This window comes from Thermodesulfovibrionales bacterium (genome assembly GCA_026417875.1).
Taxonomy (GTDB): domain Bacteria; phylum Nitrospirota; class Thermodesulfovibrionia; order Thermodesulfovibrionales; family CALJEL01; genus CALJEL01.
Genome location: JAOACK010000011.1, coordinates 1 through 42199 on the forward strand (window position 1 = coordinate 1; position 42199 = coordinate 42199).

Genomic DNA, 42199 nt, shown 5'->3' on the forward strand with positions numbered 1-42199 from the left:
GCTGAACCTGAATTTAAATCTCAGTGTTATGTACAGAAGAAGACCCACAGTAGCCATGGCTATTGCCCAGAGGGCATCATCCCTAAGACGTTTTCCAACCTTGGGTCCTATCTCTGTTGTAGATTCAATGGTGAAATCCCTCTCAGGCATGTATGTCCTTAATGCCTGAATAATTGCTCCTGTGAGTTTCTGTATCTCTTCTTCTTTTCTCTTTATCTTTACAATTAATTTTTTCTGCTCAGGAATATCCTGGAGTTCCACATCCCTCAGTCCTGCCTTATGAAGGGCTTCCCTTATCTCTGAAAGGAAGAATTTCTCTTTAAATTTTATCTCCACAGCTACTCCACCAGCAAAGTCTATTCCAAGATTTGCCTTGCCTCTTGATATCTCAACCAGTCCTATGATACCGAGTATAATAAGTGCTCCTGAAAGGATAAAGGCAAGATACCTCTTGCCCATGAAATCTATATTCACATTCTTTATGAGTTCAATCATATACTGAGCCTCCTCAGTTCTGTCTTTCTTGAGATTATCATATCAAAAACAGTCTTGGTACCTATAAGGGCTGTAAAGAGATTTATTGCCACTCCCAGGCTTAAAGTAACAGCAAAGCCTTTTATTGGACCTGTACCGAATTGAAAGAGCACAGCTGCAGTTATAAGGGTCGTGACATGGGAGTCAAATATGGTCCAGAAGGCCTTTTTATACCCTGAATCAATTGCCGCACGGGGGGTCTTACCATGCCTGAGCTCCTCGCGGATTCTTTCAAACATGAGGACATTTGAGTCAACCGCCATTCCTATAGCAAGTATAATTCCAGCGATACCGGGCATCGTAAGTGTTGCATTCAGCATTGCCATAGCACCTATGAGAAGAACAAGATTTAGTATAAGGGCAATGTCCGCAATGAGACCTGATAGCCTGTAATAAAAGACCATGAAGATAACAACCATTATAAAAGCTCCGATTGCAGCTGTCTTTCCAGCCTCTATGGAGTCCCTACCAAGTGAAGGTCCAACAGTAACATTCTCAAGAAGTTTTAGAGGTGCGGGAAGGGCACCTGCCCTGAGAACTATTGCCAGATCCTTTGCTTCTTCCATTGTAAAGTTTCCTGTTATCTGTGCATTTCCTCCTGAAATCCTTTCCTGTATTACAGGTGCTGAATAAACATTTCCGTCAAGGACTATGGCGAGCCTCTTCTTTACATTCTTTGCAGTCACATCCTCAAATATCCTTGCACCCAGGGAATTGAATGTAAGTGATACATAAGGCTCATTGAACCTGGAATCAATCTGAACCCTTGCATCTGTAAGGAGTGAACCTGTAAGAAGAACCTCCTTTTTCAATATATAGGGTTTTTTATATACCTCGCCAGTCTGCCTATCAACTATCCTCTGGAATAATATCTCATCACCCTCAGGAATTCTGGGAAGAAATTGTTTTAAAAAATCCTCTTCTTCGGATGGTTTTATTACCGCTGGCAATTCATTCCAGAGCTGAGTTTCCTCATCAAGTAGTTTGAATTCAAGCTGGGCTGTCTTTCCTATGAGCTCTATTGCCCTCTGGGGATCCTTTATTCCAGGAAGCTGAACAACCACCTCATCCTTACCCTGCTTCTGTATTGTTGGTTCTGCTACACCAAACTGGTCTATCCTGTTACGGATTGTCTCAAGGGCCTGCTCCCTGGCATTCTCGAGAATCCTTACCATCTCTCCTTCTGAATACCTTGCAGTAAAACCAGTAGGTGTCCTTGTTATCTCCATTTCAGGATAATTCTCCTTTATGAGTGCCCCGACATCGGTCTGAGAAATTATCTCCACATAATTACCTCTGGGAAAAACCTCAGCCTTTATATTCTTTTTCTCAAAAATTCCCTTCAGTGACTGGCTGAGCCTGTCAGTCATAACCTCTGTAAACCTTTTACTGTCAACCTCAAAGACGAGATGGGTTCCACCCTGTAGGTCAAGACCGAGGACAATGCCTCTCTGAGGCATGTTATCCTTCCACCACTGAGGCATGTACTTCCATAAAGGTGTATTTGGTAAAAAGAAGATAACAGAAAGTACAACTGTGAAGCCTATTAAGCCCAATCTCCACCTAACTGCCTTCTTCATCTCGCCTCCTCAGGCCATCCTTGTATTGTTGATATAAAGATAAAAATTACAGTTGAGTATCTTTGCAGCCTTTCTGGATGCATTCATCCTTGAGAGAAAGATCTCAAAATAATCTATAACCTGAGAAATCCTTGTATCAATCGTTACCATGAGCTGAATTATTCCGGCTACTTCTGTGCCATTACCCTTTTTTATAATAAGTTCTGAATTTGTTGCAGCAAAATTAACCCTGTCATGGATGTCCTCTGATACACTGGAGGGATTCCTTACCCTGCTTCTGTGAACATCCGATTTGTCTGCTATAAGAAGTGCAGCTCCAACAGGATCCGGCACAATGACACCTTCATCCTCCTCATGACCTATAATAGCCATCATTACCCTCGTTATCTCAGCAAGACCAAGATTTAGTTCCTCAAGGACATCCTTTGCAAGAAGAGCACTGATTCTGTTATGGTGATGCCTTCCGAGCATGTTACCAATATCATGCAGATATCCAGCTATCTGGGCAAGAAGTGCCTCCTCTTCAGGATAACCAAGCTCCCTGAGAATCCTGTAGGCTGTGCTGGATACTATCTCAGCATGCCTGAAGCCATGTTCGGTGTAGCCAATTGCCTCAAGATATTTGTCTGCATTGGTTATATACTGCCTTGCCCTCTCACTCTGTTTAAGTTTCTCAATAAATTCAGAAGTAAGGATCCTCAATTCCAGACCTAATCCTTTTAATCCTCTTCTGTATCGGGTCTCTTGGCAGCAATATATGCCTTGCCAAATTTAACCTTCACATTCTCAGCAATCTTCAATGTCACTGTATTTGTTCCAACTGCCTCGACAACTCCATAAATACCACCAGCAGTTATAACCTTGTCGCCCCTTTTCAGGGACTCAAGCATCTTCTGGTGCTCCTTTGCCCTCTTCTGCTGTGGTCTGATCAGGAGAAAATAAAAGATCACAAAGATCAGTATAAAGGGAATCAGTGTGCTCAGAAGAGCTCCAAGGCCTCCTGGTTGCTGTCCCTGTGGCTGGGGCCCCATTGCCCATGCTAAATCAAACATATAACCTCCTTTTTATTTAGGTAATTTATCAATTCTAAAACTCGATCCCTGCCTCTAGAAAAGGTCCCTTGAGTTTAAACTCCGCTTCAATATCTGAGTAATCAATCTTTACATCCTCATATCTGTAACCACCGGCTATAAAAAGCGGACCAAAGGGGTTCAATTTCAGTCTTCCGATAATATCATAATAATGATTGGAGCTGTAGGCAATTCCTCTGAATTCACCTTCTATCTTTAAAAGATCAACGGGTTCTACCTGTATTCCTGCATAGACCATTGGAACAGGTATAGTAGCACTTTTGGATGCAGAAATACTGGTTGTAGGCTGTTTAACCTCTGCATAGAAATCAATTATCCTTGCATTGAGTCCAAGCTCTATATTTAAAATACCCAGTGTGGCAGTCTTGAGCCCTGGTATTCCGTAATAAAGGGCAATGTCATAATGGTCAAGCTGAACCTCTGAATCAAAGGGTACATTGGCATTAAAGGTCTTATCACCGAATTTAAAGCTCACATCTTTCTGACCCCTTCCGTCAAATCTGCTCGGAGTCGCCATTAGATAGATATTCGGTATCACGAGGGGCATATCAATCTTGAGTCTCCCGAAAACCTTTGTCTCCTTATCATAATTAAGGTCCTGTTCAATATCAAGCCTGTCTGCACTCGTTACTGGTTTATAGCTCACATAACCTTCCGGGTCCTGATTCCATGCACCGATGGATGCCTCAAAGCCTATTGCTCCTGCAATTGCAGGGATTAATAAACTCACAATAATAACTGAATAGATTATCCTGCTCATAAATTCCCCCTTTTCGGGACATCTAAAGGCCAATGGCCATTTTGTCTGAATATTATGCAATTAAATAAAAGAATTTTTCAACCTTTAGTTTTATTTTAATTCATGATTTTTTATATTCAAAAATCAGAAGAGGAGAAAAAATTTTTTCCATTTTCAGATTCAAAATTAAACACTTTAAAGCTAAATTCTTATTTATCAGCTTAAAAAATCAAAGCAATATTTTCATATTCCTTTCTTGACAGAGATACTTTTCTTTGATATCATGATTAACAAAAATTCTTTGGAGGGCCTTATGGAAAAGTTCATATGCCCAAAATGTGGCAGGATCTCCTATACTGCTAATAGAGAGTTATTAAATATCTGTCCTTATTGCAGCCTTGATAAATATCTTATACTGAACCCCAGGATTCTCGGAGGATATGACCTTTCTGATATTAAAATAGTTGTGGATAGAAGAAAAAGCTCCGAGCCCGTACCTTTTGATAGAAGAAAGAATGAACAGGCCATACCTGTTGCCTGGCTTATAGTAAAGAAGAAGGACCCTCAGGATACAGTTCAGGACTCAGACTTTATCTCAATATAATATTTTTCCCTGAGTCCCTTTAACCATCTTCTGTATAATTTATCAAATTTCTCAGACTCAAGTATCTGGCGGACATATCTCTGCGCCTCTTCCTGGGTCATTCCACCTATACGTTCCTCTACCTTCAGTATGTAAAGACCTTTTTCTGTCCAGAAGGGCCTGCTTATATCTCCTGTTTTCAGACCTTTAATCGCCTCTCTGAACTGGGGTGAAAGATCTGAGATTTTAATATAACCGAGATCTCCTCCGGGGATTCTTAAATCCTCGGAATAAAGAAGCACCAGCCTTTCAAAGGGTTCAGATCTAAGCTTTTCAACAAGAGTGTCGAGCTTTTTCTGAAAGGATTCTATCTCTGAATCCTTTGGCCTTTTAAGAAATATCTGCCTGAGTCTGATGTGTTCTGGACCTGTTAATTCAGGATGTTTTTCAAGATAGGTCTTTATCTCACCTTCTGTCACTACTATCCTGCTTCTTATTTCCTGGGATACAATCTTACTTATTATGAGCTGTTCTGAAAGGGCTTTTCTGTAAGTCTGGGTGGTATACCCCTCCTTTTTCAGCGTCTCAAGAAAGGTGGCATCATCCATTGAGTACTTTTTCTTTATCCTCTCAATTGCCTCATCAACCTCCTCCTTTGAGGCATCTATTCCCAGGTACTTCGCCTCCTTAAGGATAATCCGTGAATTAATATATCCCTCAAGAAGAAATTCTCTGTTTGATTCAAAAAATTTTCTCTTCTCGGAAGGAGGCAGATTTCTGACCTCTTCAGACACAAGGAAATCCATCTCTCTGTAAAGTTCACTCCAGGTTATGGGTTCATTGTTGATAACAGCCACAACCTCATCAATAATAACACCACCTGAGGTTAACAGTGGGAAAAGAAGAATAAAGGGAGCAATAAGAAATAGAAAACCCCTCATCATGATAATCATCACCTTATTAATTCATTAAATGCTAATGTTAAAAACTTATATTGTATTTTATCTTTGCCTTCTTCCTGTTTACATCAACAAGATGGGCCATCAATTCCTGTCTTCTCTGCTGGAGTATCATTGCCTTTATCTGGGGCTTTGCCTCATTAAAGGAAAGAACCCTTGATGCCTCCCTTTCCTTTATCCTGAAGATATAATAGGAATTGTCCTTGCCCTTGTAAGGACCGTATGCCTGATTGAGTTTCGCTGTCTTCATTGCTTCGCCTATCTCTTTGGATATTGTGTCAGGGTTCAGCCAGCCATAATCAGTAACGGATGCCTTATTCTCCTTTAAAAGTCTATCAGCAAGTTTATCAAAATCTTCTCCCTTCTTTATTGCCTCCATCGCTTTCTTTGCGTCATCCTCTGTATTTAACTGGACAATCTTAACAAAAACCGTCTCGGGTTTGAGAAAGGGAACCTGGCTCTTTTTGTAAAAATCCATCATATCCTTTTCTGTCACGGAATCATCCTTTACAAGTTCTTCCATGAGTTTAGCTATTAGCAGTCTGTTTCTTACTCTGGTCTTAAAGGTATCGTAGGAAAGACCTGCCTTTTTAACCTCTTTTCTGAATTCCTCTTCTGTTTTATTGCCTCTCATTGAATCAATTATCTTTTTTACCTCATCCTCTTTTACCTCTATCTTTCTTGACCTTACCTCTTTTAAAAGCAGAACCTCTGCAATAAGCTCATCAGCAACAGTTCTTCTCAGTGCCTTTTCATCAAACTTGATACCCATTGCCTTATGGGCCTCAAGTCTCTCCTTAACAACAGCATTATAAACCTCCTTTGGTATACCCTCTCCATCGACAGTAATGGCATTCCTGCTACAACCGTAAAGGAAGAGCAGGAGCAGGGTGAGCAAAAAACCCAGTTTTTTCATAAAAGCACCTCCGGTTATATTTGGTTAAAGCAATTTATTATAGCAGAACAGGAGGTAAAGACTTGACAGTGAACGACTGTTCACCATAAAATAAAAGCATGGAAAGGGTTTTTAAAGAAAGACTTGATAAACTTCTTAATTTCTACTGGAAAAATCAACGGATGCCCTCTTATTCTGAGATTGCTTTACTTGCTGGCTTCAGGTCAAAGAATGGTGCTTATAAATTTATCCAGAAACTGGAGAATCTTGGTTTTATCAAAAAGGATTCAAAGGGCAGGCTCATACCCGGCGCACTGGCAAAACCTCTCAGGTTTTTAGGTACAGTGGAAGCTGGTTTTCCAAGTCCTGCTGAAGAAGAGTTGATAGACACCCTCTCTCTTGACAGATGGCTCATAGAAAATCCCTCATCTACCTTTATGCTCAGGGTTACGGGAGACTCCATGTCTGAGGCAGGCATACTTCCAGGGGATATGGTTATTGTTGACAGGTCTTTAACACCTAAAAACGGAGACATAGTCATAGCAGAGGTCGATGGTCAGTGGACGATGAAATACTTTAAGAAAGAAAAAAATGAGATCATCCTCCTTCCAGCAAATCCAAAATATAAACCCCTCAAGCCTAAAAAGGAGCTCAAAATAGGTGGAGTTGTTATAGCGGTAGTGAGGAAATACAAATGAATGAGCCCTTGACAATATGCTCCTGGCCGAAGGCAATCCTTCATGTGGATGCTGATGCCTTTTTTGCCTCCTGTGAACAGGCATTGAATCCAGCATTAAGAGGTAAACCTGTAGTAACAGGTCTTGAGCGTGGCATAGTTGCTGCTGCAAGCTATGAAGCAAAGGCAAGGGGGATAAAAAGGGGTATGAGAATAGGAGAGGTAAAGAGGATCTGTCCCGATGCTATAATACTACCTTCTGATTATGAGACCTATAGCCTTATGTCTGTAAGACTTTTTGAAATATTAAGAAGATTCTCTCCAGTGGTTGAGGAATATTCTATTGATGAGGCCTTTGCTGACCTCACTGGCCTGAGAAGGATTTATCATTCTTCCTATGAAGAAATCGGCAGGAAGATTCAGGAGACCGTACACAGAGATTTAGGTATCACTGTATCAATAGGTATAAGCCTCACAAAGGTACTTGCAAAGATAGCATCAAAGCACAAGAAACCTGCAGGACTTACAGCCATACCAGGAAGGGAAATCCATCTTTATCTTAAGAACCTTCCGGTATCGGAGGTGTGGGGGATAGGACCTAACACATCAGCCTATCTTGAAAAACTGGGCATAAAGACAGCCCTTGAGTTTGCAAGAAAGGATGAGGCATTCATTAAGAAACATCTCTCAAAACCCTTTCATGAGATATGGCATGAACTGAATGGAAGAAGTATTTATCCTGTTGTTTCCGAAAAGAAAGAGAGCTATAAATCAATAAGCAAGGCAAGAACCTTCACCCCACCATCAGATGATAAGGAATTTGTCTATGCCCAGTTGTCAAGAAATCTTGAGAATGCCTGCATAAAGGCAAGAAGGTATAATCTTGCCGCAAAAAGGATAATACTATTTTTAAGAACTCAGGAATTCAGAGATGAAGCAATAGAGCTAAGACTCCAGAGAGCGAGTGCCTATCCAGCGGAAATACTGCCCCTTTTAAGGGAAGGATTCGAGAGGCTTTATAAACCTCATGTTCTTTACAGACAGACAGGTGTTATTCTTTCTGAACTTCAGGAGCAGATGCCGCTTCAGCCCGCATTATTTGAAGAACCCCTCATGATAGAAAAGATGGAAAGACTTTACAGTATAGTTGATCAGCTTTCTAAAAGATTCGGAAAGCATGTTATAATCCACGGTTCAAGCCTTGAAGCAATTGATACCCCCCAGCACCAGACAGAAAGGGGGACCATTCCCGAAAGAAAAAAAGAACTCCTTAAGGGAGAAAATTCGAGACAGAGGCTCGGAATACCACTGTTGAGAATAAAGAGTATCTAAAGGCTTCGCTCGCATCTGTAAGCCTATCAAAGATCCTTTACCGAAACTTCATGAAGCATTCCTTAAAGATGTACATCCCGAGCTGAACATCTTTTCTCTGCCTATCTTTTTCTTTTTAAAGAATTCTTTAACAGAGCATTATATCAAGGAAAAGTTATCTGTTAAAATATCCTCATGTTTCGAATCGATCTTCATGTCCATTCTAAACTGAGCGGTGATTCAGATTCTGAGCCTGAGGAGATAATAGAGAGGGCTATTGAGATAGGTCTTGATGGAATAGCCTTCACAGAGCATTATTCTTATGAAGCATCTGAACCAGTAGAAGTCCTGAAGGGGAAATACAGGGGAGATATATTGATCTTAAGAGGAGTAGAATTTTCCACAAAAGAAGGACACTGCCTTATCTTTGGATTCGATACTGATAAACATCTCAAGAAATATACACCGGTTGAAGAGGTGCTCACTATTGTTCAGTCATCAGGCGGGATTATTATCCCATCTCATCCCTTCAGGGGGGTAAACAGTATCGGGGAAAGGATCAGGAGCCTGAGAGGTCTTTTTGCAATTGAGGGATATAATGGCTATAACATGCATCCCTATAATGTAAAGGCAGTAGAGATTGCACAGGAGCTGGGTATTCCCTTCACCGGTGGTTCTGATGCCCATGAGCCCCATGAGGTTGGTCAGTGCTATACAGAATTCTTAGAGAGGGTTACTGAAGAAAACTTTATCACTCTCCTAAAAGCAGGGAGATACACTGGCAGGGATGTAAGAAAGATTAGCAGGATGGAATTTAATTTTTTGTAATCTCTATCACTGTTACCTCTGGTGGTGCAAAGACCCTTACAGGTGGACCCCATGTACCCGAGCCCCTGCTTACATATAGATAGCAACCGTTTATATCACTTAGACATCCTGAATCCCTCGGATAATACAATCTGGTTAATATGCTGAAGGGAAATATCTGTCCTTTATGGGTATGCCCTGAGAGCTGGAGATCAAAGAGCCCTCTTGATGAGTTATTAATAAGAGGCCTGTGTTTGAGAAAAAGTATAAAGCTCTCCGGTTCAAGACTGCCAAGGAGTCTTTCCTCATCCACATCTCTGTAAAGGCCATATACTTTTCCTGCAGTATCATCCACACCTGCAATACTAAGATTTAATTCAGGAAGATAGACAGCCTCTCCTCTTAAGACTGTAAAACCTGCTTTCTCAGTGAATGAGAGTGCCTGCTTCAGGCCTGCATAAAATTCATGATTACCGGTAATAGCATACTTACCGTAGGGAGGGTTTATCTCCCTAAAATGCTCACTAATACCATCAAGCCTGTCTATCTGGCCGTCCACAAGATCACCGGTTGAGACCAGGATATCAGGCTCTGCCTCTTTTATCTTGTTGATTATCCTCTTCAGCCTTTCATCCTTCACGATCAGGCCAATATGGACATCAGATATCTGGACAATCCTTAAAGGCCTTTTTATCTTACTGCTCTTAATCTCTATTCTTTCGGTCCTGATATTTAAGGCATCAATATAACCGTATATGGTGAGTGAAAGGGAAAGAAAGAGAGAAAGGTAGAAGGCTAAGGGTCTGAAGCTTGAAATTGAAGGGATAATCCTTTTTAAGATGAAAATAAAAGTATCAGAGGCAATGGAGAAAAAAGTAAAAAGGAATAAAAGGGCCATCCAGAGATAACCGATCCATGCCATAGAAATGGCAAATCCCTCAAGACCCTGTCTTTCAGAAAGCCTTATTATCAGAGGAGCAAAGGTCATGATGAGCATGAATAGAGCCAGTAGTACCGAGGGACCTGTGCTTAGAGAAAGATTATTTCTAACTTTAAGAAAGGCATAAAGATGCATGCTTCCGTATAGAGAGAAAAAGAAGATGAAGAAGAGGATCATGAGAAAATCCCGCCCATGATTTTTGTAACAGAGTCTATTTCATGTTCCTGAATGGTCCTTGCATCAAGAAAGAGCCTGTTATCCTTTATCCGTGCTATTAGAGGTGGATCAGAGTTTCTCAATCTCTCCTCAAGGAGATTGCAGGATACTTTGAGGGGTTTTACACTGACTCCCCATGTCTTCAGTTCAACCTCAGGAAGGCTACCACCACCTGCTCTCGAGTAATCCTCTTCAAGAAATAAAAGGGCATTAATATTCTTTAGAATATCTTCAGAAATGGACTCTGATTCTTCCGGTCTCTTTAATCTTTTGAATCCATCAATCCTCTGAAGTTTCTTTATCAATGCCTCTGCCCTTTTCCTGATACTTTCAGGCTTCTCAAGGAGCATCCTGAGTGTGGGAATATTCTCAATTGCCCTTTCCTCATCAAGGTATTCATAAAGAGTTGCCTCAAGGGCTGCAATGGTAAACTTATCAACCCTTACCACCCTTGCAAGGGGTGATTTCCTTATCCTTTCAATTAATTCCCTTTTCCCCAGTATTACACCTGCCTGAGGTCCTCCAAGAAGCTTATCACCACTGAATGTAACTATATCCACACCTGTTTTTAATATCTCCTGAACAGAGGGTTCTTCAGGTATGCCGTATTTTCTGAGGTCTATAAGACAGCCGCTTCCAAGATCAAATACAACAGGTATCCCCCTTGACCTGCCAAGCTCTAAAAGCTCTGAAGCAGAGACCTCCTGAACAAATCCTGATATCTTAAAATTTGACCTGTGAACCTTCATTATGAGGGCTGTGTTTTCATTTATTGCCCTTTCATAATCGTATAGATGGGTCTTATTTGTTGTACCAACCTCTCTTAATACTGCACCACTCATTCTCATAACATCTGGCATCCTGAAGGAACCACCTATTTCTACAAGCTCTCCCCTTGAGACTATAACCTCCCTGCCTGATGCAAGGCTATTGAGGGTTATAAATACTGCTGCAGCATTATTATTAACAACAAAGACATCCTCTGCTCCTGTTACCTCTTTGAGAAGTCTTACCAGATGAACATATCTCTTGCCCCTTTTTCCTTCTATAAGGTCATATTCAAGATTTGAATAGGACCTGGCAATCTGGATAAGATTCATCGTGGCCTTTGCTGAAAGAACAGACCTGCCCAGATTTGTATGTATCACAACACCTGTTGCATTTATAAGTGGCCTGAGACTTAACTCCGAGGCCCTTTCAAGCCCCCTTTCTATAAGGAATATGAGGTAACTCCTCAGGGATTCTCTTTCCTTGAAAAGACCCTTTCTGATCTCTTCTCTCAGAAAGGACAGGCTTTCTCTTATAACATTTACAACTATCGTCCGAGGATATTCTGAAAGCCATCTTACAGCCTCCTCTGATTTAAGAAGGCTATCAACCGAAGGAATATCTCTAAGAAGGACTTCAGCGTTCATAAGTTTTTAATTTTAACATTTTTTTATTGATGATTTTTTATGCCATATTCTTACTTGGCATTTATTATAAAAATACAGGCCTTGCCTGTTTACAACTCAGTAGGGGATTATAAAAGGCAAAGACCTATGAACTCGCTTTTTTTAAAATTTACAGATAAATCCTAAAAACCATTTTCGGTGGACCGGTACTATCGGATTAGATAAACCTACATGATTCACACAATACAAACAATCTATCCTGCACTGGATAATTATACACTTAATATAAGATGAATATTCCTCCTATGCTGAAGATTTAATGCAATAATAAAATTCTTACTTAAGCTGGTTAAATCCTTATAGTGATATAGAATATGAATAACTGTCTAATTTATTTAAGAATCAATACACACTATAAAAATTGATTTGGCCATATCCATGCCAGCACAATATTCAATGGAAGATTTACAGGTGTGAGACAAATATAAGTCTCCATTTTAATAGAAAACTTTCAAGGCTCTTCCAGACATTTTAAAGCTCTGCCAGTATACCTTGTTTTTCACAAGCTACCTGCATACTTATCTACCATGGCTATGTAATTAAGCAATCTTAGTCTAATTTTTAATTTTTTCTTGACTTTTAATATAAACATATGTAAATATATTTATATGAAGCAGATCATAAAACTCATGAAACTCTTTTCAGACCCTCTTAGATTGAGGATATTTATGCTCTTAACTGAAAGAGAACTGTGTGTCTGTCAGTTGATGGCAATAGTTGGGGCATCACAGCCCCTTGTCTCAAGAAACCTGGGATTATTGAGAGAAGCTGGACTTTTATCCACCAGGAGGGATGGAAAATTACTCTTTTACAGGATTTCAGAAGATCTTTCACAGGAGCAGAAAAAATTTATTAATAACTTAAAAGAGCTCCTTAAAAATGATCCACAGATAAGGACTGACAGACTGAGGATTGTAGAATGTGAAGAATTCCAGAAAAGGACAGGCAGATGTGATATGAATATATTAAAAAGATTCATGCAGGAGGTGCACGGATGATGAGAGTTGGGACTTATAAGAATAAATTTATTATTTATGTATTTTTTACAATAACTGTTATATTTTCTCCAGAATACCTCAATGCTGAGAAAGCCTACACCCTGAAAGAGGCTATTGAAATTGCTATTAAGGAAAATCACCATTTAAGGGCAGCAGGTATGAATCTGAGGGCTACTGAAGAGGATATATCAATTGCAAGAAGTTATCTCCTTCCACAGCTAAGGATAGAAGAGCGCTTCATGAGAACAGATAATCCAGCCTATGTCTTCTCAACAAAGATAAATCAGGAAAGATTCACCCCTAAGGATCTCATGGGTGCACCGGGGACATTCAATAATCCAGAGCCAATAAGCAATTTTCAGACTGTTCTGAGTGTGGAGATGCCCATTTATGTTAGAAGGGCATGGATAGGTCTTGAGATATCAAAAAGAGAGTACCAGACAGCGAGCAAAGAATTTGAGAGAAAAAAGGAGGAGATAGTCTTTGAGGTCATCAGAGCCTATCTCGGAGTTCGGACAGCAAAGGAATATGTGAATGTGGCTAAACTGGGTCTTGAAAATGCAGAAGAACATCTCAGGATTGCGAAGAAAAGGGCAGAGGCAGGGCTGGGGCTTCAGTCAGATGTTTTAAGGGCAGAGGTTGGAGTTGCCGATGCAAAAGCAAGACTCATTTCAGCAGAAAAGAATCTCATGATTGCAAAACGGGCACTGGGCTTACTCATGGGTCTTGATGAATCTGTCGATATTACAGATGGGATAGATTTTGAGCATGAACTCCTTGAAGAGTCCTACTATGTTGAGAGGGCGCTTCAGGGCAAAGAGATAAAGGCAATGGAATTAAGGTATGAAAATGCAAAGAGAATGGTGAGTCTGGAAAGGTCTGATTACATTCCCCAGATTGGTATAGGTGCGCAGTATGAGCTCGATGACCCAAATACACCCTTTGGTTCAGAAGGAAAGAGCTGGCAGGTAATGGCATTTCTGAGGTGGGACATATTCAGTGGTTGGAGGACAAGGGCAGCTACAAAAAAGGCTGAGTATAAATTAAAGGAGGCCGGTGAATACCTTGATGGATTAAAGAAATCAGTGAAGTTCAGGGTTCACGAAACATACAGCTCTGTACTCGAGGCAAGGGCAAATCTGGAACTTGCCCGTTCTGCACTTGAGGCTGCTCAGGAAGGCAGGAGACTTATAAAAATAAGATATGAAAACAACCTTGCAAGGATAGTTGACCTTCTTGACAGCCAGACAGCCCTTGATAATGCCAGAGCCCAGCTGGTTCATAAAGAAGGTTCCTATTATGAGGCAATAGCAAGACTTTTATTTGTTAGTAACATGATGGATGAGTTTATAAAGAACTAAGGAGGCAGATATGAAGAAGATATTAACTATACTTCTAACCTTAACCTCGGCACTTATCCTCATATCCTGTACCAAAAAGGATGAAGGAAAGCATTACAGACCTTTAGAGATAACAGGCATAGAGGTTAAAGAGGTAAAACCTCAGGAAATTGATGAAATCTATGATGTTTCAGGTACAGTGAGACCAAGGACCTCAACAACTATATCATCAAGAATAATGGGTGAGGTAACTGGCGTATATGCAATTGAGGGAGAAAGAGTAAGGCAGGGACAGTTGCTCCTCACTATAGATGACAGGGACTACAGTGAAAGGCTTGCTCAGGCAGAAGAGGCCTACCAGGAGGCACTAAAGGCCCTTGAAAGCGCAAGGCAGAACAAAAGACTTGCTGATATCACCTACGAAAGATATAAAAAACTCTACGATGAAAAGGCACTGACCCAGCAGGAGCTTGACCAGATTGAGACCCAGAAAGAGATCGCAACTCTTGAACTCCAGAGAATTGAGGCAATGGTGAGAAGGGCAAAGGCAGGTCTTGAAGAGGCAAGACTCATTTATGGATATACAAAGGTTGTATCACCAATAAATGGTATAGTGACAGAGAAAAAAGTAGAACTTGGCAATATGGTAATGCCTGGCACACCTCTCTTCACTCTTGAGGACAGTGAAAATTACAGGTTAGAGGTATATCTTGATGAAAGATTCACAGGGAAGGTAAAAAAGGGAATGAAGGTTCCTGTTTATATAGAAGCGAGAGCAGAAGCCCTGGAAGGCAGGGTATCAGAGATCATCCCAGCTGTTGACCCATTAACAAGAAGCTTCCTTGTAAAGATAGACCTGAGCAGAAAGGACCTTAAATCAGGTCTTTATGGAAGGGCAAGATTTTTAACAGGCAAAAAAACAGGCATACTGGTTCCAGAAAATGCGATTGTTAAGAGGGGTCAGCTCACAGGTGTATATGTTGTTGATAGCAGTGGAGTGATTTCCTACAGAATTGTCAGAACAGGTCCATCCTATCCTGAAAAGAGGATGGTAGAGGTTCTTTCAGGTCTTAATCCGGGTGAAAGAATTATAACTGTTGGTGTAGACAGGGCCATAGAAGGCGGAATCTATAAAAAAAGCTAAAAAAGTTGGAGGAACTTCATGGAGAGCATAGGAATATCAGGCTCGATAGCAAAGGCCTTTATAAAATCCAGACTCACACCTATTCTGGTTATAGCATCACTCCTTGCCGGAGTCTTTGCATTAATTGTAACTCCCAGGGAGGAGGAACCCCAGATAGTTGTTCCTATGATAGATATATTTGTGACATACCCCGGAGCCTCAGCAAAAGAGGTGGAGGATAGGGTTACAAGACCCATGGAGAAGTTCCTCTATGAAATAGAGGGTGTGGAGTATGTTTATTCAATTGCCAGACCGGGTATGAATCTCACAATAGTAAGGTTCTATGTAGGTCACGATATGGAAGAGGCAATAGTAAAGGTATATAACAAGCTCATGTCCCATTATGATCTCATACCTCCTGGTGTCTCCCAGCCACTTGTGAAACCAAAGTCCATTGATGATGTACCCATTCTTGCCTATACCCTATGGTCAGACAGATACAGCTCCTATGAATTGAGGCGCATTGCCCAGGAACTCTGCACAGAGATAAAAAAGGATCAGGATGTATCTGAAACCCACGTAATAGGAGGACAGAAGAGACAGATAAGGGTAATACTCAGTCCTTCAAGACTGAGGGCATACAATCTCTCGGCAGTGCAGATAATGCAGATGATCCAGACATCCAATGTGGTGATCCCATCAGGTTCACTGCAGGCAGAAAACAGGGAAATACTTGTAGAGACAGGTGGCTTCCTCAGAACTGCCGATGAAATAGGAAATGTGGTAGTTGGCACATTCAATGGACGACCTGTTTACCTCAGAAATGTGGCAGAAATCATTGATGGACCCGCTGAGCCTGAGACTTATGTCTTTACAGGATTCGGTCCTGGTATCAATAAAAAGGCTGAGGGACTGGCATTAAGACCCGAAGATTCTCACAAACTTTATGAATCAGTAACCATTGCTATAGCAAAAAAGAAAGGAACAAATGCAACGATTATTGCAAAGAGAATAGAGAAGAAGATCGAAGATCTCAGAGGAAAGCTCATACCACTTGATGTGAAGATTCTCGAAACAAGGAATTACGGAGAGACAGCAAAGGAAAAATCTGATGAACTCCTTAAACACATACTCATAGCCACCTTCTCTGTAGTCCTTTTAATAGCTATCACCCTGGGCTGGCGGGAAGCAGTAGTTGTTGCAGTTGCTGTTCCTGTCACCCTTGCCCTGACACTGCTCATCAATTATCTTTACGGATACACCCTGAACAGGGTCACACTCTTTGCGCTTATATTTTCCATAGGAATCCTTGTTGATGATGCCATAGTGGTTGTTGAGAACATCCACAGGCATTTTAAAATCCACAGGATAAGTCCACTCACAGCAGTCCTTGCGGTTGATGAGGTTGGTAACCCAACCATACTCGCTACATTCACTGTTATAGCAGCCCTTTTACCCATGGCCTTTGTATCAGGTCTTATGGGTCCGTATATGAGACCAATACCTGTTGGTGCATCAGCAGCCATGCTCTTTTCACTGCTTGTTGCCTTTATCGTGAGCCCATGGATGAGCTACATTGTTCTGAAAAATGTGAGGACTGAGACAGACATGAAAAAGAGGGAGAAAAACTTCTGGGCATATACAGAAGGATCCTCGGCCCTCTTATAGATAACTCAAAGAAGAGATACCTTGCCCTTGGAGGCGTGCTTGCACTCCTTGCTGCAGCACTTATGTTACTGCCTCTTAAAAAGGTTACTGTAAAAATGCTTCCTTTTGATAACAAGAGCGAACTCCAGGTCATAATTGACATGCCGGAGGGAACAACCCTTGAGGAGACCACAAGGGTTGCGATGGAGCTTGGAAATTATATAAAAACTGTACCAGAGGTTACAGACTATCAGATATATGCCGGCACCTCTGCACCCTTTAATTTCAATGGCCTTGTAAGACATTATTATCTTAGGACAGGACCGAATGTAGCTGACATACAGGTAAATTTTGTCTCAAAAGCAGAAAGGTCAAGACAGAGCCATGATATTGCAAAAGCCATAAGAGAACCACTAAATGAGATAGCAAAAAAATACGGTGCAAGGATAAAGATTGCAGAGATTCCACCCGGACCACCAGTTCTGAGCACACTGGTCACAGAGGTCTACGGTCCTGACCATAAAAGACAGATAGAGATAGCAAAAGAGATCATGAATATCTATGAAAAGACAGAAGGGGTTGTTGATACAGACTGGTATGTGGAGGATGACCAGGAAAAGATTGTCTTTGATGTAGATAAAGAAAAGGCTGCCTACCATGGTGTGAGCACCGATACCGTTGCCAAGAGTCTCAGGATTGCCCTTGGTGGTATGCCTGCAGGTCTTGCCCATGTAGTGGATGAAAAAGAACCCGTGGAGATATTCCTGAGGCTTCCTCTTGAAGAAAGAGCAAGGATAGAGGCCCTCAGGGCAATGACTGTCCCTACACTGAAGGGAAACATACCCCTAAGTGAACTGGTCAAGATCAAAAGGACAGCTGAGGATAAAGCCATATACCACAAGAACCTTCAAAGGGTTGTCTATGTAACAGGTGATGTGGCAGGAAAGGAAGAGAGCCCAGTTTATGCAATATTGAAGATGAAAAAGGCCATAGCAGAGCTTAAGATTCCTGAAGGTTACACAATAAAGCAATATTATACGAAACAGCCCTATCTAGAAGATAAGTATTCAATAAAATGGGATGGTGAATGGCATATAACCTATGAGGTCTTCAGAGACCTGGGCATTGCCTTTGGAGCAGTGCTAATTCTTATATACATACTGGTTGTTGCCTGGTTCAAGCACTTTGTTACACCACTCATAATAATGGCACCTATTCCACTCACACTTGTTGGAATAATGCCAGGTCACTGGCTTTTCGGTGCCTTCTTTACAGCAACATCAATGATAGGCTTCATTGCCCTTGCAGGCATAATAGTGCGAAATTCCATACTCCTTGTAGACTTCATCCAGATGGAATGGCGTGAATGTGGAAGTCTTAAAGATGCCCTTATAAAGGCAGGCGCTGTCAGGTTCAGACCCATTGCACTGACAGCAGCAGCTGTTGTGGTGGGATCCTTTGTGATGATCTTCGATCCCATATTCCAGGGCCTTGCGATAGCCATGATGTTCGGTGCAGTGGCCTCAACTGCACTGACCCTTATTGCGGTTCCTCTTCTTTACTATGAATACTTCAAGACAAGGATATGCCCTATAAAGGCAGAAGAACTTGAGGCAACTGAACCAAGAGATGAAATGACAGAAATCTAAAAAGGAGGTATTGAGATGTATATTGCAAAGACAGATTCCTGGTACCTTGAAAGGATAATATGGCTCATAGCAGGGATATTTATCCTGCTGAGTGTAATTCTAACAGTTATTCACAGTCCTTACTGGCTTATACTTACAGCCCTTGTAGGTATAAACCTTCTTGTTTTTGCATTTACAGGTTTTTGCCTGATGGCGAACCTGCTCTATGCCCTCGGTGCAAAACCGAGACTTCAGAAAGAATAAGGAGGCTGCATATGAATGATACAGTCTATCTATGTCTTGATTGCGGAAAGGTCCACTTCACAAAAGTAGAGAGCTGCTCTCTCTGTAGAGGAAAGAATATTACTGCCCTTTACCTTACTGGCATATATGGTGGCGGCGGCTGAAATCCCTGGGGATGCTGAGGTCTTCAGCATAAAAGCTCAGGGTCTTATCCGACCCTGAGTCTATAAATTTTTGTTTTTACTTTCTTGCTGAATTTTGTTAGAGTGATTCAGGAGGTTAGTATGCCTGTAACAGAGATTGAACTCTATGAGGTTCTGAAAGAAAAGGTTGGAGAGAAAGAGGCCAGAACTATCGTTGAATTTATTGATGCAAAGATCGAAAAAAGGATTGAAGAAAAAAGAGATTTCCTGGCTACAAAGGATGACATCAAAAAGCTAGAAGGAAGTATAATAGCCACAAAGGATGATATCAAAAAGCTAGAAATAGATATAAAAAGATTGGAAGGTGACATAAAAAAATTAGAGGGTGATATAAGAAAAGTTGATGAAGATGTAATAAAGATAAAAGAAGATTTAAAAGAGCTTAGAAAGGATGTCCAGAATCTTGAGGACAGACTTGAAGGAACAAAATCAAAAATTATTAAATGGATGTTTCTTTTCTGGATCGGTCAATTCGCATCATTGATAGCTGTTTTACAGATTTTCTTTAAAAGATAATTTCTAATAGATCAAATCTTGGGCATCTTCAATAATTTTCTTACATCACCCACACGCATGGTGATCTTTTTTGAATCAAGATATTCAAGAAGGGGTATAGCATATTTCCTTGTTGTCTGGAGCATATCTCTGAAATCTGACACTGTCAGTTCTTTCTTCTTAGAAAAGAACTCATTAAGTCTCCTGAAAAGTTCAAGATGGCTTTCCCGTGAAAGATAGAAAGAGTCATTTATCCTCTCAAGCAGCCCTTCCTGTTGAAGAAGACGCAGTATATCATCAAGCTTTCTGGCATCAATATTAATTGTCTCAGCAAGCTCCTCCTTAAATGGTGGCTGGAATGCTCCTCCTTTTATCATATTAAGAATCCTTTCTTTGAGTGCTGGATCAACAGCAGCTGTCCTGAATTCTCTAAGCCTCAAATACTCACCCTCCCTTATTATCTCAGGAGTCCTTTCTATTATGTAATCAAAAATCTTCTGCTCCATGCCTGAACCTGTCCTGAGTTCTTCTTTCTGAATACCCGGTTTAAGGGGATTTTTATTGTGAAATTCCCTGATGGTTTCTATAAATTTATTTTTTATATCCTCTATACTGGCTTTGTGGAAAAGCATACCATCTATCTCAACAACCTGTCCCTTTTCTTTTAGAGCCTTGAGGGCATTTTCAATATCTTTAAGCTCTCTGTTTATCCAGCCATAGAGTTCCTTTTTAGGAAAACCTTTTGACCTCTTTACCTTCAGGGCTATCTTTTCTTCAAGCTCGGCGCTTTCAAAAATTGGTAATTCATCCTTTAATTCAGGGTATCTCTTTCTTGATGGATAGGGATCAAGAACCACTCCACCACCAATTGTATCAAGTGGTGATATTCTTCTTATGACAAATCTGTCCTCTGCTGAGGTGATTACGTCCCTGTCAAGTCTGAGCTGCGCATAGGCATTACTGCCTGGCTTAAGCTCATCCCTGTCAAAGAGAATAAGCCTTGCGATCGCCTCTGATGTCCATATATGAAGATGAACAAGACTCCTGTTTTTAATAGCCGGTGCATCTTTAAGAATTTCGATCCTTACATTAAGCAATCTCGTTGGCCTGAATGTATCTGGCCTTGCCACGATATCACCTCTTTCGAGCTCTTCCTTTTCAACCCCCTGAAGATTGAGGGCAAGCCTCTGGCCTGCAAAACCTTCTGTAATGGATTTTCCATGACTCTGGATACCTCTTATTTTTGTCTTTAATCCTGAAGGAAGGATCTCTACCTGATCATCAACCCTCACTGATCCTGATATTGCTGTTCCTGTAACAACAGTACCGAAACCCTTAAGTGTAAAAACCCTGTCCACAGGTAATCTGAAGGCGCCTCCTGAGGGTTTCTGGGGAACCTTAAGAGCAATCTCCTTTATCTTTTCTTTAAGGAGTTCAATATTCAAACCGGTTTTTGCTGAAACGGGTATGATATCAGCACCTTCAAGAAATGACCCTTTCAGAAATTCCCTTATCTCCTCCTGAACAAGCTCAAGCCATTCTGGCTCAACAAGATCAGCCTTATTTAGGGCAACCAGACCAGACTTGATCTTAAGTAGATTGCATATAGCTAGATGCTCCCTGCTTTGTGGCATTATTCCCTCATCAGCAGCAATAACAAATAAAACCATGTCAATTCCTGCTGCACCGGCAAGCATGTTCCTGACAAGTCTCTCATGTCCCGGCACATCAACTATTCCAACAGTAAGACCATCTGGATAATTGAGATAGGCGAAACCAAGGTCAATTGTTATACCCCGCTCCTTTTCCTCCTTGAGCCTGTCAGGATCAATACCGGTAAGAGCCTTTACAAGACTGCTTTTCCCATGGTCAATATGACCTGCTGTGCCGAGAATTATGTGCGGCATGAGTTATCTTTCTCCTTTTTTCTGACCCTTATAGTTTCCTCAATCAATCTTATGACAAGGTCTTTTGGTCTTCTTGAACTTATACTTTCATACTTCTGATCTGGTGCAAGACTAGATCAAATCCAAAATTTCCTTCCTTCTGCAGTAAGAACCTCACTCATTGTTTCATCCCCTTTTGAAAATAGATAGACCAAAAAGATTTGAAAATTCTTAATTTTTTTCTATTAGGCTCTGTATCTCTAATTAAAAAATAAAATTCCTTGGTCATACTGGCACCTTGTAATAAGGCAGCAAATTACTTACAAGAATTGCCTTTAAGCCGTGCTTTCTTAAAACCATAAATAAGCTTTTCAAATAACGATTCATCAGGGGACATATCTTATTGCCAACCTTTTTACTTAATGAAAAACATTCTTCCCTATTTTCTATCATATAAGTATATTTCTTACTATTAGATAAAGGTCATGAATATATATAAGGATAGAGTTCCCGAAGCTTTTTCGGTCCTGAAAAATTTTTGAATAAATTTCTCATATCCCTGAGTTTTAATACTTTTTTAATCTCCTTCAGTCTCTTTTAAAGATTTCAGGTATTTTGTATGCCTAACTAAATGAGATATCTTTTCTCTTCCCTTTATATTGCATGGTTGATTCATTATATCACATGAAATAAAGCTATGTTATAATATCTTCCGGAGAGGTGGCCGAGTGGTTTAAGGCGGCGGTCTTGAAAATCGCTGTAGGGTTACACCTACCGGGGGTTCGAATCCCTCCCTCTCCGCCATAGGATTCAAAAAAATTCATACAGGAGGTGTATTATGCCTGTGTATGAATTCAAGTGTGAAAAATGCAATGAAACCTTCTCACTTACCATGTCAATCAAGGAAAAAGAAAAGGCAGAGATTAGCTGTCCAAAATGCAAATCAAAAGATGTAAAACCTGTATATTCTGGGTTCTTTGCTGTCACATCGAAGAAATCTTAGTAAATGTTACTTTTAGAGTTTTTAGAAGCTTAATCTAGTTAAATAAGTTATAAACTTTTTTACAGATTAGTCTTTCCTGCCCATCAAACTGTGTCAAATAACTCACAGAAAAGCGTCAAAAAACGCACTTTTTCACAAGATATAATTTTTTTCAATAAAGTCAGCTAGTTATAATTTAAATTAAAGGCACATAATTTGCTAAGCCATTAAATAAATGGCAAGGTCTGCCGATTATAAAAGAAATCAAATCCTTAAAGGAAAGGAGGAGGAGATGAATACATGGCGAATCTTTTTATTAGTTATCTTTTGTCTTATCTATTCAAGAGTCTATGCCTACGAACTTAAATTTGACTCCTCAACCCAGCTCCTCTGGGGCGATGACCTTCTTGGTGACAGTCAGACAATTATAAGTCAATATCTAAGATTCAACATGAGTCCTTCTGATCATAGCAGATTCAGGATATCAGGTTATGGAAGGATATGGGATAACTTCGGGGATACTACTTTGAGAGAGACGGATGAAGTAAGGGGAAGGCTTTACTATCTATATCTTGATTTTCTTGCAACCGAAAATCTCTCCTTCAGGTTTGGAAGGCAGTTCGTTAACTTCTCAGCCGGTTCATCTCTCATGGATGGCTTAAGTGCAGACATAAAAAATATCGGACCTTTAGGAATAACCTTTGCAGGTGGAAGAGATGTTAAGTTTTCTCTTGATTCTGAGCATTCAAGGTTTGGAAATTATTTCGCAGGTTTAGATATTCATCTTGAAAATCTCAGATCCCTGAGGTTAGGAGCAAGTTATGTACGGAAATATGATGAATGGGATCTGGCAAGGGAAGAGTTCGGTCTTAACTTCAGATATTTGTACAGATACGTAAGCCCTTATGCAGAGATAAGATATGATAACCTTTCTAAAACGATAGATGAGGCAACAGTAGGAGCGGACATTTTCCCTTTATCTGATCTTATGCTTAAGGCAGAGTTCTACCATTCCTATCCCACCTTTGATTCCACCTCAATATACAGTGTCTTTGCGGTTGACAGATATAATGAGTATCTTCTTAGAGCTGAATACAGTCTTGAAGCACCTGTCACGATATACACAGCTTACGTAAGGCAGACCTATGAAGACAGCGACAGTGCTGATAATTACATTATCGGTGCAAGGCTCTATCCCCGGAAATATTTAAAACTCGACTCCTCCATTAATTACAGAAATGGCTACGGCGGTAATATATGGGGTTTTGAGATAAAGGGAGACTACGAAGTAAATGAGAAACTCATGCTCGCTGCCGGCATTCAGTATGATTCTTACAGACGACCCGATTTTTCAGAAGAAGACTACGACTATGCCCAGAGATACTGGATAGGTGGTAAATGGAAAATTGGTAAGACCTCCTCTTTACTGCTGAGAATTGAAAACAATGTTAATGAGAACTTTAATAGTAGACCTATGGGAAGAATTGCATTAAATATGAGTTTTTAAGAAAGGAGGCAAGGGTGAAGAGATTAAATATATTAACAATTATTCTGTTAATCTTCGGCTCTGTTTCACTGATTTTTGGCCTTACAGACCACAGGGAATTTGCTAAGATGGAACTCAGGGACTGCAAGAATTGTCATAGAACAAGCGGTGTGCCTGAAACCCATGGTTCCTTCTGGTTTGAGGAACACAGAATATATGCAGAAAAATACCCTAACAACTGTAAGGACTGCCATGACCAATCCTTCTGTCTGGACTGCCACACGGGAGGTGGAATCGACAGGGATCTTCACGTATCCACATCAGGTCCTGATTACATGCCAAAAACTCACAGAACAGACTTTAGAGAGATTCATCCCATAAAAGCAATGGATGACCCTAGGTCCTGTTACAGATGTCATGACGCAAGAAAGTTCTGTAATGAATGTCACTCAAAGTTCAGACCTGCTGACCTAAGGATTCTTTCTCACAGAAGGGGATTCTCAGAAATAGAAGTAAGTAGCGGAGGCCCTAAACATTCAACCTTTACTCCTGCACAGTGCCAGGTATGTCATCCTAACAGTCTACTTCCTAAACATCAGTGGTCATCAGCCCATGCAAGAGAGGCAAGAAAGAATCTTATCTCTTGCCAGACCTGCCATCCTGATGGAGATGTATGTCTTAAGTGCCACAGTGCAAAAACAGGACTGAGGATAAACCCCCATCCTGAGGACTGGGGAAAGATTAAAAACAGACTCAGGGATGCAAGTAATGAAAGGACTTGCATCAAATGTCATTAAAAGGAGGTGCTTATATGACAGGATTAACAAAAATCTCGGTATCAGTAATTTTTCTTTTTCTGTCATTGTCTCTATTAGCAGGTTGTGGAAGCAGTACAAAAGAGGCCGGACCAGAGGCAGAGGCGGGTATTGCCCATATTGGATTTACAGAATGTTATAACTGTCACGCAGATGCAAAAAATCCTGCAAGCTTCCCTGTTGCTTTCGGAGACAGTAATTTAGGACCTGGCAAAGAAGGATGGCTCAACGGACCTCACGGAAACAATGAATCCTATAACACAACCACACACCAGAAATATGACATCTATCCTGACAACACCGGCTTTCCTTTCTATGCTTTTTTCTCGGATTCCACCTGTGCTACCTGTCATGATCCCCTTGGAGACGGTAAAAGGATATCAAAATTCTTTATTGCAACCGGCGTTGATAAACTGGGCAGAGTTGACAGACCTGTTATAGGATGTGAATCCTGCCACGGACCGGGTGGAAATCACTATGGCCTTGGTCCCATGCCTTACCCAAAACCGGATTTTAACAGATGCGGTCAGTGCCATAACAATACATTTCCGGCAAATCATCTGCCCTTTCATCCAGAAGGAGATAACATTCTTGAAAATTACAAAGCATCAGGCCATGCAAAGTCAATTAATTCTCACACATATGTTTCTGGAAGCACAACTGATGTAAGGGCAAGATGTTCAAGATGCCATACAGATGAAGGAGCTAAGAGATATATTACAGCTGTGAGCGGTACCGCAGATTATAATACAATTAAAAGTATACTTGATCCTCTTCCAAATATCCTTAATGCCTCGAATGTTCAGTGCAGGACCTGTCATGATGGTCACAATACCTTAAGGCTTCTCGGTGAAAAAGATACAACTTTACCATTAACCTGGTCAGCAGAGTTCAAGACATGCACAACCTGCCACCAGCTCTTAAAAGCTGATGGTACACTTCAGGACCGTGGTTATCACACTCCTTATGATAAAAGTGGCACACAGGTAAACCCTTTTGGCAGTATAGAGGAGATAATTGCAGATACCCATTATGATGACCCTAGTACACCTCAGTGTGCAGGAGGCAATTGTGCTACAGGCGACTTTGTAGCAGGCACTGGCGGCATTGAGGGCTATATTGTCAATCCCTCAGGTAACCACAACGGACTGCCAGGCAATCAGAATCAGGGCATATGCTCAGACTGCCACAATCCCCATAATAGCGATTTAAGTATCCACAAGCAGTGGGCTAGATCTGCACATGGAGGACACATACTTGAAAAGAAGGAAGGAGCAACAAATGTCTATACTGCTTCAGTAACACGTGATGATGCACCTGGCTGGGTATACTATAACTGGAAAAGATCAGGTAGAGCCGCATGTCAGAGATGTCATACATCAACAGGTTTCAGAAACTTTGCCAACAGTCCATCAACTTACAACCCTGCAAATAACTTTTTTATAGCAACTCAGGGTCAGTCTGAGCTACTTTATTGCTGGGCCTGTCATACTGACAATGTAGGAGGCCTTAGGGATCCCGGACAACTTACCTTTGTCTACACTAATAACGCCACAGTAACATATCCTGATGTAGAAGGCTCAAATATATGTATGGCGTGCCATACAGGAAGGGAAACAGGTGACAGTATAAAAAATGATCCTGATGCAGATGGTATAAGAAGCTTTATAAACTCTCACTATCTTGCAGCAGGTGGCACAGTATTTACTACCACAGGATATGAATACACAGGTCGTAATTATAACAACGTAACATTCTATGCCCATGATAAGATTGGCTTACCAGCTGCACCTGGCACCGGAACAAACGGTCCATGTGTTGGATGTCATATGATTTCAGACAACAGTCATCTGTTCATGCCTGTTGAAAAAGATGAATCAACAGATACAATTACTTCCATAACATCAAAGATCTGTATAAAATGTCATACCGGAAACTTTGCCCTTACCCCTGCCAAGCTAAATCAAGAAAAACATGAATATGAAGCAGCTTTAGAGGTTCTCAAGGCAGCTCTTGCATCTAAAGGGATTTTCTTTAGAAATGCCTTTCCTTACTTCTTTGTAGATACAAATGGAAACGGAATCCTTGAACCAACAGAAACAATAGCTTATACAAACTGGGCAGGTCCATATGGTTTTACATACTGGAAGGATACAATGGGAGCAGCCTTTAACCTGAACCTGCTTATCCATGACCCAGGTGGCTTTGCACATAACCGCTTCTACGTAAAGGCTTTGATATGGGATTCTATTGATTTTATTGATAATGGCAATCTCGACCATTCTGTACCTTCAACAATCACAGCTCTCACAGCTGATCCTGATAACCTCGATACCACAATAGATAGTGCCACTGCAGCTGCAGCCTCTGCCTATCTGGGTAATTCAAGACCTGGAGATCCCAATAGACCATAAGAAATAGGAATTTTACCAAGATAAAGCCCCGAAAATTCGGGGCTTTATCTTTTTGTAAAGATTTTTAAAGAACTCCGCTCAAACTAATTCCAGCCATCCAGTATCTGAATCCTGCTTGAGCACCGGCTGCATAATCACCACCCTCTGCACTTAATTCAATCGAAAAATTATTACTGATTGTATATCCAAGGGTCACTGAGCCACCTGCAAAAAAATCCTCTGTACGCTGGTTATATCTTCTGAATGATTGATGGCCTCCGTAGGGTTCGATAAAAAGATATAGCCCTTCTTTTGAGAACTGAAGAGATAAAAATACCTGATGGGATATAAAATCCTCTGGATCAAAATACCCACCTTTTGTCTGTTTTTTAAAGTCAAGATACCTCAATCTGTAACCGGTGCTAATTGACGGGTTGCCTCTGAGAAGCATGTATCTCAATCCTCCCTGCAGATCGTGAGAATAATTGCTGTCAGAATAGTCCCTGAACCTGTAAGCTCCCTCTAATGACAGTCTATGTGAAAGTGGTCCTACAATCCTAATACCTGTCTCTGTAAATTTAATTTCTCTCTCCATAAGAAGTGCCGTATCAGTCATTACATCTCTTGTAAGATTTAGGGAGACTGAGATCTTTGTAAGCTTAATATCTGCCTTAGCGCTGCCAGTTAATACAGTTGATGGATCTTTATTCTCAAGGTTGGTTATTCCAGCAGATACACTCAGAGCATAACTTTCATAATCCTTAGATAACCCTACACTTAATGAATGGGCCTCGTTTTCAAACTTATTGTCCTCTGCTAGAGTTAATCTGTAATGAGTATTAAATCTCCACAGTCCCCTTCTCACATTTATCCCGATAGTATACCTGCTTACTATACTGTCATCAGAATCACTGTAATAACTGTAGCCCATATGGATTCTCGGACCTTTCACATTCTTTAGATATGCCTTAAGCTCTGAAAGGTCCTTTTCCTGATAGGGATAGGATGGCTTTAAAAGTTTTAGACTCTCCTCTGCTGCATCCATCTCACCAATTGCTGCAAGAGAATAGGTAAGTCCAAGGCGTGAATCAAAATCATCTTCCTTCTCAAGGAGATTATTATATATCTCTATTGCCCTCAGATGATTACCTTTCCATCTAAGTGCATTGGCCTTTACAAGAAGGGCATCCCTGTTTTCAGGCTCCTTTTTGAGCACACTGTCAATTTCATTTAATGCATCATCCAGCCTGCCCGACCATGACAGAACCCTTGCATAATGGATTCGTGCATTTAAACTATCTGGATCTTCTGAAAGAATGTATTCAAACTCCCTCAAGGACTCCTCTAACCTTCCTGCCCATGATAGCCTTATTGCCATCTTGAGTCTTTCGTCAATGCTAAAAATTTCCCTCTTTAATGTAAGGGCTTTTATGTATGCCTCTGATGCACTTTTAAGATCATCTATTGCCGTATAATAATCTCCTATTTGCTTATAAATAATGGCCTTTTTAACTCCATCCTTGTTTTCTTCTGCTGCTTTTTTAAGGTCTGTACCTTCGGCAGAAGAACTCACTAGAAGAACAATCAAAAGAATCAATATCCTTTTCATGTATATCTCCTTTTATTTAACATAGAAGACCTTCCCGTTATATAACCTATATACTCCTTAAAGGAAAAAAGATCAATTTTATTATTAATATTCAATCTCGGAACTTTGTGAAAATTTTTTCCTTTTAAAAAACCTTCCTCAGAAGTTAATATATACTTAAATCCAGCCTCTTTTAATAACGGCAGCGCTCTTTCATTGTATAAGCCATAAGGCCAGGCGAATATGTCAGTCTTCTTACCGGTTTCTGAATAAAAAATATCCTGAAAGATCAATAAATCTCTTTTAAATTCCTCTTCATTTAAGCTCTGCATACCTCTTTTAAAATGAAGGTTATAGGTATGACATCCTAAATCTACGAGTCCGCTTTGGAGCAAATATCTGTATTCATCCCAGCTCAGCACAGGCCGGTTGCCACCGAGGTTTATGTAAGAGCCTACATATACTCCGATTATATTTACTGTTGCCTTAAAATTATATTCCTTTAAAAGGGGAAAGGCATAATCCATTAAAGATGCATAACCATCATCAAAGGTTATGATGATACCCTTACGTTCATCGCCTTCTAAAAAACTTTCCACATCTCTAAAAGTTAATGAGACGTAACCGGCTGAATACAGCCATTCCATCTGGGCTGAAAAAAGAGCTGGTGAGATAGTATAATCATCATGAAAATCTTTCGAAATATCATGATAAAGAAGTACAGGTATCTCTTTCTTGAAATACAAAAAATCTGAAAAAAGAGGTGCAGCAAGAAGTGAACCACTTAATTTTAAAAAATTCCTTCTTGTTATGGAAAACCTCATGGTGAATCAATCCTTGATAAAAATTCTTTGATCTGCGAATAACCTTCTTTAAGATAAAAATGAAACACAGGAACATCCCATTCGTCCCAGGAATAAGTCCTGACATTTTCAGCCTTCAGAGGATGCGGTAAGGAATCAGTAATATTATTTTTAAGACCTGTTTTTTCAGCAATGATATGACCTCTGACAGGTTTATAAGATAGAACGATTATTCTTATACCATCAGTTTTTCGAATCTTATTTTCCTTTTCCATCCACAATACCATTCTTGAGCTTGGATCAGTAAAGTTTATTAAGCTCCAGGGTATTCTGAGTTCTATCATATTATCTCTGTAATAAAAGTCTGCCAAAGAATTATAGTCACGGCTTTCATTACAGAGTGTTCCAAATCTTAAATTGCTCATGGAATAAACACGAGATGGATAAAATTTGCTTCCATCCTTGCTTATCCTACGATTATTGGTTTTATTCTGCATTATAACCCAGGAACCCTGTTCCGAAATAAGGGGTCTCACTTCATTATTAAGATATCGGTCATAGGAGTGGCATACAAGTATTCTGCTCTTTTCCTTTCCTGCAAGATGTATTAGAAACTTTAATCCAACAGGACTTAAGAGTTCTGTATTGAAAGGCAAAAGAAATTCTCCATATAAAGGATCACATGTATCTAGACCAATAAGATAATTACTTTTCTGAAAATCTACAGCACCCTTTGTTTCGATAAGTACATACAGAAAACCCTCATCATGCTGAACAAGAAGTCTTCTTAACATTCTTGATTCATCCGAACCATCATGGAATTCAAATATAAGCCCCTCCTTTTTTTCATAAAGGACTGTTGCACCCTTCCATTCTTCTTTATTTCCGTAAAGATTTACCTTTTTACCCGGATAACCTGGATAGGCAGCCAGAAGACCATAATTTTGCTCAGGATCCAGAAAATTGAACCACAGGGGATTTCTATCGGGAGGCAGCTCATAAGGTAAAAAAACCCAGTTTCTCTTATACCATTCATCAAACCAGCTAAAAATTATACCACCTGCCATTCCTGAATGCTCTATTGATTTCATCAGAATCGAATTTATTTCACCCTGTTTTAATTCATCATGTCCTCCCTGATTCCAGCCTCTGCTATGCCAGTGAGCACTTTCCCTGCTACTGGGTACTCCAAATTCACCGATAAGAACAGGCAGATTCTCATGATATTTTTTTAGCTCCAAAAGATAATTTAAATAAGTATTGTCTGTGTGGACATAATCATTATTCATAAAATCCGGATAATAAGGATAAATATGATAGGTAATAAAAAAGCCATTACCCGTCACTGATTTTACTCCGGACATATCCATGGATTCCATGTCTTCATTTTCGTTACAGATTCCTTTTTTCACGTTTATACCCTGCAATATCAATTCATCCTCATAATTTGACTCCGAAGGATGAATGATCGGATCAAGAGTTGGCCAGGTCACTACAGATACCGGATGTGATACTTTATATTTATCATATTCATAGCTCTGCAGAAAATCACAAATTTCTGTTACCCATATTTCAAAAGGTGCTCCATTATTAATCTTCAAAAAATTTCCCTTATAATCTTTCTTTACCCTGCCATATCTTTCATTAAATCCCTTTACAGCACAGGACTCCCATTCTCTGCCAAATATAAAAGCAGCTGTGTAATTCGACACATCAAATATGTACGGTCCGCTTGGATATCCAGGACGTTCAGGAAGTGTTGCATCACCATATACTACTGATAATGCGTCTTTTATATTTGACCTTACGTATTGCATGTAATTTTTATTATAGAAATCATTATTTTCAGGCAATTCGACCCATATCCCCTGAAAGAGATAGAGTTTCTTTTCTGATTCCTCATTGTACTGATAAAGGGCTTCATAAAAGCAAGGTGGATGAATGGTGTAAATCCTGATTGAATTAAATCCAAGTTCAGCAATCTGTTTAAACCATTTAAGGTAGGTACCTTTTTTTATTGGATATTCCCCTGGAAAATAACCTGGCAACCCAAGGCCTATATTTATTCCTTTTACAAAAAATTTACACCACCCTTTCTTATAAATTTCCAGATAATCCTTACCTGTCCTGAATATAGAGTCTTTTTTTCTATCAGCTTCTTTTTTGATATCATTAATATTTTCGGTCATTACGATGTAACTGATAATATCCTTATTATCGGGTTCCAATTCAAGAGCTTTATAAAATGCCCACCTGGCTGTCTTAAAATCTCCAAGTTTATAATGGGCTATGCCAAGACCTAAAAAATTTTTTGCATTCTTTTTTTTCAGCAGTGCTCTCCTGAAAATATTAATTGCTTCCTGGTAATCATTCCTGCTTATAGCTATAAAACCCAGTTCTCCGTAATCCATTTTCTACCCTACTCCTTACGGACTTTATTTTCTGACATGTTCCCACCTTCTCTCTCTAAAGAAGTAATAAAGGGTTGCCTGGAATCTGAAGAAAGAATTTAACTGTCTGTAGCCAAAATTTTCAAGAACTCCATATAGAAGAAGTCTAACAAGATGGTCCCATCCAGGGTACCTTCTGTATGTGAGCTCCTCAAGAAATACACCTGTTGTGGAGAGAAATATCCCGTATACAATTGCCAGAAGGAGAAAAAGTAAAAAATACTCTGTGCTCAGCATACCAAGTATATAGGAAAGGGGCACTACCAGGTAGCCGAGAAATTCCACAACAGGTCCGAACATCTCAAAAATGAGATAATAAGGAAAAACAAAAAGACCGATTCTTCCATAGTATGGATTGAATATCATCTTTCTGTTTTCTATAAGTGTCTGCATGAGACCCATATGCCATCTCCTTCTCTGTCGAGCCAGTGCCTGTACGGTCTCGGGAACCTCTGTCCAGCATATGGGATCTGATATGAACTTAATCCTGTAAGGTTTTTTGTTCCTTCTGTGATATTCATGAAGCCTCACTATAATTTCCATATCCTCAGCAAGATGTTTTGTATGAAAACCACCTGCAGAAATAACTGCATTTTTATTAAAAAGTGAGAACGTTCCTGAAAGTATCAGTATCGATTGAAGGGCATCCCATCCCACCCTTCCAAAGAGAAAGGCCCTTAGATATTCCACTATCTGAAATATAATAAGACCCTTATCAGGAAGGCTGACCTCTCTTACAATGCCCCTTTCTACCCTGGAGCCATTGAGCACCCTTACCACACCTCCACAGGCAACAACAGGTACAGTACTTTCAATAACAGGTATCATTAACCTTATCAAAGCGTCTGGTTCCAAGACGGAGTCAGCATCTACAGTGCATACATATGGTGACCTGCTCACATTGATACCGCAATTAAGGGAATCAGCCTTTCCACCTCTCACCTTATCTATCACAAGAAAATTGGGCATCTCCGGATTATAATAAAAAGCCTTCACAGGAGCGGTCTTGAGGATGTCTCTGTAAACCATATCTATCTTTCTCAAATTAAATTTATTAATTAATAAATCAAGGGTACCATCATCAGAGCCATCGTTTATAACAATTACATCATAAAAGGGATAATTAATAGAGAAAACAGACTCAAGGGTGCGTAATATAACATCCTTTTCATTATAGGCAGCAATTAATATAGAAACAGGTGGTGTTTCTGGTGAATAATTTATTTCCTTTACAGGGGCATATTTTAATTTCTTTATATACTTGATTATCACGGCAATTGATATTGAAAGAAGGACAGAGTAGAGCAGATTAAAAACACCGTAATATATACCTACAAAATAATTAAATCCGATTATTAATGCCCCAATTATCTTCATACAGTCCTTTCCTCGAAAAGGCCTTTTAATTCTTCTCTGACAGGACCGCCAGCTGATTTTAAATATTCCTTTAAGGGGGTTGAGAAACCAAGCCTGTTCATGATATTTAATATCTCCCTTGATTTAATCCTGATATCGCTTTCAGGTACTGTAAGATTATGAATAAGAATACTGTAGAGATCTGTCTTTTCTATCTCTTCACAGAGTATTTCCATTGCATAGCGATCCCTTCCATTAAGAACCCTCAGTATCACATCAAGACCTGCCTCTCCTTTTTTTGCAAGAGAAGCGGCAGCTGCATTTCTCACATAACGGTTCTCGTCAAGAACCAGCCTCTCTAAAAAATTCATAATATCCCTTTTACCGTTGATAGTACCGAGAATCTTTGCCACATGAACTCTTACAAACCAGACAGGATCCCTTGCAAGAGTTAATACCTTCTCTAATGCACTTCCATTTAAGATATTAGAAAATTTTTCTAGAATCTTCAGTGCCTTTGACCTTACCTCTGGATCAGTATGATAGAGATTATCAAGAGCAAGTTCTGCGGCTCCTACATTATTCAGATGGCTGAGGGCATCAAGGATTATGGCTAGTACCTTCGAATCAGAGATGTTTCTACCATACCGGATTAAGAGAAAACTTCCTTTTTCTCCAAATTTAATCAGGGCTGTCTCTATACTTTTTCTAGTTACAAGCCATCTGCTGAAAATTTCCTGGAGGTTATCAAGTATAGCTGCAAGGGCTTCCAAAGAACCAATATTTGCAAGTGCCCTTATGGAAACAGAAATTATTTCTTTGTCTTGAGTGTTAAGCATGGAGCTTATTCTATTAACAGCACTATCAACTCCTATCCTCCCAAGTTTATCAATAGCTGTAGACCTTTTAATCCTGTTTTTTTTGAGCAGCATACTCTCATAAAAACTAACATAACCGAGCCTTATAAAGAGTTCTTTTATATCCTCAGGATATCTTTCCTGAAGTTTAAAAAGGATATCTTCAATTGCATGGAATTTTATTGACCCCGGTGTCGAAAGCAGGCTGTTTATTGCAGGAATTATATCTCTGTTCTCAAGTGCCTGTTCAAGGATTTTAAGATAATAGGACCTTATCCCGTCCATCTCCCTGTACTTTCTTGCATTTGTAATCCGCCTAAGAACAGCAAGAGAGAATAAAACAAGGATAAAAAAAAGTATGATTACCACAACAATAATAATAATCTTCTGCAACATAATAAGAATAAACTATCAGCATTTCCTTTTTCTGTCAAGCGGAATATATTTAACTCAGATTAAAAAAATTACTTTATAATATTACATGGCAAAATTTGTTGATTATGCAGAGATATATGTTAAAGCTGGAGATGGAGGCAATGGCTGTGTGAGCTTCAGGAGAGAAAAATATGTTCCCAGAGGTGGACCTGATGGAGGTGATGGTGGAAGAGGAGGTCATGTGATTGTTAGGGCCTCTCAGGACCTAAATACCCTTCTTGACCATAAATATAAAAAAACCTATAGAGCTCAAAGAGGAGAGCATGGAATGGGCAAAAAGATGCACGGCCGGGATGGTGAAGATACAGTAATACTAGTGCCAGTTGGTACGGTAATAAAGGATGCAGAAACGGGTGAATTGATTGCTGACCTTGACTCTCCTGGCAAGGAGGTGATAGTCGCCAGGGGTGGCAGGGGAGGTCTCGGAAATGCCCACTTTGCGACCCCAACAAGGCAGGCTCCGAGATTTGCTCAGAAAGGTGAAAAGGGTGAAGAAAGGAGGCTTATACTCGAACTCAAACTTCTTGCTGATGTAGGATTGATAGGCCTGCCCAATGCAGGAAAATCCACATTTCTTAAGGCGGTCACTTCAGCAAAACCCAAGATAGCCCCTTATCCTTTCACGACACTTACACCAAATCTCGGAGTTGTTAAAACAGGAGATTATAAAAGCTTTGTCATAGCTGATATTCCCGGACTAATTGAGGGTGCCCATGAGGGTGCGGGACTGGGACACCAGTTCCTAAAACATGTAGAAAGGACAAAGATCTTACTCCATCTTGTTGATATAGCAGAAGATGCGACTGATCCAGTAATGGCCCTTGAAACAGTTAACAGAGAACTCATGCTTTACAGCCCCCTTCTCATTGAAAAACCACAGATCATATTAGGAACCAAGATGGATATAGCAGGAGACGGAAGGAATCTTGAAAGATTAAATGCTTACTGTAAAGAGAAGGGTCTTGATTTTTTCCCTGTCTCTGCTCTCACGCACAAGGGACTTGAATCTGTTATAAAATATGTAACAAAGAAACTCTATGCGAATAGTACTGAAAATAGGTAGTAACATAATAACACAGGCTCTCCGTCTTGATGAGGAGCGTATCTCTTCTATTGCAGAAGAGGTGTCAGGGCTCTGGAAGGAGGGTCATGAGGTTATTATTGTCTCCTCAGGAGCTATTGCTGCAGGAATGGGCAAATTAGGCCTTTCTGAAAAACCTAGGGAGATAGAGAAGAAACAGGCAGTTGCTGCTGTAGGACAGTCTGCCCTTATATGGGCCTATGAAAAAGCCTTTTTAAAGCACAGTCTTAAGGTTGCACAGATTCTTCTCACAGCAGAGGATTTCTCTGACAGAAAAAGATATATAAATTCCAGAAACACAATCCTTACCCTCCTTGGACTCAGGATAACACCTGTTATAAATGAAAATGACACAGTGGCAACAGAAGAGATAAAATTTGGTGACAATGATAATCTCTCAGCCCTTGTGGCAGGACTCGTTGGAGCTCGGAGACTCTTCATTCTTTCCGATGTGAATGGCCTATACAATAAGGATCCAGCTATACATAAAGATGCATTGCTGATTAAGAGGCTCAATTCCAAGGATCTCCATAGAAAAGAAATTCTACAGATGGCAGGAGGAAGCTCCACAAAGGTAGGTACAGGTGGTATGTACTCAAAACTCCTCGCTGCCCAGAAGGCTTCGGGCTATGGAATAATTGTCCATATAATAAACGGGAAAAAGGAGGGATTAATTAAAAAGATCCTCAATGGAGAAGAGCTTGGCACAACCATCCTTCCAGGAGAAGAAAGGCTCACTTCAAGAAAAGGCTGGATCGCCTTTGGTACGAGGGCAAAGGGAAGTCTTACCATAGATGATGGTGCAGTAATAGCTATTAAAGAACAGGGCAAAAGCCTCCTTCCTTCAGGAATCATAAATGTTCATGGCAATTTTCAAACAGGTGATGCTGTTTACTGCGTTGATAGAAGTGGTGTAAGAATAGCCAAGGGACTCACTAATTATTCTTCCTCTGAGATAAAAAAGATCAGGGGCAGAAAGAGCCAAGAGATAGAAGAAATACTTGGATACAAGTATTCTGATGAGGTGATTCACAGAGATAATCTGATAGTTTTAAGTTAATTAATAAGCAAAGGTTTACCTTCCCGTTGCTCTGTTTCAGTATAAATTCTTTTATCAAGGGCCCGAATAAAGGCATCAACCACCATAGGATCAAACTGTCTGCCCGAACATATTCTCAGCTCCTCAATAGCCCTTCTTTTTCCCGGTATTTTTCTGTAGGGTCTTTCAGAGGTCATGGCATCGTAGGCATCTGCAACCTGCAGTATCCTTGAAAGAAGGGGAATCTCTTCTCCTTTAAGTCCATCAGGATAACCACTGCCATCATAATGTTCATGATGATGGCTAATTATTCTTATTACTTCATTCAATTGATTGATGGGACGGAGGATCTCTGCACCTTTTACCGGATGGAGTTTTACAATCTCAAATTCCTGAGGAAGTAATTTATCAGGTTTGTTTAGGATATAATCATACATACCGATCTTTCCGATATCATGAAGAAGGGCTGCCATCTCAAGAATGTTTTTTGACTCACTGCCAAGACCCATCTCCTCTGCTATCATAAGGCTGTATCTGCTCACCCTCTCAGAATGACCCTTTGTCCATGGAGACTTTGCATCAAGGGCATTGCTTAGGGCCTTTATAATGCTGATTAAAAGATCTTCTATCTCCTTTATCTTATTTTTGAGATCTTTAAAGAGTAGTATGTTATCAATGGTAATCCCAAGTATACGGGATATCACGACGACTGCCTCAGGGTCTGCTGTACCAAGTCTTCCATCGGTATACCTTAGACCGAGCACACCTATACTTCTCTTCATTGAGCCTATCTGGGTAACAACATATCCATCATCAATAAGAGGGGTGTCGGATTTAAAAGCCTTCTCCAGAATTGGTCCAGCCATCTCAAGGTGCTCTGGTATGGAATATAATTTATTGAATCTTCCTTGATCAGTTTCGTATATATAGATAGCTCCCTCTGAGGCCTTTGTCTCTTTAAGGGCATTTTCAAGCCCGAATTTTACAGCTGTTGGTATATCAAAGGTATGCATTATCTCGCTACTCGCCATATGGAGTCTTGTGAACATTTTTAATCTGTTTATTTCATTCAGGAGCTCAAGCTTATATATAACATCCCTTACGGTCATCTCTAGGTCTTCTCTTCTGAAGGGTTTATTGATGAAATCATAGACTCCCAGTTTTATAGCCTCAACAGCAAGTCTGTAATCTCCGTGACCTGTAATCACGATAAAGGCTGCATCAGGTGATTTTTCCTTTATCTTTGCCATCAGGTCAAGGCCGCTCATCACAGGCATCCTTATATCTGTTATCAAAAGGTCAAAAGGATAGGTGTTCCAGATATTTAGGGCCTCGAGGGGATTACCCGTATCAACAATCTCAAACCCCAGGCCTTTCAAAATATCCCTGCAGAGCTGCCTGATCAGAGGATCGTCATCAACAACAAGTATCCTTTTCATAATGTCTTAAGCAGATCTTTGACCATCTCCCTGGCACTGTTAAAAATGGAGATGGTTCCTGGCTCAGCATAATCCCTGTAGGTAAAGATATGAGGTTTAAAGGTATTATCTTTATAGTAAAGGGTTATCTCAGCATAAATACCCTTTCCAAGATAAATCCTGTGGCAGTAGTTTTTTGTTGAGGCAAGGACAACCTTTGATGGTGTTAAATAACCGGGATCGAGATTTATCCTCCTTTTACCGCTTACAGAAAAAATTTCCTCTATCTCATTTGTCCTTAACTTGATATCTGCAAGGGATGAGGGATCAATTATATTTTTAAAAAAGATAAAAAATCTCTTAAGATTTTCTCCCATCTCTTTTCTGTAATAATCTGTCCATTTCCACTCCTTAAGAGGTGTGCTGTAAAGGATCTCTCCAAATTCCTTATTGAGCAGCGGCATAACTGTCTCAGTTATTTCCTCTTCAGCTAAAAGTATCCCTGTAAATAATACCGCCTTTTCAGCTTCTCTCAGTCTGCCCAATTCTTACCGTGACTTTATCTTCTATTGTTAAAACTAACTTCTCAGTATGCCATTTATATATTCCTGAAAGTCAGGGGAATCCCAGTCAAAAGGCCCGATGATTCTATGAAGGAGTCTGCCATCCCTTCCTATTATATAGGTCTCGGGTACTCCTGTAAGACCAAAGATCTGAGCAGCCCTCTGTTCATGATCAATAAATACAGGAAAATCATAATTCATCTGTTTCAGGAATCCCAGTGCCTGGAATGGATCATCTCTGTAAAGGACAGTAAGAACTCTAACGCCGTTTCCATTAAATTTTTTATAAAATCTCTGCATTGATGGCATCTCTTCCTTACAGGACGGACACCAGGTTGCCCAGAAATTGATTATTATTATAGAACCCTTTCCATCATCAATTGACCAGTTTCTTGTACCATCAGCTGCTCTGAGAGTAAAAAATGGCACCGAAGACCCCTCTTTGAGGAACTCCTCCTTTTTCTGACAGGAATAGATGACAAGACTAAAGCAGAAGAGAAGTAGCAGATAAGGAGATTTCATAAAATTTATCTTTTTTCTCATATTCTTCAGTCCCTGACAGGCTAGTAACTAACCTGTCTCTACGAGGCTTTCCTCTTCAGCATGGAATACCGGGGTGCCATTTTCAATGGTAACCCTTATCTTGCCAGGCTCATTAAATCTACCCTTTATAAATTCCTCTGCGAGGGGCTCCTCAATGACCTTCTGTACAGCCCTCCTCATAGGTCTTGCTCCATATGCTGGCTGATAGAATTGTTCAAGTATCCATTCCTTGACCTTTTCATCAACCTCCAGATAAAGACCTTTCTGGCTCAGCTGACTATTAAGCTGACTTACGAGCAGATCAAGTATTTCAAGTAAGTGATGTTTCTCGAGAGGATGAAATACCACTATCTCATCCACCCTGTTTAGAAACTCTGGATTAAATACCCGCTTCAATTCATTTAGAACATGTTCCTTTATCCTTCTGTAACGATCCTCTGAATCAGCCCGCTGGAACCCAAGGGGTGTTTCTCTTTCAATGATCTTTGCACCCACATTTGATGTCATTATTATGACTGTATTTTTAAAATCAACCTTTCTTCCAAAGCTGTCTGTAAGAACACCCTCATCAAGGATCTGAAGCAGTATATTGAAGACATCAGGATGGGCCTTTTCTATTTCATCAAAAAGCACCACAGAATAGGGTCTCTTTCTTATCTTCTCTGTCAGCTGGCCTCCCTCTTCATAACCCACATATCCGGGAGGTGCACCTGTAAGTCTTGAGACATTGAATCTCTCCATGTATTCAGACATATCAATCTTTACGAGGGCATTTTCGTTGTTAAAGAGGAACTCAGCAAGTGCCTTCGCAAGCTCGGTCTTTCCTACGCCGGTCGGCCCCAAGAAAAAGAATGAACCGATCGGCCTGTTTCTGCTCTTCAGACCCGCCCTTGATCTCCTGATTGCCCTTGCCACAGCCCTTATGGCTTCATCCTGCGCAACAATCCTTTTATGAAGCTCATCTTCCATCCTGAGGAGTTTCTCTGACTCCTTCTCCTCAAGCTTTACAAGAGGTATGCCGGTCATCATCGAAACAGTATAGGCAACATCCTCTTCTGTCATGATTGGTATCTCATTTGAAATTTTTGAGCGCCACTTCTTTGAAAGATTCTCGTAAATGCGTCTCAGCTTGTCCTCTTCTATCTTGAGCTCGCTTGCCTTTTCATAATCATGAAGCTTCATGTATAGGTTCTTTTCCTTCGCAATCCTCATGAGGTCAAGCTCAAGGTCTTTTAGCTCCTTGGGCGGCATGTTCCTTTTGAGCTTAAGTCTTGAACCTGTCTCATCAATAACATCTATAGCCTTGTCAGGAAGGTAGCGATCAGTAATATATCTTTCTGACAATTCTACCGCTGCTTGAATCGCCTCAAGGGTTATCTTTACCTTGTGATGACTTTCATATTTTGCCTTGAGACCTTTAAGTATCTCAACCGTGTCCTCTGCACTGGGGGGCTGTACATATACGGGCTGGAATCTTCTCTCAAGGGCTCCATCTTTTTCAATATATTTTCTGTATTCATCAATAGTTGTGGCTCCTATACATTTTATCTCTCCCCTTGCAAGGGCTGGCTTGAGCATGCTTGATGCATCGACAGAACCCTCTGCAGCACCGGCACCTATGAGTGTGTGAAGCTCATCAACAAAGAGGATTATATTGTCAGATTGCATTATCTCCTTCATAACAAGTTTCACTCTTTCTTCAAACTGGCCCCTGTATTTTGTACCAGCTATTAATGCACCAAGGTCAAGGGATACAATCCTCTTACCTATAAGATGCTCAGGAACATCTCCGGCAACTATCCTCTGGGCAAGGCCTTCAACGATTGCGGTTTTTCCCACCCCTGGTTCTCCAATCAGTACAGGATTATTCTTTATACGCCTGCCCAGTATCTGCAATATTCTTTCTATCTCATCATCCCTACCAATAACAGGATCAAGTTTGCCCTCCCTTGCCATCTGGGTGAGGTCTCTGCCAAATTCATCAAGCACAGGTGTATGCTGCCTCTTGTCCTTTGTGGCCATGCTCGGTCTTACGGAAAGATTTATGGCGAGCTGTCTTGCTCCAAGAAGATTAGCACCCAGACTTCTCAGAATCTTTCCCGCTATACCCTCTTCCTCTCTGAGAATTCCGAGCAGAAGATGCTCACTACCTATATAATTATGTCCAAGGAGTCTTGCCTCCTCAATTGCCAGTTCCAGTACCTTCTTTGCCCTTGGAGTGAAGGGTATCTCTCCAAAGGTGAGGACATTTGTACCTACAGGTAGAGTCCTTTCCACTTCCATTCTTATCTCTTCAATGGAAAGACCCATTTTTTTAAGGATTAATACCGGAAGGCCATCTTCCTCTCTTAGAAGGGCAAGAAGGAGGTGCTCTGTACCGAGGTAATCATTGTTTCTTTTTTCTGCCTCCTCCCTTGCAAAGATTATTACCCTTCGCCCCCTTTCTGTAAATCGGTCAAACATATATCACCCCATTATTTAGATTGTTCCCATTGTTTATATTTATATTCATAAACAGCTCCTTTTTCATAATACTTCTTTCATACCTCACCTGTCAATCACCTACTGAAGATTCTCTATTGACAAGATAAATATTCAATTGTTAAAGTATAAAAATTCAAAAAAGGAAGGAGGGGGAAAGACTTTGCCCTCTGTTAATGTGAAAGAGAGCGAATCCTTTGAAAACGCGCTCAAGAAATTTAAAAAGCAGTGCGAGAGGGAAGGTATACTTTCTGAGATAAAAAAGAGGGAACATTATGAAAAGCCTTCTGTAAAGAAAAAGAAGAAGGCCCTTGCTGCCCGTAAAAAAGCCCTCAAAAAATTAAAACAGCTTGCGGCAAAATAATGCCTCTTATTGAAAAGATTGAAGAGGATTTCAAAAATGCCTTGAAGGCAGGGGATAGAACTAGGGTATCTGTTCTCAGACTCCTGAAGTCTGCCCTCAAAAACAAAGAGATAGAACTAATGAAACCCCTTAGCGATGAAGACTGTCTGGCTGTTATATCCTCACAGATCAAACAGAGAAGGGACTCCATTGAGCAG

39 protein-coding genes and 1 tRNA gene are annotated in these 42199 nt (G+C 40.3%); 21 read left to right on the top strand and 19 right to left on the bottom strand.

The genetic code is table 11. The annotated features are described in order from the left end of the window. The 5 genes from N2257_03515 to N2257_03535 form a co-directional block, all read right to left on the bottom strand. On the bottom strand, positions 1 to 495 hold a 495-nt coding region (locus N2257_03515), incomplete at its 3' end, for a protein translocase subunit SecF (protein ID MCX7793462.1). Next, the gene (gene secD, locus N2257_03520; GenBank protein MCX7793463.1) at positions 492 to 2114 is read right to left on the bottom strand and encodes a protein translocase subunit SecD; all 1623 of its coding nucleotides are present in this window, start codon (positions 2112 to 2114) and stop codon (positions 492 to 494) included. The genes N2257_03515 and secD, both read right to left, overlap by 4 nt. A 9-nt stretch (positions 2115 to 2123) precedes the next feature. Continuing rightward, the gene (locus tag N2257_03525; protein MCX7793464.1) at positions 2124 to 2816 is read right to left on the bottom strand and encodes an HD domain-containing protein; all 693 of its coding nucleotides are present in this window, start codon (positions 2814 to 2816) and stop codon (positions 2124 to 2126) included. A 17-nt stretch (positions 2817 to 2833) separates the two neighbouring features. After that, entirely contained in the window at positions 2834 to 3166 is a 333-nt protein-coding gene (yajC, locus tag N2257_03530; GenBank protein MCX7793465.1) for a preprotein translocase subunit YajC, read from the bottom strand. A 34-nt stretch (positions 3167 to 3200) separates the two neighbouring features. Beyond that, positions 3201 to 3965: a TIGR04219 family outer membrane beta-barrel protein gene (locus N2257_03535; GenBank protein ID MCX7793466.1), complete on the bottom strand. Its 765-nt coding sequence runs from the start codon at positions 3963 to 3965 to the stop codon at positions 3201 to 3203. Positions 3966 to 4257: 292 nt separating this feature from the next. Here N2257_03535 and N2257_03540 point away from each other — a divergent pair, with 292 nt between their 5' ends. Continuing rightward, positions 4258 to 4548 (top strand): hypothetical protein, encoded by a 291-nt coding sequence (locus N2257_03540; protein ID MCX7793467.1) that lies wholly within the window; start codon positions 4258 to 4260, stop codon positions 4546 to 4548. Here N2257_03540 and N2257_03545 read toward each other — a convergent pair. Further along, a complete protein-coding gene (locus tag N2257_03545) occupies positions 4521 to 5471 on the bottom strand; it encodes a SurA N-terminal domain-containing protein (protein MCX7793468.1) in 951 nt (316 codons plus the stop codon). The genes N2257_03540 and N2257_03545 overlap by 28 nt on opposite strands. Before the next feature lie 37 nt (positions 5472 to 5508). Next, positions 5509 to 6402, bottom strand: coding sequence for a peptidyl-prolyl cis-trans isomerase (locus N2257_03550; protein ID MCX7793469.1), 894 nt, complete (start codon positions 6400 to 6402; stop codon positions 5509 to 5511). Between the two features lie 98 nt (positions 6403 to 6500). On the opposite strand from N2257_03550, the gene lexA reads away from it, so the two are divergent. The 3 genes from lexA (at position 6501) to N2257_03565 (ending at position 9196) form a co-directional block, all read left to right on the top strand. Then, complete coding sequence (lexA, locus tag N2257_03555) at positions 6501 to 7079, top strand: transcriptional repressor LexA (protein ID MCX7793470.1); 579 nt, start codon at positions 6501 to 6503, stop codon at positions 7077 to 7079. After that, positions 7076 to 8389 carry a DNA polymerase IV gene (locus N2257_03560; protein ID MCX7793471.1) on the top strand — a complete coding sequence of 438 codons (1314 nt, stop codon included), beginning with the start codon at positions 7076 to 7078 and terminating at the stop codon, positions 8387 to 8389. Before lexA ends, N2257_03560 begins: the two co-directional genes overlap by 4 nt. Positions 8390 to 8563: 174 nt before the next feature. After that, positions 8564 to 9196, top strand: coding sequence for a PHP domain-containing protein (locus N2257_03565; GenBank protein ID MCX7793472.1), 633 nt, complete (start codon positions 8564 to 8566; stop codon positions 9194 to 9196). On the opposite strand, the gene N2257_03570 is transcribed toward N2257_03565, so the two are convergent. Beyond that, positions 9183 to 10292, bottom strand: a complete 1110-nt coding sequence (locus tag N2257_03570) for a metallophosphoesterase (GenBank protein ID MCX7793473.1) — start codon at positions 10290 to 10292, stop codon at positions 9183 to 9185. The two genes, N2257_03565 and N2257_03570, sit on opposite strands and share 14 nt — an antisense overlap. Beyond that, complete coding sequence (selA, locus tag N2257_03575) at positions 10289 to 11746, bottom strand: L-seryl-tRNA(Sec) selenium transferase (protein MCX7793474.1); 1458 nt, start codon at positions 11744 to 11746, stop codon at positions 10289 to 10291. Before selA ends, N2257_03570 begins: the two co-directional genes overlap by 4 nt. A 647-nt stretch (positions 11747 to 12393) precedes the next feature. On the opposite strand from selA, the gene N2257_03580 reads away from it, so the two are divergent. From N2257_03580 to N2257_03615, 8 genes are all read left to right on the top strand, one after another. After that, the gene (locus N2257_03580) at positions 12394 to 12783 is read left to right on the top strand and encodes a metalloregulator ArsR/SmtB family transcription factor (GenBank protein MCX7793475.1); all 390 of its coding nucleotides are present in this window, start codon (positions 12394 to 12396) and stop codon (positions 12781 to 12783) included. Next, the gene (locus N2257_03585; protein ID MCX7793476.1) at positions 12780 to 14144 is read left to right on the top strand and encodes a TolC family protein; all 1365 of its coding nucleotides are present in this window, start codon (positions 12780 to 12782) and stop codon (positions 14142 to 14144) included. The genes N2257_03580 and N2257_03585 overlap by 4 nt, the downstream gene beginning before the upstream one ends. Before the next feature lie 10 nt (positions 14145 to 14154). Next, the gene (locus N2257_03590) at positions 14155 to 15267 is read left to right on the top strand and encodes an efflux RND transporter periplasmic adaptor subunit (GenBank protein MCX7793477.1); all 1113 of its coding nucleotides are present in this window, start codon (positions 14155 to 14157) and stop codon (positions 15265 to 15267) included. Positions 15268 to 15285: 18 nt separating this feature from the next. After that, positions 15286 to 16914 (top strand): efflux RND transporter permease subunit, encoded by a 1629-nt coding sequence (locus N2257_03595; GenBank protein ID MCX7793478.1) that lies wholly within the window; start codon positions 15286 to 15288, stop codon positions 16912 to 16914. Beyond that, positions 16911 to 18542 (top strand): efflux RND transporter permease subunit, encoded by a 1632-nt coding sequence (locus tag N2257_03600; GenBank protein ID MCX7793479.1) that lies wholly within the window; start codon positions 16911 to 16913, stop codon positions 18540 to 18542. Before N2257_03595 ends, N2257_03600 begins: the two co-directional genes overlap by 4 nt. 15 nt (positions 18543 to 18557) lie before the next feature. Then, positions 18558 to 18785, top strand: coding sequence for a DUF2892 domain-containing protein (locus tag N2257_03605; GenBank protein ID MCX7793480.1), 228 nt, complete (start codon positions 18558 to 18560; stop codon positions 18783 to 18785). An 11-nt stretch (positions 18786 to 18796) separates the two neighbouring features. Then, a complete protein-coding gene (locus N2257_03610) occupies positions 18797 to 18928 on the top strand; it encodes a hypothetical protein (GenBank protein MCX7793481.1) in 132 nt (43 codons plus the stop codon). A 120-nt stretch (positions 18929 to 19048) separates the two neighbouring features. Then, positions 19049 to 19483 (top strand): hypothetical protein, encoded by a 435-nt coding sequence (locus tag N2257_03615; GenBank protein ID MCX7793482.1) that lies wholly within the window; start codon positions 19049 to 19051, stop codon positions 19481 to 19483. Between the two features lie 11 nt (positions 19484 to 19494). Here the strand turns inward: N2257_03615 and selB are convergent, their stop codons facing one another. Beyond that, positions 19495 to 21369 (bottom strand): selenocysteine-specific translation elongation factor, encoded by a 1875-nt coding sequence (gene selB, locus N2257_03620; GenBank protein MCX7793483.1) that lies wholly within the window; start codon positions 21367 to 21369, stop codon positions 19495 to 19497. Positions 21370 to 22062: 693 nt separating this feature from the next. On the opposite strand from selB, the gene N2257_03625 reads away from it, so the two are divergent. The 5 genes from N2257_03625 to N2257_03645 all read left to right on the top strand — a co-directional run bounded on the left by N2257_03625 (position 22063) and on the right by N2257_03645 (position 27045). Continuing rightward, positions 22063 to 22152: transfer RNA gene (locus N2257_03625), tRNA-Ser, on the top strand. A 34-nt stretch (positions 22153 to 22186) separates the two neighbouring features. Continuing rightward, a complete protein-coding gene (locus N2257_03630) occupies positions 22187 to 22351 on the top strand; it encodes a hypothetical protein (GenBank protein MCX7793484.1) in 165 nt (54 codons plus the stop codon). Between the two features lie 271 nt (positions 22352 to 22622). Further along, positions 22623 to 23837, top strand: a complete 1215-nt coding sequence (locus N2257_03635; protein ID MCX7793485.1) for a hypothetical protein — start codon at positions 22623 to 22625, stop codon at positions 23835 to 23837. Between the two features lie 14 nt (positions 23838 to 23851). Further along, positions 23852 to 24613: a hypothetical protein gene (locus N2257_03640; GenBank protein MCX7793486.1), complete on the top strand. Its 762-nt coding sequence runs from the start codon at positions 23852 to 23854 to the stop codon at positions 24611 to 24613. Positions 24614 to 24627: 14 nt separating this feature from the next. Then, positions 24628 to 27045: a C-type polyheme cytochrome OmcB gene (locus N2257_03645; GenBank protein MCX7793487.1), complete on the top strand. Its 2418-nt coding sequence runs from the start codon at positions 24628 to 24630 to the stop codon at positions 27043 to 27045. Between the two features lie 64 nt (positions 27046 to 27109). Here N2257_03645 and N2257_03650 read toward each other — a convergent pair whose 3' ends face one another. From N2257_03650 to N2257_03670, 5 genes are read right to left on the bottom strand one after another with little or no spacing between them, the layout of a single operon-like run. Next, positions 27110 to 28633 (bottom strand): tetratricopeptide repeat protein, encoded by a 1524-nt coding sequence (locus N2257_03650; protein MCX7793488.1) that lies wholly within the window; start codon positions 28631 to 28633, stop codon positions 27110 to 27112. Next, entirely contained in the window at positions 28630 to 29436 is an 807-nt protein-coding gene (locus tag N2257_03655; GenBank protein MCX7793489.1) for a polysaccharide deacetylase family protein, read from the bottom strand. The genes N2257_03650 and N2257_03655 overlap by 4 nt, the downstream gene beginning before the upstream one ends. Further along, entirely contained in the window at positions 29433 to 31826 is a 2394-nt protein-coding gene (locus N2257_03660) for a hypothetical protein (GenBank protein MCX7793490.1), read from the bottom strand. The genes N2257_03655 and N2257_03660 overlap by 4 nt, the downstream gene beginning before the upstream one ends. A 24-nt stretch (positions 31827 to 31850) precedes the next feature. Next, positions 31851 to 33242, bottom strand: coding sequence for a glycosyltransferase (locus tag N2257_03665; protein MCX7793491.1), 1392 nt, complete (start codon positions 33240 to 33242; stop codon positions 31851 to 31853). Further along, positions 33239 to 34474 (bottom strand): HEAT repeat domain-containing protein, encoded by a 1236-nt coding sequence (locus N2257_03670; protein MCX7793492.1) that lies wholly within the window; start codon positions 34472 to 34474, stop codon positions 33239 to 33241. Before N2257_03670 ends, N2257_03665 begins: the two co-directional genes overlap by 4 nt. Positions 34475 to 34559: 85 nt before the next feature. Between N2257_03670 and obgE the strand changes: the two genes are divergently transcribed. Together obgE and proB are read left to right on the top strand one after the other, a co-directional pair. After that, the gene (gene obgE / locus N2257_03675; protein MCX7793493.1) at positions 34560 to 35576 is read left to right on the top strand and encodes a GTPase ObgE; all 1017 of its coding nucleotides are present in this window, start codon (positions 34560 to 34562) and stop codon (positions 35574 to 35576) included. Continuing rightward, a complete protein-coding gene (proB, locus tag N2257_03680) occupies positions 35551 to 36654 on the top strand; it encodes a glutamate 5-kinase (protein MCX7793494.1) in 1104 nt (367 codons plus the stop codon). Before obgE ends, proB begins: the two co-directional genes overlap by 26 nt. On the opposite strand, the gene N2257_03685 is transcribed toward proB, so the two are convergent. Genes N2257_03685 through N2257_03700 form a run of 4 tightly spaced genes read right to left on the bottom strand, consistent with a single transcriptional unit; the run spans position 36651 to position 41620 of the window. Beyond that, a complete protein-coding gene (locus N2257_03685) occupies positions 36651 to 38072 on the bottom strand; it encodes a response regulator (protein MCX7793495.1) in 1422 nt (473 codons plus the stop codon). The two genes, proB and N2257_03685, sit on opposite strands and share 4 nt — an antisense overlap. After that, complete coding sequence (locus N2257_03690; GenBank protein ID MCX7793496.1) at positions 38069 to 38596, bottom strand: DUF4416 family protein; 528 nt, start codon at positions 38594 to 38596, stop codon at positions 38069 to 38071. The genes N2257_03685 and N2257_03690 overlap by 4 nt, the downstream gene beginning before the upstream one ends. A 33-nt stretch (positions 38597 to 38629) precedes the next feature. Beyond that, on the bottom strand, positions 38630 to 39136 hold the full coding sequence (locus tag N2257_03695) for a TlpA family protein disulfide reductase (GenBank protein MCX7793497.1): 507 nt from the start codon (positions 39134 to 39136) through the stop codon (positions 38630 to 38632). A 48-nt stretch (positions 39137 to 39184) separates the two neighbouring features. Further along, positions 39185 to 41620, bottom strand: coding sequence for an ATP-dependent Clp protease ATP-binding subunit (locus tag N2257_03700; GenBank protein ID MCX7793498.1), 2436 nt, complete (start codon positions 41618 to 41620; stop codon positions 39185 to 39187). Positions 41621 to 41801: 181 nt separating this feature from the next. On the opposite strand from N2257_03700, the gene rpsU reads away from it, so the two are divergent. Beyond that, complete coding sequence (gene rpsU, locus N2257_03705) at positions 41802 to 42002, top strand: 30S ribosomal protein S21 (protein ID MCX7793499.1); 201 nt, start codon at positions 41802 to 41804, stop codon at positions 42000 to 42002. After that, positions 42002 to 42199 (top strand): GatB/YqeY domain-containing protein (locus N2257_03710; protein MCX7793500.1); only part of this gene is annotated, 198 nt, incomplete at its 3' end. The genes rpsU and N2257_03710, both read left to right, overlap by 1 nt.

Coding starts and splice junctions, on each gene's coding strand:
- secD (MCX7793463.1), bottom strand. CDS start 2,114: ATGAAGAAGGCAGTTAGGTGGAGATTGGGCTTAATAGGCTTCACAGTT.
- yajC (MCX7793465.1), bottom strand. CDS start 3,166: ATGTTTGATTTAGCATGGGCAATGGGGCCCCAGCCACAGGGACAGCAA.
- N2257_03535 (MCX7793466.1), bottom strand. CDS start 3,965: ATGAGCAGGATAATCTATTCAGTTATTATTGTGAGTTTATTAATCCCT.
- N2257_03540 (MCX7793467.1), top strand. CDS start 4,258: ATGGAAAAGTTCATATGCCCAAAATGTGGCAGGATCTCCTATACTGCT.
- N2257_03545 (MCX7793468.1), bottom strand. CDS start 5,471: ATGATGAGGGGTTTTCTATTTCTTATTGCTCCCTTTATTCTTCTTTTC.
- N2257_03550 (MCX7793469.1), bottom strand. CDS start 6,402: ATGAAAAAACTGGGTTTTTTGCTCACCCTGCTCCTGCTCTTCCTTTAC.
- lexA (MCX7793470.1), top strand. CDS start 6,501: ATGGAAAGGGTTTTTAAAGAAAGACTTGATAAACTTCTTAATTTCTAC.
- N2257_03560 (MCX7793471.1), top strand. CDS start 7,076: ATGAATGAGCCCTTGACAATATGCTCCTGGCCGAAGGCAATCCTTCAT.
- N2257_03565 (MCX7793472.1), top strand. CDS start 8,564: ATGTTTCGAATCGATCTTCATGTCCATTCTAAACTGAGCGGTGATTCA.
- N2257_03570 (MCX7793473.1), bottom strand. CDS start 10,292: ATGATCCTCTTCTTCATCTTCTTTTTCTCTCTATACGGAAGCATGCAT.
- selA (MCX7793474.1), bottom strand. CDS start 11,746: ATGAACGCTGAAGTCCTTCTTAGAGATATTCCTTCGGTTGATAGCCTT.
- N2257_03580 (MCX7793475.1), top strand. CDS start 12,394: ATGAAGCAGATCATAAAACTCATGAAACTCTTTTCAGACCCTCTTAGA.
- N2257_03585 (MCX7793476.1), top strand. CDS start 12,780: ATGATGAGAGTTGGGACTTATAAGAATAAATTTATTATTTATGTATTT.
- N2257_03590 (MCX7793477.1), top strand. CDS start 14,155: ATGAAGAAGATATTAACTATACTTCTAACCTTAACCTCGGCACTTATC.
- N2257_03595 (MCX7793478.1), top strand. CDS start 15,286: ATGGAGAGCATAGGAATATCAGGCTCGATAGCAAAGGCCTTTATAAAA.
- N2257_03605 (MCX7793480.1), top strand. CDS start 18,558: ATGTATATTGCAAAGACAGATTCCTGGTACCTTGAAAGGATAATATGG.
- N2257_03610 (MCX7793481.1), top strand. CDS start 18,797: ATGAATGATACAGTCTATCTATGTCTTGATTGCGGAAAGGTCCACTTC.
- N2257_03615 (MCX7793482.1), top strand. CDS start 19,049: ATGCCTGTAACAGAGATTGAACTCTATGAGGTTCTGAAAGAAAAGGTT.
- selB (MCX7793483.1), bottom strand. CDS start 21,369: ATGCCGCACATAATTCTCGGCACAGCAGGTCATATTGACCATGGGAAA.
- N2257_03630 (MCX7793484.1), top strand. CDS start 22,187: ATGCCTGTGTATGAATTCAAGTGTGAAAAATGCAATGAAACCTTCTCA.
- N2257_03635 (MCX7793485.1), top strand. CDS start 22,623: ATGAATACATGGCGAATCTTTTTATTAGTTATCTTTTGTCTTATCTAT.
- N2257_03645 (MCX7793487.1), top strand. CDS start 24,628: ATGACAGGATTAACAAAAATCTCGGTATCAGTAATTTTTCTTTTTCTG.
- N2257_03650 (MCX7793488.1), bottom strand. CDS start 28,633: ATGAAAAGGATATTGATTCTTTTGATTGTTCTTCTAGTGAGTTCTTCT.
- N2257_03655 (MCX7793489.1), bottom strand. CDS start 29,436: ATGAGGTTTTCCATAACAAGAAGGAATTTTTTAAAATTAAGTGGTTCA.
- N2257_03660 (MCX7793490.1), bottom strand. CDS start 31,826: ATGGATTACGGAGAACTGGGTTTTATAGCTATAAGCAGGAATGATTAC.
- N2257_03665 (MCX7793491.1), bottom strand. CDS start 33,242: ATGAAGATAATTGGGGCATTAATAATCGGATTTAATTATTTTGTAGGT.
- N2257_03670 (MCX7793492.1), bottom strand. CDS start 34,474: ATGTTGCAGAAGATTATTATTATTGTTGTGGTAATCATACTTTTTTTT.
- obgE (MCX7793493.1), top strand. CDS start 34,560: ATGGCAAAATTTGTTGATTATGCAGAGATATATGTTAAAGCTGGAGAT.
- proB (MCX7793494.1), top strand. CDS start 35,551: ATGCGAATAGTACTGAAAATAGGTAGTAACATAATAACACAGGCTCTC.
- N2257_03685 (MCX7793495.1), bottom strand. CDS start 38,072: ATGAAAAGGATACTTGTTGTTGATGACGATCCTCTGATCAGGCAGCTC.
- N2257_03695 (MCX7793497.1), bottom strand. CDS start 39,136: ATGAAATCTCCTTATCTGCTACTTCTCTTCTGCTTTAGTCTTGTCATC.
- N2257_03700 (MCX7793498.1), bottom strand. CDS start 41,620: ATGTTTGACCGATTTACAGAAAGGGGGCGAAGGGTAATAATCTTTGCA.